This window comes from Virgibacillus sp., assembly GCF_013393565.1.
Lineage (GTDB): Bacteria > Bacillota > Bacilli > Bacillales > Amphibacillaceae > Virgibacillus > Virgibacillus dokdonensis.
The window spans coordinates 1-55,869 of the sequence record NZ_JABXHF010000012.1 but is presented as its reverse complement, the minus strand read 5'-3'; the positions used below and the strand labels follow the sequence as shown (position 1 = coordinate 55,869).

Genomic DNA, 55,869 nt, shown 5'->3' with positions numbered 1-55,869 from the left:
TGATGTGGTGTTACCTCCGCTGTTACACGAATTCCAGCTCTTTTTGCATCTCGAATTATTCGTACAGACTCTTTTGTACTAACGTGACATACGTGATAATGGCAACCCGTGGCCTCTGCCAGCAGTACATCTCTAGCAATTTGCACAGACTCAGCTAGAGATGGAATACCAGGAACATTTAATCGTTTACTCACTTCCCCATCATGGACTACACCACCATAAACAATGGAATTATCTTCACAATGAGCAACAATTGCTTTATTTTGCGCCTTTGCAAGTTTCATTGCTTGAAGCATTAAATCAGCTGTTTGGACTCCGACACCATCGTCTGTAAACGCAAAAGTACCACCCTGCGCTAATGCAGGAATATCTGTTAGTTCTTTACCATGCAGTTGCTTCGTAATTGCCGCATAGGAAAGAACACGAACGACAGCGTCATCCTCGATTCTTTGTTGCAATTTTTGAACTGTCTCAACTTCATCAGGAACAGGATTCGTGTTTGGCATCGCACAAACAGTAGTGTATCCACCTCGAGCAGCTGCCTTCGTTCCTGTAAGAATGGTCTCCTTATGTTCACCTCCGGGCTCACGTAAATGGATGTGGACATCAACGAATCCAGGAAGAGCCAATCGTCCATTTCCGTCTATTTCCATGTCGGTCTGTTCTTCTATGGCAAAAGCTATTTTCTTTACCTTATCATTTTCAATCAGAATATCTCTTTTAACTAACTCCCCCGTAGGTAAAAGATGTTTGATGTTTTTCACTAATTTTTTCATCCATGATCCCCCATTCTTTTAGTACACTGCTCATAATTGCCATTCTTGCATAAACACCATTATTCATTTGCTTAAAAATCCTTGAGCGCTCACACTCTACTAAATCCGTATCAATTTCCACATTTCGATTTATTGGCGCCGGATGAAGAAGAATAGCATGTGATTGCATTCTTTTTTCACGTTGCTTCGTTAAGCCATATTTGTCTAAATAGCTTGTTGTTTTGTCATACGCTATTTGATGTCTTTCATGCTGAATGCGTAATAGCATAAGTACATCCGTCATCTCTACGGCTTCGTCCATAGATATATAAGGAAACGGCAGCGCATAGTCTTTGCACCCTTCAGCGGCAGTTAAATACACATTGGCACCCATTTTTTGTAACGTATACGCATTCGATTTGGCTACGCGGCTATGTGAAATATCCCCCGCAATGGCTATTTTTATTCCTTTAAATCGATGAAACTCTTGATAAATCGTTAGTAAATCTAATAAACATTGCGTTGGATGTTCTTTCTTCCCTGCTCCTGCGTTAATGATTGGAATGGATAAATTACCCCTTAGTTCATCCATCCAACAATCATCCTGATGGCGAATAATTAACAGATTGGCACCAATAGCCTCAAACGTTTTAGCTGTATCGTATAGCGACTCTCCTTTTTGCGTACTAGAAAACTCCTTATTAAAGTCTAGAATATCCAACCCTAATTTGCGCTGTGCAACGTTAAAGCTCATCTTTGTCCGAGTACTCGGTTCAAAGAATAAATTTGCTGCAAATAGTTGCTGATCGATATGAAATGAAGATTCACGATAATGCTCCGCTAATTGTAAAAAACTCATAATTTCCGTTTCTGTCCAGTCATCTAATGAAATAAAATGTCGCACCATTTTTCTTCACTCCTTTTGTTATATTTGAAACAAACTTTGTTGTTTTTTAAGCAATTAGTAGTGATATTTTATTTTGAATCCTTTTGAACAAACAATTAGTGTAGATTAAAGGCGTAAGCGTCCGTTTAGCAACGTAGCGAATGGAACGAATCAACTAAAGATTTAGGAATCATGCCCCTGCAAATGGGGTATACCGACGTCGTGCGGCAAGCCCGTTTTTAGTCGGTCTTCCTCTTAGCGACGAAATGATGAGATGATGACTTATCGTAGGGAATTCGTGAAGTCACCTCGTTGCTGGGCGATGGAGACGGACGTGGCTGTTCGGTTATTTCCATGTTCACCAGCACCTCACTTTAACTTCCTTATCTTTTTTTCTTGTCGCCACGTCTTATGGCGAATGCTGTAGTTTTTCTTATCTAAACCTTTAAACTTTCATACTTTCCTATAGTATAAAAAAACCTCTTTGCGCTAAAAGGTCGCAAAGAGGTAAACGTGTAGTGTATACACGTATTATCTTGGACAACCTTTCAGATCTCTCGTACCTGATTAAAGGTTTAGTCAAAATGTTTATTTTTCGTATATAGAAACTGTGTCTGCAGTCCCATCAATTTCTTCAAGCTTTACCATAATGATTTCTTTTTCGGAGGTAGGGATATTCTTTCCTACATAGTCAGCGCGTATTGGAAGCTCACGATGGCCTCTGTCAACCAAAACACCTAATTGAATTTGTGCTGGTCTTCCAATATCCATAACCGCATCCATTGCTGCCCGTACAGTTCTTCCTGTATATAGAACATCATCAATTAATACTACTTTTTTGCCATTGATATCCGTTGAAATGTGAGTTGCCTTTAGATCTGGATCTTCTCCTTCAATCGCTTTATCCAAGTCATCTCGGTATAATGTAATATCAAGATCACCGACTGGCACTTCCATGTTTTCAATTTGGTTAATCTTTTTTTGCAAACGTTTCGTGATTGGTACACCTCGTGTTTTTATACCAACAAGGACCAAATCTTCTCCGCCCTTATTTTTCTCTAATATTTCATGGGCAATTCTCGTTAACGCTCGATTAATTGCTGATGCATCAAGTAAATCTGCTTTTTTCTTCATCTTTTTCACCGTCCCATTTTAATTAGTTGTTTCCACTCCATACTGCTTTTCTCATTCGGGACTCAATATGCTCCGAGTATGACGACGACATACAAAAAGCCCTTTTATCCATGAGGAAAAAGGGCCTACTGTTCTAGAGTCATTCCGTAACCTTTTTAGCCTCACTGGACTATGTTTTAAAGGAGCTATTTAATTCTTCTTTGTAAGTATGGCAAATTACGTTTCATTTGTCAATACATTTTTTGAATATAAACAAGCAAATCCTGAAAATAAATCGGTAAATCTGTAGTAAAATGCATTTCTTCATTCTGGATTGGATGGTTAAAGCGTAGCTCTTTGGCATGCAATACTTGCCCATTTGTAGGCAATGTTTTTCTTGGGCCATATTTAGGATCTCCTACAATCGGATAACCGATATACTTCATATGAACACGTATTTGATGCGTTCTTCCTGTCTCTAATTGACATTCCACATGAGAAAAATCTTGGTAAGATTGAAGGACGCGGAAATGCGTGATAGCTTGCTTACCATTGTCAACAACAGCCATTTTTTGCCTATCTTTCGGGTCTCTGCCAATGGGAGCTTCTATTAATCCTTTTTCATGAGGAATTTGCCCGTGCACAATGGCTTGATATGTTCGCTTCATTGTTTTTTGAACTAACTGATTAGCCAACTGTTGATGCGCCTCATCATGCTTTGCTACTACAAGTAATCCACTCGTATCCTTGTCAAGCCGATGAACGATGCCGGGCCTTTCTACTCCATTTATTCCAGATAAATCGGTACAATGATAAAGTAAAGCATGCACTAACGTCCCACTCTGATGACCAGCAGAAGGATGGACAACCATCCCCTTAGGTTTATTTACGACTAAAATATCCTTATCTTCATAAACAATATCCAAATCAATGGCTTCTGGTATTAATGATAAAGGTTGTGTCTCTGGAACCATCCATTCAATCCGATCACCCTGCTGACATTTATAATTTGGTTTTATGCATGCACCATTTACCGTAACATAAGCTTCTTCAATCCATGATTGTACACGTGAACGAGAAACATTATTATTTTGCTCGGCTAACAACTTATCAACGCGTGTTTTATGCTCATGTTCACCAACAATATATTTATTCTTTGTCATGATGCTATTTTCCCTTTCTTTCGTTCTTCAAGAAACATAGTAATGATTATGAAAAAAACGCCTACGACTAAACTGGCATCTGCTATATTAAAAATCGGGAAATCATAACCAAGGATAATAAAGTCAAAAAAATCGACTACCTCTTTGCGAAACAAGCGATCAATAAAGTTACCAATCGCACCTCCCAATACAAAACTTAATGCTATTCCTAATAGTTTACTCTCTTTTGCATATGCTTGTATGTAATAGACAACGACAGCTACAACAATCACCGTAACAATATAAAAGAAGGTCATTTGTCCTTCTAGTATTCCCCAAGCAGCCCCTATATTACGATGGGAAGTAATGTAGAAGAAATTCTCTATCAGGGTGATCTGCTCTCCCAATTCCATTCTCGTCACTATTAGCCATTTACTAGCCTGATCAAGTACAATAATTAATAGTGCAATTATATAATACCAATACATGTTCTTTCCTCCGAAATTTTGTTTTAAACTTTAGTTTAATGGTAAACGTTACAAGCAAAAATAGCAATATATTTACGACTTTCGTACTGGTGTAAAAAAGGTTAAACCCCCGAGAAGGAGTTTAACCTTTTTTATATTAAATCGATGTAAGGTTTTTCACTACATCTGCACAACGGGTACAAAGTGTTGGGTGTTCTGCGTCTTCTCCAACGGTATTGGAGGCAACCCAGCAACGCTCACATTTTTCTCCAGGATGCTTCTCTACATACACATCGACATGCGTATACACCTTAGCATGCTCGCTTGTTTCCGCTAGGTTTACTTCTGAAACAATAAAGTACTGGTGAAGATGACCCATCGCTTGTAATACTTCTTTGGTTTTTACATCTTTTGAAATGATCGTTAATTTAGCTTCTAATGATTTACCAATCACTTTTTCATTTCTTGCTTCTTCTAAAGCTTTCAAGACATCATCACGAACAAGCATAAAATGATCCCATTTTTCAGCTACTTCATTCCATTCATTCATTTCATCTGGTTCCGGCATATCTGTTAACTGAACCCAATCTGCTTCTGTTTCAGGAATATACTCCCACACTTCTTCTGCAGTATGTGGAATGATAGGTGTCAATAACTTAACAATCGCTGTTAATATTTCATAATAACCTGTTTGAATACTTCGTCTACGCTTATTATCCGCTTGTTCAATGTAAAGTATATCTTTAGCAAAGTCCAAATAAAATGAGCTTAAATCAACAGCACAGAAATTATGAATTTGATGGAAAATTGGTGAAAACTCATAGTTGTCATAATTTTCCCTTACGCCGGCAACTAATTTCTTCAACCGATGTAGCATGTATTGATCTACTTCTTCCAAATCAGCATATGGAACACGATCCGTTGATGGTTGAAAATCACTAAGGTTTGCAAGCATAAAACGAATCGTATTACGAATTTTACGATATGCTTCTGAGATTTGTTTTAAAATGTCATCTGAAATACGAACATCTGCTTGATAATCTACAGATGATACCCACAGACGTAAAATATCAGCACCAAGCTGCTTCTGCACTTTAGTAGGTTGAATGACATTTCCTAAAGATTTACTCATTTTACGACCATCACCATCAAGTGCAAAGCCATGACTAATTACCGATTTATATGGCGCTTTTCCTGTCACAGCTACAGATGTGGATAAGGACGAGTTAAACCAACCACGATATTGATCGCTTCCTTCTAAATATACATCCGCTGGACGATGATGATCATCTCTACCAATTAATACAGCTTCATGAGAAGAACCAGAGTCAAACCAAACGTCCATAATATCCATTTCCTTTGTAAAAATGCCGTTTGGACTATTCTCTGAGGTGAACCCTTTTGGTAATAAATCTTTTGCTTCCCATTCAAACCAAATATTTGACCCATGCTCTTTAAACAGTTCGGATACATGGCTAATCGTTTCATCTGTGATAATTGGCGTACGATCTTCCCCATAAAAAACCGGAATTGGAACACCCCAAGCACGTTGTCTGGATATACACCAATCTTCACGATCTCTTACCATGTTATATAATCTTGTCTCTCCCCACTGTGGGTACCATTGAATATTTTTAATTTCTTCTAAAATAGTTTGGCGAAAGTCTTTAATGGACGCAAACCATTGTGACGTTGCTCGGAAAATAGTTGGTTTCTTCGTCCGCCAGTCATGCGGATAAGAATGGGTAATAAATTGTAATTTTAACAGAGCCCCAGTTTCTTCTAACTTTTCCGTAATCAGTTTATTCGCCTTATCATAGAAAAGCCCAGTAAATCCTGGTGCTTCGTCTGTAAACACCCCTTTTTCATCAACAGGACATAAAGCATCAATACCGTACTTTTTCGCTACATAAAAGTCTTCTTCCCCATGTCCAGGAGCATTGTGTACACAGCCTGTTCCAGTATCCGTAGTAACGTGATCACCAAGCATCACAAGCGAAGATCGATCGTAAAATGGGTGTTTCGTTAAAATATGTTCCGCTTGTTCACCACGAAATGTTTTTTCTATTTGATAAGCTTCCCACCCTAGCTCTTCAGCTACGGTTTCTAACAATGCATGTGCGATAACATACCTTTCTTTATCTACTGCTACAACAATGTACTCCAATTCTGGATGTAAACTAATTCCTAAGTTAGCAGGAATCGTCCAAGGCGTAGTTGTCCAAATAATCAACTTGTCTCCTGCATTTAGCAGTCCTTTCCCATCCGTTACTTCAAAGGCAACGTAAATAGACGGAGATCGTTTATCATGGTATTCTATCTCAGCTTCGGCTAAAGCAGACTCTGAAGAAGGTGACCAATAAACTGGCTTAAGTCCTTTATAAATATAGCCTTTTTTAGCCATCTCTCCAAACACTTTTATTTGTGCTGCTTCATAATCCTTTGTTAACGTAATATATGGGTTGTTCCAATCCCCGCGAATTCCTAATGTTTTAAATTGATTACGCTGATTATCCACCTGCTTTAACGCGTATTCTTCACAGAGCTTACGAAATTCAGCAATGCTTAACGCTTTACGATTGATTTTTTTCTTCTTTGTCAATGCTGTTTCAATAGGCAATCCATGTGTATCCCAACCAGGAACATATGGTGCGTAATAGCCACTCATAGACTTATATCTAATAATAAAATCTTTTAAGATTTTGTTCAATGCATGACCGATATGCAAATCCCCATTCGCATATGGTGGTCCATCATGCAAAATAAACGTTGGGCGTCCTTTTGTCCGTTCCAAGCTTTTTTCATATAGTTTGTTTTCGTCCCAATCTGCTTGTCGATTTGGCTCTTTATTTGGTAAATTACCACGCATTGGAAACGCGGTTTTCGGCATTAATAATGTTTCTTTATATTCCATTATTGCCTTCCTCCTTTAAGGTGTTGTTATTAAATGCTTCATCATACTTTTAATTATGAAGTCATTCACATCGTGACCCAATATCAGACAAACTTGGATTATAAAACTTCATTTTTCCACGAAATTGTCTGCTTTTCTAAACAAAAAAATCCTCTCAATCCCTCAAGGGACGAGAAGACTCGCGGTACCACCCTTATAAATATGGGAAATACTCTCCATATTCACTCGACATCGATAACGGGAATAACCGGTCATTATTACTATTTGTTCATAACGACAACTCAAGAGTGATTTTCTAAAAGTCCGACTGTATCAGGCTCCCACCATCCGCTGACTCGCTAAATCAGTTCATGCTTTTATACTCTCTCTTTCCATGCTTTGTTGTATTCTTATTTAAGTTTAATATATAATGAGCACTTCATCGAACAGAAAAACAGTTCTGTGTATGAATTATATGTAAAAAATAAAAAACCGTCAAGATTTACGTTTCGCTTTCTTCCAATTCAAGGTCCTCTCCTAGCTCTGAATCAAATAATTGATCCCAATCATCTGTTTCAATCATATCTAACTGCGCTTCTACAAGCATTTTCAGACGAGTTCGAAAAACTTTCGCCTGCTTCTTTAATTCTTCTACATCCATAGATATACGACGAGACTTTGTTAAAGCCTCATTAATAATTCGATCTGCATTTTTTTCTGCTTCTTTAATAATTAACTTAGATTCTTTTGAAGCATTTCCTTTTAGTTCTTCTGCGGTTTCTTGCGCAATTAGAATAGATTTATTAAGCGTCTCCTCAATATTGGTAAAATGTCCTATTTTTTGATTCAATTGATTTACTTGTTCTTGCAGATCATTTTTTTCCCTAATTACCATTTCATAATCTTTAATCACTTGATCAAGGAATTCATTTACTTCATCTTCATCATAACCTTTCCACTTTTTAGTGAATTCTTTGTTATGAATATCGAGTGGTGTTAATGGCACGATCGCCACCTCCTATTTACTATATCTCATTTACCTTTACCTTTTACACAATGTACATTGCTAAAATAACGATTCGTTCAAATAAAAAACTTCACTTCAACCATGATCTTTCGTTCACTAATGTTTATTATACACTATTCATTTCAACAAAAACTACTTAATTCCTGCAAAATTTTATAGAAAGCTACACTTATTTCTATATTTAATGGCATAATAAAGAAATTTTAGCATGACATCTTACATAGAAATCAAGAGGTTGTGTCTCATTTTAATCGTGCTAATGTAATTTTTTGCTTATCTTTTTTTGATCGGCCTCGCACATTTACTAATTTACTCCTTCCTTTTCCTCGCAATGAAAGGACATCTCCTGCTTGGAGCGTAAATGACACATCATCTACAAGTTTATAATTTACTTTAACCGATAGCTTTTTAATATATTCAGTTGCTTCTTTTCTCGATAAACGATAAGCTTCCTTCACCACAACATCGAGTCTTAATGAAGAAACAGTTGTTTCTTGTTCTAGCCAAATAGGTTCTCTTATGTTCCATTCATTTAAGGGACGTTCTTCCAACTTGACAGAGGCATGCTTTATCTTAGTTAAGTGAGACTTTACATAGAGGGCTATTTCTGAAGCAACTACCAATTGAACGAGTCCATTGTCTACCACAATATCCCCTAGTATCTGTCGTTTTAAACCGAGCGACAGGCAAGCTCCCATTACATCACGATGGGATAAATGTATGAATTTATCAGGAAAATGGCCTTCGAGTAAGGTTAATCCCGTATCCACCGCTTGTATATCTTCATATAATGGTGCAATCACAGCCCGCTTGCGTTCGGCAAATTTATGACCACCATTAAACAACAAGTTAACATCACTATCCTTCGTCGAAATAAGTATGGTAACTAGCTGTTGCTCTCGAGGGTCAAGGAAGTTAGTCAACTTAGGTTGATACGTTCGTTCTACTTGCTCTTTCCAAGACAGAATCTGATCAATAAAAGCTTCTTCCTCTTTACGAAAATGTTGATATAATTCCATCATCGAAACTCCTAAACAAATATCATAAAAATAGTTCACGAAAAATAGTCGCAATTCCACTTTCAGATTGCATTCACCATTTCACGAGTAGCTTAGATTAACATCCAATACAATTGCTGTAAACCGCCTTGAGCAAATCTTAAAACAATGATCGCAACAATTGGAGAAAAATCTATCATTCCTAGTGGTGGTATAAATTTACGAAACACTTCTAAATATGGTTCACAAATTTTAGTCAAAACTTCACCGAATGCCGATTCACGAGCGCCTGGAAACCAGGACATGAATATATAAATAATTAATGCAAATGTATAAACCGTAAAAGCCATATTTATTATTTGAAAAATTTCTTGCATGTATCCATTACCATCCTTTACCGTATTCTTCTTCAAGTGTATCTGTAATGGAACCAGTAACATTCACATTATCAGGTGTACATAGGAATGTTTTTGCTCCAAGTTTTTGAATGTCTCCGTTAACAGCATACACCGTTCCGCTTAAAAAATCGACGATGCGCATTGCCTGTTGGTTCTCCATGCGTTGTAAATTAATTACCACTGCACGACGGTTCACAATATTATCAGCAATTTCCTGTGCCTCGCTATACGTTCTTGGCTCACATAAAACAACTTTAGAAGTTGGATTATTCACACTTGTAAGGTTTACTACGTTTTTAGGTTTGTCTTTTGGTAGTGCTTGCTCAGCCTCAAACTGGTCAGCATCTACATATTCGTATTCATATTCATCTTCCATTGTGAAATAATTCTTCAGCTTATTTTTTATACTCATTACCTCACCCCACTAAGTTTGTACCAACTCGTATATGAGTAGCACCTTCTTCCACAGCAATTGTATAATCATTACTCATCCCCATAGACAAAAAGTTACAAGGAGCGTGTATCAAATTTTGCATTTGAATGTCATTACGTAATGTAGCTAAATGACGAAAAATACTTCTCAATCTTGCCTCATCTTTAATATGTGGTGCCATAGTCATCAAGCCAATTACCCGTATTTTTGAATACGTTTTTAAGTTTTCAATAAAGGTAAATAACTGTTCAGGACGCACACCATGTTTTGATTCTTCTCCACTAACATTTACTTGAATAAAACAGTCAATCTGTTTATTGGCTCGTTTCTCAATTTCTTTCGCTAAAGAAATCCGATCTAACGAATGCAATACATCAATATGGTTAATGACATCTTTCACTTTTCTTGACTGTAACGTTCCAATGAAATGCCAATTAGCTCGACCATGAAAATGGTTATATTTTTCTAAAAAGCCTTCCAAACGGTTTTCTCCAAGATCAGTAATCCCTGCTTGTAGCGTTTCTTCTGCTCGCTCTATTGTAACATATTTCGTCACTGCTATGATGGTAATATCCTCTTTTTTTCGCTGACATGCCTGACAAGCATGCGCAATATTTTCCTGAATCGTTTGTAAATTGCTTGCTACGTCCATTGTTGCTTATTCTCTCCTCTCATGTTGTCATGGTAAAAAGCCAATAAAACCTAACATTCGCCCTGTTTCCCCATGATCTCTGCGATGTGAGAAAAAAAGTGTTTCATCGCGATATGTGCAGTAATTTGTTACATCTATATTATTACGTAATACCCCTGATTGTAAAAGGATATCTACATTTAATTGTTTCAAATCTAGTAAGTAACGGTTTTCTGCCTTTGTATCAACTACGTTTGCTTTAAAAATTGTGGGGATTTGATTTACTACATGTGCATCCACTTCATAACACATTTTCGAAATGCATGGTCCTACGGTAACAAGTAAATTTTCTCTCTCAACTCCATATCGTTGTAACTTTTCGACCATATGCTTGGCCATTTGGTGAACCGTTCCTTTCCATCCAGCATGAGCAATTCCAATAAAAGATGTTACAGGATCATAAAAATATAGTGGGACACAGTCTGCAAAAAAAGCCGATAACATGATATTAGAGTGATTAGTAATGAGACCGTCAACTCCCTTTATGGCAGAATGATAATTTTGAGCACCTTTTCCCTTATCTGATGGACGAACAAAATGAATATTTGTTTGATGTACTTGCTGGCCACATACCCAGTTCTCCAAAGGGAATCGAACATTACGTGCAATACGTTCCCTGTTCAATAATACATTCTTTGACAAATCGTCTACATGGAAACCGACATTTAAGGATGTATAGCTCCCATCGCTAACCCCATCTTTTTTAGTTGTAAATCCAGCTACAATTCGTTCGTTTAATCGTTGCCATTTCTCTATATGTAAATACGTTGTTTGCAATGAATGAAAGACGTCACTCAATATAGCACCTCCTATAAATCCTAATCATGATATATTTTATCATAAATTGCATTTAATTTTTAACGTCTTATGTTACATTATTTTAACTGTATGAAATGGTTAGAAAAACTTGGCTTGTTGCCAAGTCTTATGGTGAAAGCTTTTTTTCATATACTATTACCAAAAATCTTGTACTTTCCATATTGCAAGAAAAACGTTTTCTATTTTAAATTTATGTGCTTGAGTTATAATATAATGCTGGCTTTTCCGCTTCTTTTACAAGAATAACATCGGTACCAATTCGTATTATTTGTTGCCAGTCAATCACTAATTCCTCGGATTTTCCAAATAGACCGCCTTTCTTATCCCTTGGAATAACAATAATAGCAGCTATTTTCCCCAACTTTGTATCTATTTCTAAATCATGTATATGACCAAGTTTCCTTCCACTATCCATAATAATAACCTCTTTTACTTGCAGTTCTGATAACCTAACCATCTTTCCACCTCTCTCAACATGCTTTTTTTCATCAGTTCAACAACCTCTAATAATTATATATATGCTAAATCAATGCATTCTTTCTTTATTTCTTATTTAAATCTGTACATTTATTACTGAATGAGAAAGAAGTCTACCACATGAGAAAGACTTGACATATCGCCAAGCCTTTAGAGAAAAAGCTGCAGTTTCTCTTACACCTAAGTTTTTCTATTATGCAAAAAAATAGAAGAGAGATCAAGTTTATCTTCTCTTCTACTTTTTTAATATTATAAAGTTACCGCAAGCCCCTTCATAAGCTGATAATGAGCGTCGTTAAATAGTGTCAACAGCACGATGTTCAGATTGTTGAGGAGGACTTTAGGTTACACCCTTCTTTCGGATTAACAAACCATCATGGTTTGAACCCCCATGAAAGAACAGTTCTATTCAAACATTTCATTGTTCATTTGTTTAATAGCTGCCTTTTCCAACCGAGACACTTGGGCTTGTGAGATTCCTATTTCATCAGCAACTTCCATTTGCGTCTTTCCTTGAAAAAAGCGCTTGTTTAAAATCATTTTTTCTCGATCATTTAATTGGTGCATCCCTTCCTTTAAAGATAATTTGTCCAGCCAAGTGGAGTCTTTTTCCTTGTCATCACTTATTTGATCCATGACATAGATAGGATCCCCACCATCATTATATATTGGTTCAAACAAAGATACAGGGTCTTGAATCGCATCTAAAGCAAAAACGACTTCTCCGTGGGGAATCCCCAATTCTTCTGCTATTTCCATTGGAGTTGGTTCTTTTGAAGTCTTGCTTATTAAATTTTCTCTCACCTGCAATGCTTTATACGCAATATCACGTAAGGATCTTGATACACGAATGGGATTATTATCTCGTAAGTATCTTCTGATTTCCCCAATAATCATCGGAACAGCATAAGTGGAAAATCTAACATTATGGGATAAATCAAAATTATCAATGGATTTCATTAATCCGATGCAGCCCACTTGAAACAAATCATCAACGTATTCTCCTCGATTATTAAACCGTTGTATTACACTTAGAACTAGTCTTAGATTTCCATTTACCAACTCTTCACGAGCAGCTAAATCATCTTCCTCCTGCATTTTTTTAAACAGTTTCCGCATTTCTTCGTTCTTTAATACGGGTAATTTTGATGTATCAACACCACATATTTCAACCTTATGTCTCGTCATTTATGTTCAACCCTCCCAGTTGGTGATGCTGTTCATGGACAGTATCTCCGTAATAGAGGGTTTTTATGCAATTCGTTATCTTAAATTCATGATGAAAAAACATGAAAACTTACCAACACAAGGTTAAACCATTTTATTAAATTCTTTTTTTAATCGTCGAATTATTTTTTTCTCCAATCTGGATATATAGGATTGGGAAATTCCTAACATATTGGCTACATCTTTTTGTGTTTTTTCTTCTTCACCAATAAGTCCAAAACGCAATTCCATAATTTGTTTTTCACGAGGGTTAAGCTGTGATAAGGCGTTTTTTAACAAATGCTTATCTACATTCGTTTCTAAATCTCGGGTTATAATATCTTCATCCGTCCCTAAAACATCAGAAAGCAATAATTCATTTCCGTCCCAATCTATATTCAATGGCTCATCAAAAGAAACTTCTGATTTTAATTTATTATTTCGTCGTAAATACATGAGAATTTCATTTTCAATGCAGCGAGATGCATACGTTGCCAATTTTATCTTTTTTTCTGGATTAAAGGTATTAACAGCTTTAATAAGACCGATTGTACCTATGCTAATTAAATCTTCAATATTAATTCCCGTGTTTTCAAATTTTCTAGCTATATAAACGACTAAACGTAAATTACGCTCTATTAAGATGGCTCTAGCCGATTTATCCCCTTTAGGCAATAAAGCTAATAATTCCTGCTCCTCCTCTTTAGACAAAGGTGGAGGTAGTGCTTCGCTACCACCAATGTAATAAATCTCTTCTGATTTTATACGTAGCTTTACTAATAATTTAAGCCACCATAAACGAAGACGCAATTTAGAAATTCTCAACATTTATCTCTCCTTTATGCACTATGAATGGTAGATGTTTGAATCATTCTCGGATGTAATAAACAATGATAACTTGCATCTTTTGTTAATTCTCCAAACTGAATCCCGATTAACGCTTTTTTTGTTGTAATTCGTTCTTCTCCATAGTAAATAATGATTCGTTCGGGACGTAGCGTAAATAGAAACATATTATTTCCTTCTACACCTTGATAAGGTACTATTTGTAAATATTTCTCCCACTCCGCTGGTAATGCTTCAATTTGAAAAGTATGATAGCAACGCTCCAGATCCGCCCAAGTCTGTTCAGAGAACCATTGCTTTAAAAACACTTCATCACATAGGACAACTGGTTTTTTAGTAATTGGATCGGTTAATTGATTTCCACTATCAATAAATCCTGTTGTTGAATAACTTTTTCCTTTCATTTCAATAGTTACTGGTAAAATTTGGTCATAACGAATTTTTTCTTGTACGTGCTTGTCCAAACGGCATTTTGTAAACAGCCACACTATTGGAAAACCAATTACTATAAACAACCAACTTATCGGATCACCGAAACCACTGTTATACGTTAAAAAGCCATTTGTATGCACATAAAATGGCCGTTGGAGTAAAAAGTGGATAGCCGTTAAACCACCTCCTATCGAAAAGCTTACAAAGTAAAATAATGCAAATAGCTTTACCCATCGATACTTATTTCTGTAGCCAAAGGCAACAATAATAATAATGCCAGATGCTACTATTTTCCCTGGCACACTAGTAGCAATAGATTCAGGAAAATAGATAGAAATAGGTACGGTCAAGGATGCAACGAACGCTCCAATAGCTAAACGAAGCTTTTTCGTATCATCTCTAGCCAATGCTTGGGTAAGCATTAGCAGCATAAAATCCAATAAAAAGTTCAACGCCCAAACTGCATCCAAGTAAATAGTCATATTGATTTCCCTTCAATTATCAGGAATCATCATTTTCTAGCTTTTAATAGTAAAGCTTGCCATAAAGTGAAGCTTCAATCAGTGGAGGGTTCTTTATCCCCGTAGATTGTTAGTAGCCCAGGGTATGGCCTAAGGGCCTTTGAACGAATCGGAGATCTAGGTGCTGTTATGTTCCATTTAGCTCACATCTCTAATTCTTGAAGCGGGAGTCTTACAGCACCTTATATCCGAGATAAATTATAGTGATTATAGTATAGCGAAGCAGACAAGAAAAGTCTGTCATATTCTGTATCGTATATTTGACTAATTTTCTCGAGATATTAGAAGGTTTGTCATTTATGTGTGTGACTTCATTTTATGTCAATTGTAGATATAGAGCCTTCCTATATTATTAGAAAGCCTTTGTTTTTCTTTTATACTATAAACCAAAAAATCTTAGGGAATACTCCCTAAGATTTCTTTAAACTGTTTTCTCACTTTTAACGATTTCTATTTCGGTTCCGGTTTCGCAAGAAGGTAGGAATATCTAATGTATCCTCTTCTTGGGCATGGCGCTGTTGCTGTTGAGGTTCAGGCTCTCTTTCTCTTTCCCTTCTTGACACTGTATCATTTGTACGAGTCGCTGCATGTTGCTGCTGTGCAGATCGCTGCTGTCTAGCAGGTTGTTCTGATTTTTGAACAGATTCATCAAAACCTGTAGCAATGACAGTGACTATAATTTCGTCTTTTAAATTTTCATTAATAACAGAACCAAATATTACGTTCACTTCATTATCTGCAGCAGAAGTCACTAAGTCCGCAGCTTCTTGCACTTCATATAAACTTAAATTTGTTCCACCGGTAATGTTCATTAAAATACCATGTGCGCCATCGATGGAAGTTTCAAGTAATGGTGAAGATATAGCTTTTTTAGCTGCTTCTGTCGCTCGAGTTTCACCTGTTGCGACACCGATTCCCATTAAAGCAGAACCTTTATCATACATAATTGTTTTAACGTCAGCAAAATCGACGTTAATTAACCCTGGTTTAGCAATTAAATCAGATATGCCTTGTACACCTTGACGTAATACATTATCAGCTTCACGGAAAGCCTCCAACATCGGTGTATTTTTATCTACTATTTCCAACAAACGGTCGTTTGGAATGACAATTAGCGTATCAACGCTTCCTTTTAACGCATCGATCCCTGAAATGGCTTGGGTGGAGCGTCTTCTTCCTTCAAAGGAAAATGGTCGAGTAACTACCCCGACTGTTAAAGCACCCAAATCTTTAGCAATTTGTGCTATAACAGGTGCAGCACCTGTTCCCGTTCCTCCCCCCATACCAGCAGTAACGAAGATCATATCTGCACCTTGTAACACTTCTTCCAGTTGCTCTTTACTTTCTTCAGCTGCTTTCTTTCCAACTTCTGGATTAGCACCAGCACCCAAACCTCTTGTCAATTTTTCACCTATTTGAATCTTTAATTCAGCTTTAGAAAGGTTTAATGCTTGCGCATCGGTATTTACTGCTATAAATTCTACACCTTCTACACCATGCTCAATCATACGATTGACAGCATTGTTACCTCCTCCACCTACTCCAATTACTTTTATTGTAGCTAATTCTTCCATATTCATATCAAATTCTAACATAGTTCGTTCCTCCTAATGTGCAAAATTACAAACGTTCTAGAAGCTAATTGAATAGAGGTTATTTTTCGTATATTAATAGAAAACTTTCATATAATAAAAGAAAGTGTCTACTTTAATCAAAAAAATACTTAAACAAATTAGCAATTTTAGCTTCTTTTTTCTTTGGTTCTTTCGTTTCATTTGCTTTCGCTTGTTTCTTTATACGTTTTGGTTGAGCGTCTGGATCTTGTGAAATGACAGTTGGAAATAAATCTTTTCCCTGTATTTTCGCATTCCAATAAGCAAATTGCAAGATACCAACGCCTGGAGTAAATTGTGGCTCCCGCACACCTATGTAATCGGGGATAGCAATTCGAACATTAGAACGAAATACGTCTTCAGCCAACTCAAGCACACCAGGCATTGCCATCGTTCCACCAGTTAATACATAACCCCCAGGTAATTCCTGATAACCCATTTGTCGTATTTCTTTCTCAGCAAAGGCATAAATTTCTTCCATCCTTGCCTCAATTATATCTGCTATTTCTAATTGATTCGACGTTTGTTTAGAATTACTTCCGATAATGGATACATCGAATACTTCTTCCTCCATTGCATCATCATAGAAGGCATGTCCAAAATTTAACTTTACATTTTCAGCTTCTTCTGTCGACGTACGTAATCCAATGGATAGATCTTTTGTGATATTGTCTCCGCCTAATTGTATAACACTAGATGAAACCAGATGGTCATTTTCGAAGATGGAAACTGTGGAGCAACCGCCGCCTACATCTATTAAAGCGACTCCCATGCTTTTTTCATCTTTCGATAAAGCAATTGTTCCGGCGGCAAGCGGTTGAAGGCAGATGTCCGCTACTTCGAGGTTAGCACGTTCTACACATTTTAAGATATTGTGCAAAATAGTTTTTGAACAAGTAATGATAGTCCCTTCCATTTCTAAACGTACGCCAATCATCCCTCTAGGGTCATTAATTTCATCTAACCCATCGACAATAAATTGTTTAGGAATAACATCAATGATTTCTCTTTCTGGAGGAATAGACATTACTTGCGCACCATCAATTACCCTTGTAACATCTTCATCCGTTATTTCACGGTTTTCGCTTTGAACTGCTACAACTCCGTGGCATGGTTGCAATTGAATGTGATTCCCATTCACTCCTACAACTACGCGTTCAATTTTCATACCAACCATTCTTTCGGCTTGGTCTACTGCATTACGAATGGAATGTACCGTTTGATCTATATCTATGATAGCTCCTTTTTTCATACCATTCGATTTAGCAGTACCTACACCAATAATATTTAATGAATCATTTAAAACCTCACCGATAATTACTTTTATTTTTGATGTACCTATATCTAGGCTTACTAAAATATCACTGTTGTTCAAAACAAGGCACCTCCCAAATTCAAAAGCTGCACAAAAGCAAACTTCTCTCCATAATATATTTTTATCTACTATACTTTTTTAGCGACAGATGTAATGTTCTTAGATTTATCATTTCCTATAATACACGCACAAAACGTAATATATAAATTTATTCCACATAAAACTAGTAATTCCCTTTATTTTTTAGTACTTTTTTTACACTATAGGAAAGTATAGATTTCTAGGGTTTATGGTTTAAGCAAAACGACGGCTTTAAAGTCATGTTTTTCTAACATGGCACTTATCCATTGAAATGAAATATTCGCGCCGTACAAATGGATTGTAGAAAAATACACTATAACTTATCTCTAAGCTGCTAATACACAAAGGTATCGCTTCATAAACCAAACAACATTTAAACACTATTTAAAACGATTTTTCTTTTCTAATATTCTTCATTTATGAACCAAAATGAAGGGGTTAAGTTCCTTATTTTCGGATGCTAAAATTATAGAGCTCACTACTTTTTTAATCGTATAAGAAACGCTAATATAGTCATTCGTAAAACAGATTCAAAATATGTCGTTTAGAAAAAATTGATTTATAAAAAGGATAGTTTTATATAAACACTTGACTGAGAAACAATCTTCTTAAGTTAAGAATCCATTAGATAATGGTTTCCTATTGCAAAAACAAAACGCTAATCCTCCTTCTCAGCCTTTTGTCCCTTCTTTCCATTGTGAAATGACTCGAAATATGCACCAACCCCAATATGAATAATTCCTTCGCTTTCTTCATCTAGTTGTGACACGATGGAGGGGTATATTTCCATACTATCAGCAAAGTTTGGAATGCGAGCATCAACGATAAAACCATCATTCATATATAACCGCATCTTATCGTTATTATCTTTTTCTGGTGTCCAATGCACTTCCGAAATTAGATTTCGAATCGTTTCAGGTAGTTTTTCCATTTCATTCGTTAACCTATGTAAATACGTTTCCTTATTAAACCCCTTTAATAGCGGAGCATCTCCATTATACGTTTTTTTTGCCATACTTTGAAGTGTTGTTCCATTACCTAATACTGGATAGTAAGTCGTTTCTTTTTGTGTGTAACCAACAAGTTCGTATTCTTCAACCGTGATGGAAACGGTCCAAGGTAATTTTCGACTTACCTTAGCAGAAGCAATAATTGGACTATCATTTAACATCGACTCTATCGCATCAGTATCAATTGTCCATATGTTTTTATTATCGGTTAAATCCGCTTGTTTTACAATTTCATTATCCTGTAAAAAAGAATTACCTTCTACTTGGATCGTACGTATATAACTTAACGGCGATTGTAAATAAACAATAATTGAAATCAAAATGAAAAAAATAGACAGGTAAAATAACAGCCTGCGGTTTGCCTTTTTTTTCCTTGCTTGTTTTAATTTTGGAATTCGATCTTCAATCGAAACGACTTTCTTCTGAGCCATCTCCATTTCTTCCTTTATCCTAAATTAACAACAAGAAATGGCATGTACATGCCATTTCAACTTGTTACTATGAGTATATCATATAATCTATGGAAAAATGTAGTGAGACTTAGGGAAATGTAAAGTTTTTTATTTCACTATCTTGTTCTGCTATGGTCCAAAAAATACTACTGGAGAACTTACATATTTTAAACCTGCATTGTGGCGTTACCCCCTTTATTTTTATTATAAACTTAGAAAAGACTTGGCATATACTATAAACGTTAAATTTATCATTTCCTATAATATACATCGAAACCCCAGATGTAATCATCTGAGGTTTCTTGACAAACATGTCCCTTCATGCATATGCGTATATAAATGAACAAGTTATTTCTATGATTCATTCAGGGCGGATGATGACATGTTTATATTTTTGTATACTTACTAATATTTAACAAAATACCTACAGAGCAAAGAATTAATGTTAAGGAAGATCCTCCATAACTCAAAAATGGTAAAGTAATTCCAGTTACAGGAATTAGCCCAATGACGACACTAATATTAATCATTGCTTGTATCGCTAGCATGGACACGATGCCTAGAGCTAATAGACGGGCGAAACTATCTGGTGCTTCTAAGGATATTTTGATTCCTCTCCAAAACAACAAAAGAAATAATATAATCACAACCGTACCGCCAATAAATCCTAATTCCTCACCCAAGATAGCAAAGATAAAATCCGTTTGAGGTTCTGGTAAATAAAAATATTTTTGTAAACTATTCCCGAATCCTAATCCTAATAAACCACCTGGACCGATCGCATATAATGATTGAATAATTTGGAAACCATCTCCTAGCGGATCCTCCCATGGGTTCAAAAAAGCTGTAATCCGACTAATTCTATATGGTGCAGAAGCAATCAAACCAATAAAACCCACTAACCCTAGAGCTCCTAAACCAAAAAAATGAGATAATCTAGCGCCTGCAGTAAAGACCATCACCATACAAGTTAATACTAATACCATACCTGTTCCTAAATCTGGCTGCAACATAATTAAACCAAAAGCAGTAAATATCAATAGAATGGAAGGTAAAAACCCTTTTTTGAACGATGTAATATATTTTTGATATTTGGCTAAGTGGGAAGCTAGGAAAATAATCAAACCTAATTTCATAAATTCTGACGGTTGAATACTAAATGCCCCAATTCCAATCCAACTTTGCGCTCCTCCTCTTATCATGCCAATGCCAGGTATTAAAACAAGAAATAATAAACAAAAACAAACTAGTAAAATCAGCTTTGCATACTTTTTCCATGTTGTATAAGGAACATTCATAATAAGCAACATAGCTATTACTCCAGTACCCGCAAATAACAGTTGTCGTTTTACATAATAGAGGGAATCAGAAAACTTATACGCTGACCAAACGTAAGATGAACTATAAACCATTACAACACCAATTACGAGCAATCCAATAATAACTCCCATTAAAATATAATCTGGTGAAGCATTTGTTGAACGGTTTGTTTTTTGTAGCAAAAATAACACCCCACTTTTGATTATTACCAGGGGGTGTTTAAAAAGGATGCATCAATAATAGAAATTCGTATAAGATTATTTTTGTTCGTGATTGTAAAATGAACCATCAACCAGTAAATATTTTCAGCGTAGGAGTAGACAATAATCATACGCCAAGGGAAGTAGTTTCCTTCGTCATTCGGTGATTACTGGTAAGCAATCTAACTTCTCAATACGTAAATAAGCTTTCCACATTGAAATAACTTCTAATTTCTAACACCCTTTTATTATCTATTAAACAAGCCCCTATACTAATGTATGCACGGCTTGTATAAACATGTCTCCTCTTTCTTCAAACGTGCGATATTGATCCCAGCTTGCACAAGCAGGTGATAACAATATGACATCATTAGGTTCAGATATTTCATAAGCTTCCTGTACTGCTGTTTGCACATTTTTAGTTACACGAATATCAGAAACTTGCGCTTTCATTCCCAAATTTTCTAGTTTTGAAGCAGTTTCACCAAATAATACCATTGCTTTCACGTGCTGCATATATGGTAGGAGTTCGTCAAAACCGTTACCACGGTCTAATCCTCCTGCAAGTAGAATAATAGGTTGATTAAAGGCTGATAAAGCTTTTTGCGTAGCTAGACAATTGGTAGCTTTTGAATCATTATAAAACAATCGCTCACGGTGATTTTCTACAAATTGTAATCTGTGTTTCACACCTGTAAACATACTTAACACTTTTTGAATTCCTTCATTTGTTGCTCCACTTAACTTAGCAGCTGCTACACTAGCTAAAATATTCTCGTAATTATGCGATCCTAATAAGACAATATCCTTACGTTCCATAATTTTTTCTTCTTTAAAGTAGATCGCTTCGTTGTCAAGCCAAGCCCCATCGCTCTGTTTCCTTTTAACAGAAAATGGTATTTTTTGCGCTTTTGCAAGTTTAATAGCCTTTAACAAATTTTTATCTTCTGCGTTATAAACAAGAAAATCATCTTTCGTTTGGTTTTTAAAAATATTATATTTTGCTTGTTTATAGTTTTCCCATGTTTTGTGATAATCTAGATGGGCTTTAAATATATTAAGTAGTACAGCAATTTTCGGTTTAAATTTCTCGACGCCCATTAATTGAAAAGATGATAGCTCTAGTACAAGATTCTCGTTTGGATGCAAATTTTTTGCCACTTCAGTTGCAACAATGCCAATATTCCCTGCAACTTTAACAGGTTTTTCACTTTGCTTTAGCATTTCAGTAGTTAAAGTCGTCGTCGTTGTTTTACCATTAGAACCTGTTATTCCAATAATTGGTCCGCTTGCCAATTGACCCGCTATTTCAATTTCAGTTATTACAGGTATTCCCCTTTGTTGGGCTGCTACAACAATAGGGTTATCATAGGAAATACCAGGGTTTTTAACGATGACTTCTATCCCATCTAAAACACGAATAGGGTGAGAGCCGAGAATTAACTCTCCCCCTATCTCTACCCCCATCTCTACCCTCATCTTATTTAATTGGTTTACATTTGCATCAGATTCTGTTGCATTTTGATCATTTATTCGCACTTTTTTCCCCTGTTCGAGTAATGTGGTTGCGGCTGCCGTACCGCTTTTCGCTAGCCCCAAAACTAAAACATGCTCATAAGGGAAATCTTTTAATTTTCTCAACTTATACCCACCTCAATATAAATTCCTAACGCGGCAAAAACAAGCCCTACTAGCCAAAAGGTTGTAACTACTCGCCATTCTGACCATCCCAAAAGCTCATAATGATGATGTAATGGGCTCATTTTAAATACTCTTTTTCCAGTTGTTTTAAATGATATAACTTGTATGATAACAGATAATGTTTCAATAACGAACACGCCGCCAATAACAACTAAAATAATTTCAAGTTTTGTTAAAATAGCAATGATCGCAATTGCTCCACCTAAGGCTAAAGAGCCGGTATCGCCCATAAAGACCTTCGCAGGGTGCGCATTAAATACTAAAAAGCCAAGTAAAGCACCAACGATGGCCAGCGCAAATATTGCTACCTCACTTTGTGGATATCCATACAATGCTAACACGGCAAATGCACCAAAAGCAATGGCAGCAGTACCAGCTAGCAAACCGTCTAATCCATCTGTTAAATTTACTGCATTAGATGCTCCAACAAGCATAACTATAATTAAAAGAGCATATGCCCAGCCAAGCTCTAATTGGAAGGTCGTTCCGGGTACAGATATATAAGTAGGAAAACCTTGTGCTTTTAAGACAAAATAAACAACCAGCGCAATAATAAGTTGCCCAAGTAATTTTTGCTTGGAAGTTAATCCGAGATTTCTTTTTTTCATTATTTTTATAAAATCATCCAAAAATCCAAGTAACCCGTATCCTACTAATACGAACAACAAAATCCACATTTCATAGTTAACCCCAACTGGATTTACTTTCCAACTCATAATGAGAGAGGTGATAACAATACTGAATACAATCATAATCCCTCCCATTGTCGGCGTCCCGGTTTTTTTTAGATGGGATTTAGGTCCTTCTTCTCTAATACTTTGCCCAAACTTCAATCTACGCAAAAATGGAATAAAAATAGGAGATAAAAGGACGGTAATTAAAAACGCTATTAAAATAGTTACCATTAACATAGTGATATTCATTACTTTTCCTCCTTCGTTAGAAACCGTCCATCAATTCATTGACTATCGTTTTAATTCAGCTAAAATCGATTCAAATTTTAGGCCTCTCGATGCTTTAAATAATATAATTGCCTCTTCATGTAAATGGGGTTTTATATCATGAAGCAATTCAGCCTTATTCGTATAATGTGCAGCAGAAATATTGCTTCCTTGTTCTATTACTGCCTCTGTAATATATTTAGAAGCTTCACCATATGTGTAGACATTTGTAATTGGATTTTCGATGACAGCAGCTACAGATCGATGAATCGCCTCTGTATGTGCTCCTAATTCTAAAATATCCCCTAAAACAAGAATTTTTTCAGAATAATCTTCAAGCTGTTTTATTACTTCAATGGCAGCCTTCATAGAAGTTGCCGAAGCATTATAAGCATCATTAATTAACGTCACACCATTTTTTCCGTTTATCTTTTCAAAGCGCATTCCTGTCTTTTTAATATGATAAAAAGCCAATTGAATCTGTTCTACATCGATGTTCATACAAATTGCAACAGAAATTGCTAACGTAGCATTTTTAGCATGGTGTTTTCCTAAAAACGGAATCGTGTATGACGTAGCTTTGTTTATTATAAACGATGTTGCGTTGTCTTGTATATAAACCTTTGTTATTTGATATATGTTATGTTCTGCAAAACCACAAGTAATCAGCTTTTTTTGACCATGACAATGCTGCAATAAAGGTTCATCACCATCTATAATAAGCGCTCCTTTATCGCTTAATCCAAGTAAAATTTCTAATTTAGCCTTCGCTATATTTTCTCTAGAGCCTAGAAACTCAATATGAGATTCACCAATATTAGTAATTATTGCATAATCTGGTTTAGCTATATTGGTTAATACTTTTACTTCACCAGCATGGTTCATTCCCATTTCAACAACTAAAACTTCGGTATCTGGCTTCATTGATAAGATGGTCAGTGGGACACCGATGTGATTATTAAGGTTCCCTTGCGTATAATGAGTCCGATAGGTCGTTTGCATAATAGCTGCAACCATATCCTTCGTAGATGTTTTACCATTTGACCCCGTAATACCAATCACAACTGGATTGATTTTCTCGCGATAGGCAGTAGCCAGTTTTTGTAAAGCAGCCAACGTATCTTCTACATAGAAGACCATTAATGAAGAAGATACAGCTTCAGGAAGCTCTTTTTGCTCACTCCATAAAACGGCAATAGCTCCGTTATCTACTGCTTGCAATACATAATCATGGCCATCAAAATTTTCACCAATAATCGGTACGAATAAACCATTGGTCATTTCTGTACGACTGTCGGTATAAACGCCATGAATCGTTTGTTGATTCGCACTTCCTTTATAATCCAAAAACACATGAGTAAGCCAATTCACCGTAAACATTAGGCACGCTCCTTAGCTAGAATGGCTTGACGAGCAACTTCACGGTCGTCAAAATCATATTTTGTATGGCCTATTTGCTGATACGTTTCATGCCCTTTTCCCGCAATGATAATCACGTCATCTTCTGTTGCTTGGTTTATCGCTTCCTGAATAGCAACTTTTCGATCAGCAATGACGTCAAATGCTGTATCTTGATCTAATCCACTCGTCATATCTTCAAGAATAGCTAATGGATCTTCTGTTCTCGGGTTATCAGAAGTGAAGATCGGCTTATCAGCATACTTTACTGCTATTTCAGCCATTAAAGGGCGCTTGGTTCGATCCCTGTCACCACCACAACCAACGACGACAAAAACACGATTTTCAGCAAACTCCTTCACCGTCTGTAATACGTTCTCTAACGAATCAGGTGTATGTGCATAATCTACAATGACAGCAAAAGACTGTCCTTCATTTACAGGCTCAAAGCGTCCATTAATGCCTTCAATTTGCTTGAACGCTTGTTGGATCGTATCCAAAGGAATGTTAGAAGCTATCGCCGTAGCAGAAGCTGCTAACATGTTATAAACGTTAAACATTCCCATTAATTTGCTTTCAATTCGAATATTACCTACTGGAGTGTTCAAATGAAAGTGGGTTCCAGCAGCACCTAGTTCAATATCTTTCGCCATCACTTGGGAAGCTTGATGTATGCCATACGTTAACACCTGTTGTGCTGTGCTTTGTTTTAGCACATCGCTCGCCGCTTCATCCTGATTAATAATGGCGTATTTACGCCTAGTATGATTATAATTGTTACCCATTTGTGCAAACAAAAGGCTCTTTGCTCGCAAATAATCGTCCATATCTTTATGAAAATCTAAATGATCCTGAGAAAGATTTGTAAACACAGCAATATCATAATTACAGCCATGTACTCTTCCTTGAACAAGTGCATGGGAAGATACTTCCATAATCGCTTTGTCTACATTCTGTTGAACCATTTTATTAAATGTCTGTTGCAAAAAAAGCGCATCAGGAGTGGTGTTAACTACCGGATACGTCTCATCGCCGATTTTCATATGTATCGTACCAATAACACCTGTTTTTTGTTTCGCTAACTGAAATATCGTTTCTAGTAAGTAGGTTACTGTTGTTTTACCATTCGTTCCCGTAATACCAATTAGGGCAAGCTTGTCAGTGGGATTATCGTAAAATTCCACAGCAAGCATGGATAGAGCTCGATGTGTATCTGGAACTACTATAGTTGGTAGCTTCGTGTTCACAGATTTTTCTGCTATAATAGCTACTGCCCCATTAGCTTCGGCCTGAGGAACAAAATCATGACCATCCACCGTATATCCAGATATACATATAAATACATCTCCAGGCTCTACCTTTCGAGAATCCATAACAATACGGTTAACGGTTAGTTTTGCCATATGGTCTGTTGTGTGATAAAAAGGTATACTCGTTAATAATTCCTCTAAGTTCATTCGTAACATCCCATTCTTCATTGAATTATCTCATTATAACATTCTTCTTGTAAATGACTTTTAAGAGGGTGAAAACACCCTCTTTCTTTTTCGCCTATCTATTATAGCAAATTTAAATGTGTTTAACGATTATTTTCTGCTAAATACACTCTGATTTTTGATCCTTGCTCCACTTTCGTCCCTGGTTTAGGCGCTTGATCTACAATGTAGTCGCCATCACCACTTGTTTCGATGGATAAATTGGTCATATATTCCTGCAAATCTTTCTTCTTCATTCCCTTCACATCGGGCACCTCAATTTTAGGCTGTTCTGGCCATTGATAATCCTTTTCAATACCTTCTGTTCGCGGTTTTACATCCATTGCCCTTAGGCTATCTCCAATAATTGTTCCTACCACAGGGGCAGCCACAACCCCACCAAATTGCACTGCATTTTTTGGATTATCTACAGCAACATATACAACAATTTCAGGATCATCAGCTGGGGCAAAACCAATAAAAGAAACGACATAGTTATTTTCCATATATCTTCCATCCGGACCAACTTTTTGCGCTGTTCCAGTTTTTCCACCTACTCTATACCCATCGACATATGCAGGGCGCCCAGTTCCTTGAGCTACTACACTTTCCAAAGCATGACGTATTTCATTGGAAGTATCTTCAGAAATAACTCTCTTTTTCATGGTCGGTTTAACTTGCTTTTGGACAGACTGAGTCGTTGAATTAATCCATTCTTCTGCAATATACGGCTCATATAAGAATCCTCCATTCACCGCTGCAGATACAGCCATTACTTGCTGAATTGGGGTTACCGAAACACCTTGACCGAAAGCTGTAGTAGCTAATTCAACTGGCCCAACATTTTCAGGTTTAAATAAAATCCCAGTACCCTCTCCTTGCAAATCAATTCCTGTTTTCTTTCCAAAACCAAACAGATCAATATACGAAAATAGTTTATCTTTTCCTAGCTTTTGACCAAGACTCACAAATCCTGGGTTACACGAGTTTTGCACTACTTCTAAATAGCTTTGGTGTCCATGTCCCCCACTTTTCCAACAATGTAATTCCGAACCTCCCACAGAGATATCGCCATCATCATGGTAATGGTCTTTATTTAAATCAACCACTTCTTCCTCTAATGCAGCAGCAAGTGTAATAATCTTAAATGTAGACCCAGGCTCATACGTACTCCAAATTGGTAAATTACGGTCAAAGATATCAGAGTCCACTTCCTGATATTTTTCCGGATGAAAGTTTGGCCTAGATGTCATCCCAAGTACACCACCAGTCTTCGGATTAACAGCAATTGCCACTGCACCATCTGGGTTATATTTTGAGGCAACTAAATCCAATTCTCTTTCCATAATCGTTTGCACGCGTGTATCAATCGTTGTTTTTAAATCAAGCCCATCTTCTGGTTCGGAGTATATATCTGCTAAGCGTTCCAGTCTTCTACCTTTAGCATCAGAATAAAATGATAAACTACCTTTATTTCCGCTAAGTTGTTCATCATAAAATAATTCCAAGCCCATTAGACCTTGATTATCTATCCCTGCAAAACCGAGGACATGAGATAAATCATCTCCAAACGGATAATGACGTTTTGAGTCTTTTGATAAATATACGCCATTCATATCTAATGTTCTAATTGCTAGCTCTTGTTTTTCGTTAATTTTTCTACCTTCCGGGTGAATATTTACACTTGAAGCATTCTTCGTAACATACTCAAACGCTTCATCCTCTGACATTTGTAAAATGGAGGCTAGTTTTTGAGCTGTTTTTTCAGCGTCATCTATCTGTCTAGGAACAACGACCACAGATGGAGCTGTTACATTTTCGGCTAGTACCTCTCCATTACGATCAAGAATTTTTCCTCTTTCTGGTTCAAATTCAATATCTCGCGTCCATAATTCTGTAGCTTGTCCCATCAACTCATCGCCAATTACAAATTGGACATAACCTAAACGAATATCGATAATAACAAACACCAATATTCCAATAAGAAAAACAGTGACAATCCTCTTTTTTGTAGTCACAGCAGATACACGTTTCATACTACATCTCCTTTTTAAAGACATGCTTGTATCCACTATATGAATAATAAAAAAGGATTAGAACACTGTTCTTTGTTATTTGTCGGTCTCCACAACGTATAGCAAGAAGGCCCCTTCAACTAATCTTTATTCTTTTTATTGTTTGGTAGTTCCAGCTCTATGCCAAGGTAATCTTTTGATTTAACAGCTGTTCCCGCTTTAATACTTTGGGTTTTAACATAACCATCACCAAACGTTTCTGTCTTTAATTCTAACAAACTAGACAGTTTTAGAGCATCGCGAAGTGACCAGCCGATTATGTTTGGCATTTTAGGTTTTTCCGTAATCATAATAATATGATCATTCGGCAACACTCGATCTCCTTTTTGTACATTACTTGAAACGACTTTACCTTTACCAACTGACGTTACACGTAAACCCTTTTTCGTCAATTCTTGTTTTAGAGTTTCTGAACTCTTCCCTATGAGTTCTGGGATTTTTATATGTTTTATTTGATCTGATTCTTGTTTATCTGGATCAATGTTTAAATAATGCAAGCCATTCTCCATCACATTTTTAAAAATAAATGCTACCGGGTCAGATCCCCTTTCCAAAGATCCATCTTCTTTTTCACCTAACTTTGGTTGTTTAACAGATACATACATCATTAATTGAGGGTCATCAATGGGTGCCATTCCTAAAAAGGAAAAAATATAATTTTCTCTACCTGTTAAATAACCACCTTTAGGATTAGGAATTTGCGCTGTCCCTGTTTTTCCACCAACTTTATAGCTCTTTAATCGGTAATCTTTACCAGTTGCGTGTTCTCCATTAACTGCCTGATCCAGAAGCTTAAGCACTTGTTGAGACGTTTCTTTAGAAATGGGGTCACCAACCACATCCGTTTTTTTTTCTTTTGTTGGCTTCTCTGTATTAGAACTTGTAATCTTATTAATAATATAAGGCTTTACCATTTTTCCATCGTTGGCAATAGCAGTGGCCGCCTTCATTTGTTGCATTGGAGTCATGGTTGTACCTTGACCAAATGCTGTAGTTAACTTTTCTGCTGGCCAATTATATAATATTTTGCCAATCACTTCATTTGGTAGATCAATATTTGTCTTTTGATCGAAATGAAAGGCTTTTAAATACTCAAGATATTTATCAGATCCAATTTTTTCCCACACAAGTTTAGACGCGGCGACATTAGAAGAACGCTCAAACCCTTCATTGTATGAAATAGGTCCCCAACCATTTCCGCCATTATGATCACGAATAGGTGTTATTTGCTCATTGGGTTGATAGCGACCTGACTTATATGCTTCCGTTCCATTATAAACGCCTTCTTCTATCGCAGCCGCCCAAGTAAACATTTTCATTGTAGATCCAGGCTCAAATGGCGTCGATACAACATCATTATACCAATTTTCTACATTTTTAGGGTTATTTGGGTTATAACTTGGACGATTTCCCATTGCTATAACCTCTCCAGTCTTAGGATTCATCACTACTGCTGAAATACGTTCAGGTTCGTATTTCTTTTCAACTTGAGTTAAAGTATCTTCTAGTAAGGTCTGTATTTTTTGGTCGATCGTTAAATAGATATTTCCGCCATCCTCATTTTTCTTTACTATTTCTTTTGGATCAAGTAGTTTCTTATTATATTTATCACGTTGAAAAGCAATGTAACCATCTTCCCCACTTAAATGTTTATCCATTTCTTTCTCAATTCCAGTAACACCTTGCATTTTTTGCTTTGTAGTACTTTCTTGCTTATCCTTTACGTCCATCTCTTTCGCAAAACCAATTATTTGGGACGCAAAGGTGCCGTTCGGGTATGAGCGAACAGACTCTTCCCTGAAAAGAATCCCTGGCAAATGAAGTTCCTCAATTTCCTCTTTCTTTTGTAAAGACAAATCTCTACCTTTCTTACCAAATTCAACTTGGAAGCGATCGTTATCTATCCCTTCCTGCAAGCGAGCTAGTATGTCTTTTTCCTCCATATCTAATAGAGGAGCTAATTTTTTTGCTGTTTTCTCTGTTTCCTTAACATGTCTTGGTTCTTCTGCCCCATCAGAATATGTTTCATCGACTATTGCGTACATTCTATAGCTTGTTTGATCGTAGGCAAGTGTCATTCCGTTGTTATCAAATATCTTCCCGCGCTCTGCTGGGAGTTCATACGATGTTGTTCGTTGCTTGTCAGCCCATGCTTCTAAAGAAACCCCATCAATTTCCGCAGTAGCTTGTATATAAAGAAATCTTCCTGATAATGTTAAAAATATACCCACAAAAAGAATGATAAAAATACCTGCCATAAAATGCGTTGTTTTGTTTTTCCTCATAACCTATCTATTCTCCTTGAATAATTATTCATCGATAGATTTTGCTTGCTTCACTTTTGCATCTTGAACTTGAAAACCGTTTTTCTTAGCAATGTCAATGATGCGCTCTGGTCGGCTTAACGAATTAATTTCATCTTTTAATAAATCATTCTCAGATTGTTGTACTTTTACTTTATTCTCTAGCTCTTGCATCTCGCGATTAATCGAGTCTGTGGATGAAGTAAATGAAACCATGTAGATACTGGCCGCTATAATAATTAGCCCAATAAGACTGTAAATGATTTTTTCACCTTTTGTTATCCAACCTTGCTTGGTAACTTTTACTGGAACCGATTGTTCCTGGGTCTTTTGCGGTTTTAGTTGCTCCCAGCTTCTTGCATGATTTGCACTCATTATTTTCTCCACCCTTCTTTATAAGTAAAATCGTCTTTCCATTCGGCTACTTTTTCAGCAACTCGAAGCTTAGCAGATCGTGATCTTCTATTTACATCCAGTTCATTCTCTGTTGCAACAATTGGTTTTCTTGTAACTAAACGAAAAGGAGCTTCATTTTCTTTTGGTAAAACTGGTAAATTACGTGGAGTTTCTTTGTCTGTACTCCATTTTTTAAAAGCTTGCTTACAAAGTCTATCCTCTAAAGAATGGAAAGTAATAACTGCTATTCGTCCGTTTATTCCTGTTACTTTTGCCGCTTGATGAAGGGCATCATTAAATACACCTAGTTCATCATTGACGGCAATTCTTAATGCTTGAAACACCCGTTTAGCTGGATGGCCGCCTTTACGTCGTGCGGGGGCAGGAATTGCTTCCTTAATTATTTCTACTAATTGATATGTCGTCTCAATCGGCGCTTTTTTTCTATGTTCTTCTATTTTTCTGGCGATTTGCTTAGAAAACTTTTCCTCTCCGTATTGAAAGAAAATCTTCACTAAAGCTTGATAATCCCAATAATTAACTACAAAATAAGCGTCAAGTTTTTGCTGTTGATTCATTCGCATGTCTAACTTAGCGTTATGTTGATAACTAAAACCGCGATCTCCTTTATCGAGCTGTGGTGAAGATACACCCAAATCAAATAAGACTCCATCTACTTTGTGAATATTTTCTTTTGATAATACAACCTCTAGTTCACTAAAATTAGCATGAATAAATCTTATACGTTCCTTATAAGACTGCAAACGACTTTTTGCTGCCTGTAATGCATGGATATCTTGATCAAAACCAAGTAACAAACCATCTTGATTTAACATGGAAGCTATCACTTCTGCATGTCCACCGCCACCTAGTGTACAATCTACATACACCCCATCTGGTTTAATGGCAAGGCCTTCTATGGTCTCATTTTTTAACACACTTTTATGATCAAACATATAAACACCCTGTTCCCTTTCAAGCAAGCTAGTGTGTTAGTCCATTTTATCGCTAAAAGAACTAGCACAATTGCTTTAGATATCAAAATCCATTAAATTCTCAGCGATTTCAGCGAAAGATTCTTCAGAGTCTGTAACGTAAGATTCCCACTGTTCACTGGACCATATTTCTATGCGATTCGAAACACCAATAACAACACATTCTTTTTCAATGCCTGCATAGTTTCGTAATGATTGTGGAATATTTATTCTTCCCTGTTTATCAATTTCACATTCTACTGCGCCAGAAAAGAAGAACCTTGTAAACGCTCTGGCATCTTTTTTCGTTAGTGGGAGTTTTTTTAATTTTTCTTCTAATATGCTCCATTCTTCCATGGGGTACACAAATAAACATTGATCCAGCCCTCGGGTCACAACAAAGCTATCTCCAAGCTGGTCTCGAAACTTGGAAGGAACAATTATTCTTCCTTTTGCATCAATGTTATGTTGGAATTCACCCATAAACATATAGTCCGCCCACCTTCGTATACCCTATATTACCACATCCCCCCACTATTCACCACCAATTTTTTTATTATTGCTTTAGTTAGCTTGAAAATGGACATTTATACCTATTTAAAAGAACAAAGAAAAGACTGCCATAATAATAATGACAGCCTTTTTACATACAATTTATTTCAAGTGGGAGAAAGTAGCGCTTCAAAGCTAAGAACAAGCCCCTCTCCACAACATAGAATGTAAACTTATCTTTGGCCCCTTGAACGAATAACTTAAAGGTAAACAAGATAGTGGGAATTGTTAAAGGAATATGTATACTGTAACAATCGGTTTGTAAATGACATACCATACATATTTAACCAAGGAAGAGGATTCCAAATACGTTCTTGTAATCCATTTTCTGGGTGGAGCGTACATTCCAGTAAATCAAATGTGGCTAAATCATTTTGATACTGTAATTGCAGTTCCTTTATTAAGCGATTTTCTAAATATTGGATATGATTTTGAATATAGTCCAAATTCTTATTAGCTAACGCCCCTAAATCACTCCTCATAGAAGCAGCTAGATGACGCATGGGAGCATGAACTTTAGTTATTTGTTCTTGTACTTCCTGAGTAATTGTTTTTATGGAAGGATACGATGTTGTTGCTAGCCACTTCTCTTTTACTTCACGCACACCTTCATTAATCACTTGTTCTGCACTTAGTTGACAATGGGATAATAATTTATCAGTCGTACGATCAATAATGGATAAAGATAGCCTAGGTACCACTGGCGGCATTTTCATTTGCAAGTGATGAAATGCTGTCTTCAATGTAGACCAATAGCTTATTTCACCAGGTCCTGCTATAAATGCAAGGTTTGGAAATAATTTTTCTTGCATTAAGGGACGAGTAACTACATTATTATTTAATTTTTCTGGCGTATCTTTAGCAATTTGCTTTAGTTGTTCCGTTGTAAAATATATACTGTTCTGTTTGTTCGTCCATCCTTTTTCCTTCGATCGTTGCAACAATATGCGCTCACCATTCTCATAATAGAACAGATGGCCATCTACGGGTGTCGCAGATAGACCTACGGTGTAGCCTAAAGATTGTAATTGATCTAAGGAATCGCACACTGCTTTACTTATCTCTGGTTGACTTTCCACCATTTCCACAAAGTAATCACTTTCTAACTGGCGTACAGACTTATTTCCAGAATCGATTAGTACTACCCCTTCTTTAGGAAATAGACAGAAAATAAGTTTAGCAAAGAAATCAACAAACGTATGTGAAGATGATAAGCAGCTAATTATTTCATGGTACAACGTTTTTGTATGATTCGTCTCGCTTAATTGTTCAAATAATTTATCCAACCACTGCTTCAGTTTCGCGTGGTCCATTTCCATATCCGTTAAAGATGTTTTGGTTTGCAAATGTTGCTTTAATATATTTTTTTGTATTTGATGTTCTTTACACATATAAACATGATTCACTTCTGCAAAATCATGATCTTCCCCTGCTATCCAAAAAACAGGTATGACTGGTACGCCTAACTCCGCTTCCTGTTCCCTTGCTAGCTGAATAATTGAAATTAGTTTATTAATCGTATATAGCGGCCCTGTTAGGAGACCAGCTTGCTGCCCACCGATAACGGTCACAGCTTGTGACTGACGTAATCTTTGAATGTTTTTCTGCGTGCTTTCAGGAGCTTGCCATTGTTTGTTTATGGACTGTAAAACATCACATAACTCCTGACGCTTATAAACGTTTTTTTGCAGATCATGATACCTATGCTTCCATTCACCGAATGCAGCGTAATCAAAAAACGAATGAATACTCGCCTCATTATTACGATAATCTTTCATTAAATTACTTTGTTGCTTTAAATTTATAGGTTCGATCCGCATCGATTCAAGCTCCTTTATATGTAATCTCCTCCATGTATTGTACATAATAATTTTAAAAATTTCATGCGATCTGTTCGAGCTTGATTCAGAAGTCTATTTGAACAAGCCATAGAAAATATAGAATTTCTATGGTTAACAGTATGAGCAAGACAATGGCGCTTCATCGCCATAAAACTTGGCAATAGCCAAGTTTTTCTAATGGTATCAACTTAAAAGCTCATTATTTCCTACACAGAAAAAAAGATACGTTGTATGATCCCTGTAACAATTAACAGTCCATATAACGTAATAAACAGTAAAAACATCAGTCGCCAAACTATTCTAATAGCTTTACTTAAAAGGACTTCCGTTCTCTTCTTCCACTGGAAAATAAGAACACCCACCAAAAGGAGTAGAAAAAGAATAATAATAGCAGCCGTCAACGACATGCCTATAACCATGTCTATCATTAATGTTACAGCTATCAAGTATAAAGGTGTAGTTACATATACTGCCAGATGAAAAGATTTGATTTTTTGCTCTGTTAACTTATAACTACAAACATACACAATCCATGTCGCTAAAAAAGGTAGAGAAATAAAAAAAGCAATAATATACATTATTCCATTCAACATAATATTCTTTCCTCCAATATACCACTGCTGTTATTATACTAATAGAAGTACTTTAATTCATCTATTTTATAAATAAGAACAGAAATGTGTTCAACAAACATGAATGCGCTTCACTTTATTTTCATCTTTACTTTTTTTATATTATAATAAATTCATAGAAAAGCAAAAATAATTCTATAAAAACTGGGCTTACACCAAGACATTATGGTGGAACTTGTAGGTTTTTCTTATACTATAGGTGCGAAGTTTTAAACTTTTATATAGTGTAAAAAGGGAATTATTTTATTTGCAAGGGGGTAGAAAGATGGACAAAGTGAAAGTTGAAAAGCTTTTGATCAATTATAAGACATTGGAGAAGTTTAAACATTTTAAAGAGTACGGCAATCAAGAATTATCTATGTTAGAAGATTTGGAGAACAATTTGGTGGAAAACCAAAGTGATTCACCTTTTTACGGAATTTATATTGGCGACAGTATAATTGCTCGTATGAGCCTCTATAGAGTCAATCGAAAGTATGACTTTTATTTTGACCCACCTCAAGATTATCTAACTTTGTGGAAATTAGAAGTTCTTCCAGAATACCAAGGAAAAGGATATGGCAAAGCGTTAGTAGATTTTGCGAAAAGTTATCAATTACCAATAAAAACAAACCCTAGAATTAACTCTCATGCCTTTTGGGAAAAAATGGGCTTTCAAAAGGCGCAGTACAAAATGGAACGAGATTTGGGAGAAAATCCACTGATTTGGATGCCAGCAGGTGTGAAAGAAAACCACATAAAGGAGCAAGATGAAGCTTAGAAAAACGTGGCTTACCGCCAAATCTTTATGGCGGAAGCTGTAGTTTTTCTTATACTATAAACCCTAAAATCTTTATACTTTCCTATAGTGCTTGTAAAGAACTAGAGACATGAATTATCTTGCATTCATGTCTTCGTTCCTTTTTCCAGTTGTACATAATGGAATATAGATGATGCCAAATAGAGGCCATTCACTCTTGGTTAGGCTTTTCAGTAACAACAGATTTCAATAAGGCAGCCATCTCTTGCCATGCCTTTTCATAGCGAAGCAAAATGTATTTTAATTCCTCGTTTTCTTTCTGTAGTTTTTTTAGATGTAATTCATGTTCATTCAGATGCTCCGATGCAATCTGTTCATTCCCAGCTTTAATTCTTTCTAATAGCGAAATGACAGTTTGAAGCGGATCTTGGTTCCCTGCTTCTGGAACAGGCCAGCTATAATTAATATTTTCACTCTTACGCTCTTCTTTTGCTCGTTGAACCTCATTTTGATATTGTTTTCGAATTGTTGCATTCCATCTAAATCCACAGGCTGCAGGAGTTCTAGACAGTCTATGAGCTACTTCCCTAAATGCTTCCAACTGGGTCTTTCCTTCTTTTATATAACGTAGAACGGTTTCTGCTAATAGGACATCCTCATCTTTCGTCCATGCGTCTTGCCTTGTAACATTCATAACACCCCTCCTTATACATTTGCTATCAATGTATGCAAAAACTAGGAGTGGTAGAATAAAAGGTTTGTGTTTTTCTTTAAAAAATTGCCCATACTTTTCTCTAAAACATCATTTCTACGCAAGTGAAGCTACAATTACAAAAGCTATAATCCTTTCCATAGATAATAAACTAGGCACATGAAAATATTAGAAAAATTGGCTTCTCCCCAAGTCTAATGGTGAAAGCCTTTATTTTTCTTATACTATAACCGACCAAAAAAATTTTATACGTTCCTATAGTGGAACAAATAACATGTAACAGATACGTTTATTATATTCCAGGTAGATTAAAAGGCAAGCCACGTTTGTGACCTGCCCCAAACTTACAATGCATATGAAATGAAAAAGATCCAAGAATTATAAAGTTTCTCAGATCTTTGACTCAACATGTTAGAATTACATTTTATTATTGACTGACTACTTCTTTACCATCGTAGTGACCACATGCTTTACAAACGTGGTGCGGTTTCGTCAACTCCCCACAATTTGAACATTCTACCATGCCAGGCACATGTAATTTTTTATGCGTACGACGTTGGTTTTTCACCTTTTTTGAAGTTCTTCTTTTAGGTACTGCCATGACTTACACCTCCTTCATAGAAAGATAAGATAAACTTAATCGTTCTTCTCATCTTTATTAAACAATGATTCCAATTTCCTAAAACGCTCATCTATTGATTTTGCGTTATTTTGTTTGGAAGTAAATTGCCAGCCTTTACCTTCTGTTATATAATCAGGTCGACTGTTTTCTTCCTCTGAAAATACGCGATACGGAACCTCTAGCAAGATATTTTCCTTAATTAACGGGGTTAAATCAAGCACCTCTCCATCAATTGGGTGAATTTCAGCTTCGATTTCAGCTTCCGATCTATATAACGACGTTGTAAATACTTCATCTGTTTGGATAGCAAACGGATAATGAACATCTTCTAACGTTCGGGCACACGGAAGCACCATTTCACCGTGAATACGTAAGGAAAAAATAATATTATCTCCTTGAAAAAAACACGTTCCTTGAACTTCTACTTCGCCAATATGACGAATATCGTTGTTCATCTCTTCCAATTCGGAAACATCTTCCGTTTCTGAAAAAGTAAAAGGTTCCTTATAAGCATTCTTCTTTAATTGAGCTAACGCAAATTTCATAGTTCTCACCTCAAGGCAACAAGAGTAATTTTAAAAGAAAAACATGATTTTGTCAACATATTCTCTTTACACATTTCCTATCTTACCCAATTCTATTCCACTATAACATATAGATAAACAAGACACACACTTATCATTGAAACTGTATGTATCAAGTTTTTCTCTACATAGTTATAACCCCATTGTTTTGCGTTATAGATAAAGTATAAGATTTTTAAGAAAAACCATGCATGCAAAATGCAGCTAGCTTAATAATATCAACTGCACTATTAATTACTGGCCTGCTTTTTCACAAACCTAGAACCTGGTATTCCTTTGTTTCATTCATATAACCTTATGAATGAATTCCATGAGAAGGACTCTGTCAAAATGTGTTTGCCAGCTAAGCATACGTTTTATAATGAAGCATCTTCTCTTTTTCCGCTAACAATTAGTCTTCATATCAGACAGGGAAATATTTATATATATTAAAATTCCTTTCATGTTCAATTAGCTTTTCTAATACACCGATTTCATGCATGCACATATCATCCTATTCTGATACAATTAAAATTAACTTAAATCCTTTAAGATTTTAACAATGAAACAAATGGTTGATAATGCATATTGTACGTATTTAAACAGATAGTTAAGAACTATTTTAGGAGTTGATAAAATGAACGCATGCGGATTAATTGTTGAATACAATCCTTTTCATAATGGACATGTTTATCACGTACAACATGCAAAAAAACTAGCTAAAACAGATTGTATCATCGCTGTTATGAGTGGTTCGTTCTTACAGCGTGGAGAGCCAGCAATGATAGATAAATTTCATCGAGCAAAAGCTGCCCTAGGAGAAGGCGTTGATATTGTAATCGAACTTCCTTACACTTTCGCCGTTCAAAGCAGTGAGTTGTTCGCGAAAGGAGCAGTCCTTGCACTCCATGCTCTACAAGTTTCCAGTATTTGTTTTGGCAGTGAATCAGGAGACATTAACCATTTCAAAGAAAGTTACCAAAAGCTAACGAAACATATCGATACATACCAAGCGGCACTTAAACAGAATTTGAATAGAGGGTTAGCTTTTCCTGAAGCAAGTAAAAAAGCGTATGAAATAATTGGGCTTTCTTCTATGAATTTAACTCAACCAAATAATATACTAGGCTTTAGCTATTTGAAAACAATTTATGACTATCATTTACCTATTCAACCACTGACCATTCAAAGAACGCAAAGTGGTTATCATGATAAAACCATTCATGGATCCATTGCAAGTGCTACGAGTATTCGAGAAGCCATACAAAAAGAAGGTTCGATCTCTGCATCTATTCGCAATACCATCCCGCAAACAACGTATGAACAGTTAATTGCTTATAAACGAACAGCTTCTACTTGGCATACATGGGAAGCATATTTCTCTTTGCTTCACTATCGTGTTTCTACGATGAGCGTCCAAGAACTTTCTTTAATCCAAGGTGTAGACGAGGGGCTAGAGTATCGCATTAAAAAAACCGCGAAACATGCCCATACATTTCAAGATTGGATGGAAAAGCTAAAAACAAAAAGGTATACATGGACACGTTTACAACGCATGTGTGTACATATCTTAACCAACACAAAAAAAAGTGACATAGAAGCGTTAAATGATTTAACTGCGATACCGTATGTACGTATTCTCGGCTTTACAAAACAAGGACAAAAATACTTGCATGAGCGAAAAAAGACCTTGATAACGCCTATTATCCATCAAATGAGCCGGAACATGCATCCAATGCTACAAATGGAAGAAAAAGCAAGCAATGCCTATTATAGTATTTTGCCCATAGCGACAAAACAAAATTTGCTCAAGCAAGAGCGCTCCCCTCTATCTAGCTAAGATTAGAAAGACTTAGCTTATCACCAAATTTTTATAGTGGAACCTTTCCTGGAAATTTCTTGAATAAAACAAAAGACCTACCCTTCAAACATACTCGGGGGCAGGTCTTTTCACTATTTTAATTCTTCTAAATAAGTAATCGCGTCCTTAAACGTGTCTACTGGAACAATTTCCATATCCGTTTCAATTTCTTTTGCTTTTTCTAAAGCAATTTGATAATTGGACCCTTCTTTTCCTTGTTCGTTAGGAGCGAAAAATATATCTACCCCTTCCCTATCTGCAGCAACTACTTTTTTATCAATCCCGCCAATGCGATACACATTGCCGTCATAATCAATTTCTCCAGTACCTGCAATTTCATAACCGTGTGTGATGTCCTCTTCTGTCAATTGATCATAAATTTCCAATGCAAACATTAAACCAGCACTAGGACCACCAATCTGGCCACTAGAGAACTTCACTTCTGGATCAACAGAAACAGCCCGATCTGTTACTAACTGAATGCCAATGCCAGGTTTATTATCTAAATCTTTTAATGCTTCTAAAGTAATTGATTCCGTCATCGTTTTTTCTTCACGGACAAATTTAACAGTTATACTGTCACCAACTTGCTTCGTTCCAATATAATCGAGCAAATCATCAGCTTGGTTCACCTTTTTATCGTCTATCCCTATAATGCGATCGCCCATCTCTAACTTACCTTCTGCCGGCATGCTTTCTACAACCATTGCAACATATACCCCGTTAAAATCAATGGAAATCTCCTTATCCGCTGATTGGTAGGCTACTACCGTGGAAGCCTCTTGAGAATTTTCCATCATTTGTAACTGTACATGCATATATTCATCATCTGTGATCCCTTCAGGAAATACTTCATCAATTGGTAGCACATCATGATGAGGTAATATTTTCGCCAAAAGAAACTGCATAGGGGTAGCTTTAGCACCACTAACTGTTACTAAATGCATATCTCCTTCACTAGCAAAACCATCTTCAACTTCAACAATCGGGTTGAGGGCATCAGCTCCGCCAGGTTTGTAAATATAATACGGTAATTGAAATATTGCTAAAAAATAAACTGCTACGACAACCAACAATATATGTATAATATACTTTTTTTTCATTATCTTCCCTCCGCATACGAATTCTTACCCTAACATAGTGATATCTAACATCCACTCCAAATATGTATGCGTTATATCACACCATGCTACAATTCTTTTCCATAGACTTTCTCCTTAAACGCAAGATAATCACTCAACTAAAAACTCAGATCTTTACCCCGACTTTTAAAAACAATTTCAAAGGCAATATTACATCACTTATGAAAGTATTGGCATAAAATCAGGATACTAAAGCGTATATTTAAGTATACTCGTATTTAAAAAACTTTCTTACCGCTAATTCTTTATGAAGGAAGCTACCGTTTTTCTTATATTACAACCCTTAAAACTTTCTGCTTTTTATAGTACAAAAAACCGAGTGAACATATTTACACAAGAAACGATATTCCAATTTTACTACTAACATTTAAATAAGTACAGAGTAAGGAAAAAATGGTGGGAGGCACTACTTTTGGCACAAATATTAAAAACAATCCTTTATTCTATTACCACTATATTTATTGCCATATCTTTAATAAGATTTCCAGATCAATCATTGGAAGCAAGCATTCGTGGATTAAATCTTTGGTGGGAGGTCGTGTTCCCTTCGCTACTCCCCTTTTTCATCATCGCTGAATTGCTAATTAGTTTTGGTGTCGTTCAATTCATAGGTGTTTTATTCGAGCCAGTTATGCGCCCTTTGTTTAACGTACCTGGTACAGGCAGTTTCGGTTGGTTTATGGGCATGGCTAGCGGCTACCCGACAGGAGCCAAAATAGCTACTCGATTAAGGGAAGAACAACAATTAACAAGAATTGAAGCCGAGAGATTAGTAGCTTTTACAAATGCGTCAAGCCCACTATTTATTTTCGCTGCTATTTCTGTAGGTTTTTTTCAAAATGCTTCTTTAGGCGTATTACTTGCAGTATGCCATTATTTGGGTAATACATTTGTCGGAATTTGCATGCGTTTTTATGGAAACAAGAAAGATCGGTCTCATCAAGAAAGGTTAAGTAAAACACCCAACTATTCTATACGTAAAGCTTTTTCAGCTATGCATCGTACGAGATTGGAAGATAAGCGTCCATTGGGAGAAGTTCTAGGTGATGCGGTGGTTCATTCTGTAAAAACGTTAGTAATGGTTGGTGGATTCATCGTATTATTCTCTGTATTAACAAAATTACTCTTTTTAACAGGCATTTCTGCTTTTATCGGTCGGTTTTTAGGAGATTTATTAACTTTCTTTTCCATATCAAGCGATTTTGGTTTACCTATACTTTCTGGACTGTTTGAAATTACCATCGGTGTTCAGAGTATCTCGGTTGTTCCAGATACACTGTTTTTACAAGCAGTTTTAGTCAGTTTTATACTTGGTTTTAACGGTTTTTCTGTCCAAGCCCAAGTAGCGAGCATTCTTGCTAAAACAGATATCCGATTTGCCCCATATTTTTTTGCCCGTATTCTTCACGGTCTATTTGCAAGCATATTAACGATTCTTCTGTATAAACCTTTATATATTGACCGAAAAGTTTTTGATATGCAAGTAGTTCCTGTACATCATAATGTACCTGAGAATACATGGAGTGTAATTTTTGAAAATTTAGTAGCCGTTGGGCCGTTAGTAACAATCGTTTTTATTGGATTTTCTCTGCTCCTCTTATATAATCGAAGACAAAACTGATTGGAAGCAGGAGGGGTGTAAACAGTCTTCCATTGCGGGAAAAGATTGCATGAAAAAAATTTTTCGGCTTCTATTATTACGCAGGTTGTAATAGTCTCAAAAAATTTGATTTATACGATAGTCTTAGATTTTTTAATTTTCTACAGCGAAAAAAAGGGATTCGGTGCTGCTATCTCCTATTTATACTTGTCTAAAGCTCATCTCTCCATTCTCGAAGTGAGCCTTACAGCACCTTATATCCCATGCAAATCACATATAATGAAAATGATTTAGTTGCTTAATAAATACGTAGAATGGTATATTTTTCTATATTACATACTTCCAAAAATTTTGCACTTATACCATTATGTAATTGCTTTTGTTACTCGTAATCCTATCATATATTCAATATTGCAATTTTATTTAAATTTACGAGCTAAAGCTTCCTCAACAACGTTAGGAACCATATCACTAACATTTGCACGGTATTTAGCAACTTCTTTAACTATACTGGAGCTTAGAAAAGAATACTGATTATTCGTCATCATAAAAAAAGTTTCTATGTCTGCATACAGCTGTCTATTCATTGACGTAATTTGCATTTCATATTCAAAATCACTAACAGCACGCAAGCCACGAATAACAGCTTGAGCATTTTTGGATTTTGCATAATCCATAAGTAAACTACTAGATGAATCTACAGTTACATTGGGTAAATCGCTTGTACAAGCTTTCAACAGTTCTATTCTTTCTTCCACCGTAAATAATGGGTCTTTTGATTGATTATTAAATACAGTGACGATAACATGATCAAAAATTTTAGCGCCACGCTGAATAATATCTAGATGTCCATAGGTTACGGGATCAAAACTTCCCGGACAAATCGCCAATCTAGTCAAGATAAGCGCTCCCTTCTATTTAACTTTGTAGATGGTCGTACAAATCGTACCTCCATAACTCGCTTGTTTGACAATGGCAAGACGAGGATGTGCAACAGGTAATTGCTCGGATAGATCATGCTCACAATATACCCATGTATTCGTAGTTATCAAGTTCAAGTCCAACATTTTTTGTAACAATTCTTCAAGCTTTACCTTCCCATAAGGAGGATCTAATAGGGCTAACTGGAAAGACAACTGACGCTTAGCAGCTGCATGTAAAGCTCGAAATGCATCCGCACGAAACACTTCAGATCGACTAACGAGATCCAATTTCTGTAGATTTTCATTTATAATATGTATCGCTTGTGGTGATTTATCCACAAAAATCGTTCGATCTATCCCTCTACTCAATGCTTCTATTCCTAAACCGCCACTTCCAGCAAATAAGTCTAGTGCATTACCACCATCAAAAAAGGGACCCATAATTTGAAAAACGGCTTCCTTCACTTTATCGGTTGTTGGACGAGTCATACGGCCTGGAACTGCCTTTAATTGCCTTCCTTTATGCTCTCCAGCAATTATTCGCATTGCTTCACCTCCACTTTACCATTATTCGACATTTATCCTAACATAAAAATAGGAAAACGAAAAACAATAACAGGGAAACCTAAAAATAATCCGCATCATGTATATTATTCAAAGAAACGTCCATACTAATGTAATGAATCAGCTATAAATAACTTTGGCTGTTTCATTAAACGGAGAAGACTTACACTTCCCCATAAGTTCTTCTTCCGGTTTCTCCTCTCCCTTTGCCTTTTTGTTTTCTTTACTAGGAAACAAAGGGACCTGTAGAACTATTTCTGCAGGTTTTTTCTTTTTTAAATCCCCATTTTATAATCGTATTGTTTTGCTTTATCTGGTTTAGCATTTTCAAAGTTTGTTTCTACAAACGGCTTATATGACCTGTCCACCTTAGAAACAAATGCTAGCTTCAGTAGTTTTTTTTCCACTTTTTCTACTTCTTGTTGATTTACATATATAACCGCATATTTCATTTTTTTAGAACTATACAGCAAATGTCCATATCGCTTAATTTGCTTTAAGTTCTTCATATGCTGGAACCAAACGATTAAGCCTTGACGCTCCGCCCGCATTTTTTTCACCTCGCTCCCCTACAGTTACATCAATTATTTAAAAGTCAAACCACGGGCACCCCACGGCGTCCTTAGTGAATTAGCTGAATTTTATATATTTAGCAACAATGAGTGGGGATGAAAGAAGAACCCCCCGCTCATTGATTTGTTCATGGTATCAGGTCCATACGATTATGTTCCTCTACCCATTTAAGAAGCGCAACCACAGCTGCCACCACTACCGCAACCACAGCCGCTATCACTTAGAGCCGCTCCATCTTTAGGCACTTTAATTTGTTCACTTACACTATATGCTATATATTGACTGACATCATCTAATAGTTTTTGCAAATTGCGCTCAGCAATTTTAAAGGAAGCGACTTTGTCATTCATATCCATTTCACGCTTTACTCTACGCACTTCCTTCATAATAGAATTGTAATCTGGATGATATCTGCCAAACCGTTGTATGTCTTCATAATGCTCTTTTATCGAAGAAAAAGCTTGAATGAGCTTCTGGGCCTCTGCATCTGCTTGTAGTTCCTTCTGAGCATGATGATAAGCTTCCATAACATCAGAACCTAAGATCATTTTAGTTAGTTCTTCTGATTGATCTAGGAGTGCTACGTAGTCCATTGTTGCTATCATCCTAACACCTCCTCCTTCATAGTACCATTTTTTATAGTATGTGAAAATATTTAGTCTTTCATTGCTCCAGCGAACTGCATTAACATACTAACCATTTGCATATGCTGATTCACCTTTTCTACTTGTTGAGGAAATGTTTTCCCATAGAATCTTTTTGCTTCTTTTTTCACTTCTGGTAACAGAGAAGGGTCGCGGGATAAATAACGATACCAAACTGGATTCATACGGACAAATTGTAAAAGTTCAGGTTGCTGTTTTAAATAGTCATAACATAACGGATCCATATTTATTCTCCTTAATCACGAAACCACCCCATCCGTTCATTGGTTGGTTGTTTCGTGTCCTTTGTCTGCTTAAATTGCGAAATTATTTCTTGAATAGTAGATATAGAAGAACTAAATTGCTCCATTTGACGTTGCACCTTTTCTAAATCCATTGATTCTGTCATCTTTAATAGTTGACTAAATAGTTCTTTATTATTTTCATTCGACTGATTATCTTTTGATTTACTTTCATTATTATCTCCATCTGCTTGTTTAAATCTATCCCAATAAGGGTCATTCTCACCAAGTAATACCCATTACCATTGCTTCTATGGTTGTAAATAGTAAAAGTAAAAAACCAGCAAAAGATGTGATTAACCCTAGTCCGAGTACAGTTGGAAGCGAGATCGTACCCGTTACAGTTGGTCGAGTTTTCGTTCGCTTCATAACTGGATCAATATCAACGTCATACCAGTTATTAAGCATACATCCACCTGCAATCACCAAAGTACTTCCTAACATCGTAATAATAAACGTACCGATGTAATCCGTAAATGTATATCCACTATAATAAATTGCCAACCAAAATCCAGTAAAAACTGTAATTAAATTGGAGTTAATAATTCCTATTTTTATTAGTGATTTAATATCATCAAGTGTAGAAACTGGCTTGTTTTTTTCGGTTGATGACGTATTCGTAATAACCTGTGAAGTAGCTGCCTCTACTTTATCCATCCCTTTCCCCCCTTTACACCATTGTAGAAACAAATGATACATGCTTTCGAATGAAAATCGTGACAGCGTTACAAAAATTTGATTGTATCTTAAAATTATTTCTACAAATCTAATACTATATTAAAAAACCCCCTCATGCCTATTCTACTTCAAATTAAGTAATTTTTTGTGACGTTTTTGTGAATCATTTGTTACAAATGCGAACTGTTTTAAATTAGTTAGCGAATCACCTATGTATGCAGTCTTTCTCCCCCAATTATCTAAGTTGCAACTTATTCCCCTACACTATTTCTAGCAAACATACGAAAACAATGCAAGCGTTTTTTATTTTTATAGTGAAAATAGTTTGTTTTCATGTTAAGATAAATGCAGTTTTTGCAAAGACATGATCACCCGCTAATATTAACACAATCCTTTAACAGATTGAACTGTTTCTAATTAATTCTTTGCTTTTTAGACGCTACTAATATTATGATGAATCTAGCAGAAAATTTCTGCTATCACATAACTGAAGCTACTATCTTTCAGAATTTGTACATATAAAGGGCGTCTTCAAACATTGGGGGTTTTCTTCCATTCCCCACGATTTAGGTGCTATGATCTCTCACTTTGACTTGAAAGTGGAGTTTACAGCACTTTATATACAGGATCAACAAATAGTTTTGTAGAAAATAATTCTCAAAATCCCCCTTCTGTACTTACTCTAAGGATGATGCTTCCTCCCTTAATTCTATGATGTTTTTGAACGAATGTGTAGATGAAAAGGTATACTTTAAACTACACTAGCGTGAATAATACATAAAAAGCGAGGCAATAATATGATAAAAAGCTTAAAATGGTTATCTATTGTAGCTACACTTGGAATGACATTTGTGTTGCTTGGGGGTGCTCTTGTAACAAAAACCGGCTCAGAAGATGGCTGTGGAAATAGCTGGCCTTTATGTGAAGGGGAATGGCTGCCTTCTGAAATTACACCGGAATTAATTATTGAACTAAGCCATCGATTAGTTACTGGTGTAGTTGGATTTGCCGTTATAGGTTTGGCGATTTTAGCCTGGATTAAACTTGGGCATGTTCGCGAGGTTAAATTTCTTTCTATACTTTCCGTTTTATTTTTAATTTTACAAGCACTTATTGGAGCGGCAGCTGTGGTATGGGGACAATCTGATTTCGCCCTTGCTGCACACTTCGGAATTTCATTAATTTCTTTTGCTGCTGTATTTCTGTTAATGTTACTTATTTTTGAGGTGGATAAAAAATTCGATGCAAAGTCACTTTTAATAAAAAAAGCGCATCGATTGGAAATTTATGCTTTAACCATCTACACGATGCTCGTCGTTTATTCCGGAGCCCTCGTGCGCCACACTGACGCAAATTTAGTTTGTAAAAGTTGGCCTTTTTGTAACAATCAGGCTCCACTAGACTTTTCTAATTACGTTATACCGCAATGGATTCAAATGGGGCATAGGCTTGCTGCAGGGATTTTATTTTTATGGACGGTTATATTCGCTTTTCGCATGATACGTACCTACAAGAATAACAAGTTAATGTTTTGGGGTTGGTGGACGGTTATTAGTTTAATAACTTTACAGGTATTCTTTGGTGCTATGATTATATTTACACGATTGCACTTAGCTACCGCTTTAATGCATGCACTTATTATATCGCTATTTTTTGGCATGTTAACATATTTTATTTTGCACGCGACACGCAGTGCTAAATATGCAAAACAAACAGACAACAATAAGTCAGCGACGCAAATTTCATCGTAAACACATAAAGTGAATCTTCAATCAGCGGGAAGCTTTCATCCCCACTGATGGCTAGTAGCCCAAAGATATGACTTAAAGGCCTCTTACGAAAAAGGAGATTTAAGTGCTGTTTGTGATCTCCCACTTAGACTTGTTCAGCACATCTCCGATTGTTGAAGCGGGCGTCTACAACATCTTATATCCAAGATAAAATATTTTTAATAACATATGACTTTTTTACAGATGCGAAGTAACCATCATTTTTACCTACATTTATTTACAAAAAACTATGGGGATCGACAAGTCCTTATGTCGTTAAGCCTAGTTTTTAAACCCTAAGAACTTGGCTCATATCGGTTACTTTTTTAAACTTTTGTAGAGAAAGCATCTCCTTAAGCGAGGAATTTAATTTCGCCATTGCTAAACTCCCTACTTAACAAACATTTCTATCAAGTAAAAAAGAGCAGGAATTAAACCTGCTCTTTTGCTTGTTGATGAAGCGCTAGTGGATAACGAAATAACCACATATTCAGGTCCGGCTCCATCGCCCAACAACTAGACGACTTGACTCCATTGTCCTACGATAAATCATCATCGGTTCGTCGCTTTTACTTTGACCCTTTACCTCCGTTAATTCGTTCCATTTGTTTCGTAGCTATACGGGCATCTACGCCTTTTGTTTCTTATTTTATTCTAATTCAATAAGTAGATCATCTACAGCGATACTATCGCCATCTTTTACATTCACTTGCTTAATAACTCCTGTAAATGGAGCTTGGACAGTTGTTTCCATTTTCATAGCTTCATTAATCAATAAATGGTCTCCCTTATTAACACGATCCCCTGATTGACAAAGAACTTTTATTACTGTCCCTGGCATTGTAGCACCAATGTGTTTTTCATTACTTTTATCTACTTTTGGCCTCATCTCAACTTCAGATTGAATGCTTTGATCTTTCACAACAATCTCTCTCGTTTGCCCATTCAATTCAAAATATACAACACGCGTACCATCTTCTCTAGGTTCTGAAATAGAAACAAGTTTTACAATTAATGTTTTCCCTTGTTCAATTTCTACTTCAACCGTTTCTCCAAGCCTCATCCCATAGAAGAAAGTCGGAGTATCCAATACACTTACATCGCCGTATTTGTCATGGAATTTATGATATTCCATAAAAACTTTAGGGTAAAGAGCGTGAGATATTAAATCAAAGCTAGTTACTTGTCGGTCTAAGGTCTTAAACAATGTTTCCTTTAACTGCGTAAAGTCAACTGGTTCTAGCAATTCACCTGGACGTGTTTTGATAGGGTCCTTTCCTTTCAAAATGATTCGTTGCAATTCTGGTGGAAAACCCTGATAAGGCTGTCCAATGTAGCCTTGTGCAAATTCTATTACAGAATCCGGAAAGTCAATCGTTTCTCCACGTTCATAAACATCATCTTCTGTCAAATTATTTTGTACCATAAATAAAGTCATATCACCAATCACTTTTGACGAAGGGGTAACTTTAACAATATCACCAAACATATCATTCACTTGTCGAAACATTGTTTTCACTTCATTCCAACGATCTTCAAGCCCTACAGCTTTGGCTTGTTGCTTCAAATTACTATACTGACCTCCAGGCATTTCATGCATATAAATTTCAGTATGTGGTGCCTTCATTCCACTTTCAAAATCACGGTAGTATTCACGTATACCTTCCCAATAATAAGAAAGCTTTTCATACGCATTTACATTCACTTTTGGTTGACGTTCATGCCCTTCTAATGCGTGATATAAAGTCTGTGCACTAGGTTGAGAAGTTAGACCAGCCATTGGTCCGGCTGCAACATCTACAGCGTCTACTCCGGCATCGATAGCTCGGGCATATAAATAAATTCCATTTCCACTGGTGTCGTGTGTATGCAGATGAATTGGTAAGTCAACCGTCTCTTTTAATGTAGACACCAATTGATATGCCGCTTCCGGTTTTAATAATCCTGCCATATCCTTAATACCGAGAATATGCGCTCCTGACGCTTTTAAATCTTTAGCTAAATTTTTATAATAGCTAATATCATACTTTGTTCGTCCAGTATCTAAAATATTGCCTGTATAACACATAGTAGCTTCTGCAATTTTATTATTGTTGCGTACTTCTTCTATTGCTAATTGCATGCCTTCTACCCAGTTTAGACTGTCAAAAATTCGGAACACATCAATGCCGGCTGTTGCGCTTTTCTCCACAAATTCTTTAATTACATTATCTGGGTAATTCTTATAACCTACCGCATTACTTGCACGAAGCAGCATTTGTAACAATACATTTGGCATACTTGCACGAAGCTTTAACAAGCGATCCCATGGGTCTTCTTTTAAAAAGCGGTAAGCTACATCAAATGTGGCTCCTCCCCACATTTCGACTGAAAATAAGTTTGGAAGCAATCTAGCGGTAGGTTCCGCGATACGATGCAAATCCTTCGTACGAACTCTCGTCGCTAATAAAGATTGGTGTGCATCACGAAACGTTGTGTCGGTTAACAACACTTCTTTTTGTTCTTTTAACCACTTTGCTAACTCATCAGGACCATGTTTATCTAAAATTTGCTTTGTACCTGAAGCTATTGGGTTAGATGTATTAACATCGGGAAGCTTTAAATCATCAAAAACAGGTTTTTCTTTATTTCCATCTTTATCAACACCATTTACTGTCGTATTTCCAATATATGTTAGCATTTTCGTTCCACGATCTTTTCGTTTTGGAAATACAAATAATTCAGGTGTGTTATCAACAAATGTTGTATCATAGACCCCATTTAAGAAATTTTTGTGTAAAATAACATTTTGTAAAAATGGAATGTTTGTTTTTATACCACGTATACGAAATTCTTTTAAGTTTCTGACCATTTTTTGTGCAGCTTGATTAAAATTTAACGCCCAAGTAGACACTTTAACTAACAATGAATCATAGTGCGGTGAAATAACAGAACCTTGAAATCCATTCCCCGCATCTAATCGGACACCAAATCCACCACCAGATCGGTAAGCCATAATCCTTCCAGTATCTGGCATGAAGTTATTCAGCGGATCTTCTGTCGTTACACGCGATTGGATAGCATATCCAGTAGTAACAATTTTATCCTGATCTGGAATACCAATGGAATCCTCATGTAAACTCCTTCCTTCAGCGACTTTAATTTGCGTCTGGACAATGTCAACACCAGTAATCATTTCAGTAATCGTATGCTCTACTTGAACCCTTGGGTTTACTTCAATAAAGAAGAATTCATCCTCAGTCACTAAAAACTCTACAGTACCAGCGTTTAAATAGTTAACATTTTTCATTAGTTTGACCGCAGCTTCACATATTTTCATACGCAATTCTTCAGGCAAAGATATACTTGGAGCAACCTCTACTAATTTTTGATGTCTTCGCTGCACAGAGCAGTCTCTTTCATACAAATGAATGATATTCTCATGTTGATCTCCAATAATTTGAACTTCAATATGTTTTGGGTTTTCAATGAGTTTTTCTAAGTAAATTTCATCATTACCAAATGCAGCCCTAGCCTCAGACTTAGCACGATCGTACGCCTCCGCAAGCCCCTGCTTACTTCGAACGATACGCATACCTCGTCCTCCACCGCCTAGAGTGGCTTTAATAATGATTGGAAAACCATGATCCCTCGCAAACTGCTCCACCTCTTCCAAAGAGTTGACCGGGCCACCGCTTCCTGGTATAACAGGTAAACCTGCCTGTGTAGCTTGGTACCGAGCTTTTACTTTGTCCCCAAACATATCTAAATGATTACTTGTTGGACCGATGAAAATAATTCCTTCCTCTTCACATCGCTTAGCAAAGTTAATATTTTCAGATAAGAATCCATAGCCAGGATGAATGGCATCTACACCTACTTGCTTAGCTAACTGGATAATACCTTCAATATCCAGATATGCATCAATTGGCTTCTTTCCTTCTCCAATTAAATACGCCTCGTCCGCTTTATAACGGTGATAGGAACTTAAATCTTCTTTGGAATAGATTGCAACAGTACGAATATTTAATTCGGTACATGCCCGAAAAACACGAATTGCAATTTCTCCTCGATTGGCAACTAATACTTTGTTGATTTGTTTAAGTTGTGCCATGTTCTCCCTCCTCGATATGTTTGTGATATGTTACGAGTATTTTGATTTTCTCCTGCTGGTTCTAATTCTCTTTTTTTAATATGCATAGCAATATTATTTAAAATCCCCATTGATATTAATAACACCAAAAGAGATGAACCGCCATAACTTACAAATGGTAATGGCACTCCTGTAATTGGTAATAAGCCACTAATGGCTCCTAAGTTAATAAATGCTTGTATACCCACCATGGAAGAGATGCCGATCGCTAGTAAAGAGCCAAAGCTATCCTTCACTTTCCTAGAGATAAACAACCCTCTTAATACAATGATAGATAACATACCAATAACAATAACAACACCGATAAAGCCTAACTCCTCAGCAACTACCGCCATAATAAAATCTGTATGCGCTTCTGTTAAGTACCCTAATTTTTGTACACTTTGCCCTAATCCTTCACCAGCTAATCCACCGTTTCCAATTGCCACATAAGACTGGATTAACTGATAGCCGTGAGATGCAGGAGTTTCAAATGGCTGATAAGCACCCGTAAATCGAGTGAGTCGCTCATCGGTCGCCATGTACGGTAACGTCATCAATAAAAACATCAAACCGATAAATAGAAGTAGGGATAAGTGCTTAAAACGGATACCTGAACTAAAAATAACCGAGCATGCAATTAAAAAAACAATGGAAGCTGTTCCTATATCCGGCTGTAAAACGATAAGTGCTAGAATAATTCCTGTAATAATGAGAGGTGGTAAAACAGCTTTACTAAATTCACGAATATATTCCTGCTTTTTGGAATATACAGAAGCTAAGTACATAACAATCGCAAGTTTAGCAAATTCTGCCGGTTGAATTCCCAATATCCAGGATTGTGCATTGTTCACTTCTGAACCAAATAGTAATACCCCAATCAATAACAGTATTACTCCTAGTATAATAGGTTTGATTAGTTTTTGATAGTAGCGATATGGAAAAGCAGAGCATAAAATAAATCCTATTAGCCCCATTGCAAAACGGATAGATTGTTGCGTTAAATAATGATTAGCAGCATGCCCTTGAACAACAGCAAAAACCATGCTTGAACTATAGATAATTACTAAGCCAAAAGCCGCTAACAAAATGGGCGTTATTATTAGTGTATAATCATAAAATTTTAATTTTTGTAGCATATTCTTCTCCCTACTAAATATGTAATACAAAAGCTTTATTCAAAACGATATATAATAATTTTTAACAACTTTTCAGCGTGCTCATTCTATGTAATGCAAAACTACGCATATGATGTCAACTATACTTTAAACTGAAAGCTAGTATTACAGATATTTGAAACAAAAAAACCTTGCCAGTAATGATCATGCAGGCAAAGTTTTTGCTTCTATGTCGTTCTCGCAAAAACCGAAGATAGTAGGATTATACGGAATTTTGCGCTGCTTCATGCAGAATATTCAACTTCCTCTCCAGATCTTCTAATATTTCTTTACCTTCACTTTCGCTAATTAAATTTAATCGAACAGCAAAATCGATCTCCCTGGAAAGCCCAAACATTTGTGTATCCAACACTTCTTCGTATAATGGACATTGTGGCATTGTTAAATTATCTATTTGAACTTCTATAAGTCGCAAAATTTTGTCAGCATCAGCCTTAAGAAGGGCATGGGCTTTTTCGCGATGATTTACAGTCACCTCTTGCATCAAATCTATCCCCTCCGTTTTCAAAGACTTCTTTCTATATTATATTATCGTTAGTGCTTGCAAAATGCAAATAAAAAAATATATTTAGGGCTTTTCGCATTGCTTAAAAAAGTTATCATTATTTGTTTATTTAAACTAAATTTTATTATAACTTAAAAACGTGTTCTAATCGAGTAGTTTTAAATTTCTATTCCTCTCTAACTTAACCCAAAATGAATGCAATTATCTTCAAGGTTTGCTATCCTATATAAGAATTCTACTATGAGGTGATTTAAATGATCGTGCCAATTAAAGGGAAAGTAAAATATCCTATTACCTTAGATCCTACTGTTTGGATATTCGATGATCGTAAAGTCGAATTTGAACATGCTTTTTTAAACGAACATGTTGCAGTGGATGAGGATGAAACATTAAAACAAGCATCACAAAGATGGGAAAGGGAAATTTCTGAACAAGTTAAACCACCAGTAAATCGAAGTATAAAAAAGTATGAGCGCGAAAAAATGTTGAGTAGTTCATACGTTATTCCGTTAGAAGATTTTTTAAATCATGCAGAGATTAGCGCAAGCGCAACAGAAGCTGTTTTAATTCGCGAGCTTGAAAACGTCATCATTCCTTTGAAAGATCTGTTCAATAGCTATTTCTTATTTTCGAAGGATGGTAAGCCGCTGAAAACAGATGGACCAGTACATCTATATTACAAAGATGGTTCCAATAAGCATGATCCTATTACACATATTAAAAGCGTTTCTATCCAGTAATGTATAGAGAATCTTTTTTAACGTGGTTTATTTTACATTAAATAATTGATTGAAGTTATCGCCTTTCTATGAGACCTCCACTTTTGTCCTATTAATTGTTTTTCAATTGGTACGGATGAGGTCCTTGAGAAAGGTGATACAAAAATATAAGCCAATAAATCGTTATTCTCCGTTCGTTAATTATTTTTACTAAAACTTTTCTATCGCCAAGTTTCATGGCGGCGAAATAAAGCCTTTACTTTTTTCTTCATCTTATACTTTCCTATAGTGCAAAGTATTACTTCACAACCATCCAAAAGTTAGCCTAATATATTTTTCCACCTGTATATTTCCCTAATTTCTAAACAAACTAAGCCTAATAGCACAGTCCAAAGAAAGGAAGAATAACATTTGCTGAACATTACAACCTCTTATAAGGTGAATAAATGGAGGAATGACAATGAGATTAGCTTTTATGGGAATCACGTTTCTTATCTTGTTTATATTTACAGCTTGTACGCAAGAAGATCGTGAAGAAGCTATTACAAACGAAGAAACAAATCAAAGATTTGAACAAGTTAAAAACTCAGAACCAACAAAACAAAAAGCGTTGACTAACAAAGAAATCGCAAACCATTTGGCTAATATTGCTAGCGATGTACCAAATGTTAACGATGCGGTATCAATTGTAGCTGGTCCTTATGCAGTAGTAGGAATAGACGTTGATAAAGACCTCGATCGTTCAAGAGTTGGCACTATTAAATATAGCGTTTTAGAAGCATTGTATAATGACCCATATGGTAAAACAGCTGTTGTGGTTGCAGACGCTGATGGTAATGAACGAATTCGTGGGATAGTGGATAAGATGGAACAAGGTCAACCTGTATACGGTTTGATGGATGAATTAGCCGCCGTTGTTGGGCGATATATGCCGGAATTTCCCATTAACAAAAATCGACCACAGGAAAGTGATCCAAATAAAGAGGTAATTCCTGAAGAAGAAAAAGAGCAACTTGAAGATACGGAGGAAGAACAATCCAATCATCATAAACAGAATGCATCGTAAACTACTCCAACCACTTAACAAGGCTTGAAGCGGCTGTCTCAAGCAATTTAGGGATAAAATTTATGAATCTTATGCTTTCCTATAGTGTAAAAGGAGCTGTCGCAAAATGCATATTATGCATTTGCTGACAGCTCCTTTTTATATATGAGATTGCTCGTTTTAAGATGCATTATTTTATTTATGGTGATAAAAGGAAATTTAATCGGTTTTTGACG

49 protein-coding genes, 2 pseudogenes and 1 other annotated feature are annotated in these 55,869 nt (G+C 36.1%); of the genes and pseudogenes, 6 read left to right on the top strand and 45 right to left on the bottom strand.

Annotated features, from left to right (window positions below):
* From HLX49_RS04095 to HLX49_RS03945, 31 genes and pseudogenes are all read right to left on the bottom strand, one after another.
* A partial coding sequence (locus HLX49_RS04095; protein ID WP_296360883.1) for a dihydroorotase occupies positions 1-776 on the bottom strand: 776 nt, incomplete at its 3' end.
* Positions 721-1,659, bottom strand: a complete 939-nt coding sequence (locus HLX49_RS04090; RefSeq protein WP_296360887.1) for an aspartate carbamoyltransferase catalytic subunit — start codon at positions 1,657-1,659, stop codon at positions 721-723. The genes HLX49_RS04090 and HLX49_RS04095, both read right to left, overlap by 56 nt.
* A 570-nt stretch (positions 1,660-2,229) precedes the next feature.
* Positions 2,230-2,775, bottom strand: coding sequence for a bifunctional pyr operon transcriptional regulator/uracil phosphoribosyltransferase PyrR (pyrR, locus tag HLX49_RS04085; protein WP_077704281.1), 546 nt, complete (start codon positions 2,773-2,775; stop codon positions 2,230-2,232).
* A 230-nt stretch (positions 2,776-3,005) separates the two neighbouring features.
* Complete coding sequence (locus HLX49_RS04080; RefSeq protein WP_077704284.1) at positions 3,006-3,917, bottom strand: RluA family pseudouridine synthase; 912 nt, start codon at positions 3,915-3,917, stop codon at positions 3,006-3,008.
* Positions 3,914-4,393, bottom strand: a pseudogene (gene lspA / locus HLX49_RS04075) (signal peptidase II); the annotation flags it as partial. The pseudogene lspA and the gene HLX49_RS04080, both read right to left, overlap by 4 nt.
* A gap of 127 nt (positions 4,394-4,520) precedes the next feature.
* Complete coding sequence (gene ileS, locus HLX49_RS04070; RefSeq protein ID WP_077704289.1) at positions 4,521-7,277, bottom strand: isoleucine--tRNA ligase; 2,757 nt, start codon at positions 7,275-7,277, stop codon at positions 4,521-4,523.
* A gap of 162 nt (positions 7,278-7,439) precedes the next feature.
* Positions 7,440-7,660, bottom strand: a binding site (T-box leader).
* Between the two features lie 98 nt (positions 7,661-7,758).
* Entirely contained in the window at positions 7,759-8,262 is a 504-nt protein-coding gene (locus tag HLX49_RS04065; protein ID WP_077704292.1) for a DivIVA domain-containing protein, read from the bottom strand.
* Positions 8,263-8,525: 263 nt separating this feature from the next.
* Entirely contained in the window at positions 8,526-9,305 is a 780-nt protein-coding gene (locus HLX49_RS04060) for a YlmH family RNA-binding protein (protein WP_367112722.1), read from the bottom strand.
* An 89-nt stretch (positions 9,306-9,394) separates the two neighbouring features.
* Positions 9,395-9,658, bottom strand: a complete 264-nt coding sequence (locus HLX49_RS04055; RefSeq protein ID WP_077704299.1) for a YggT family protein — start codon at positions 9,656-9,658, stop codon at positions 9,395-9,397.
* Between the two features lie 7 nt (positions 9,659-9,665).
* Positions 9,666-10,091, bottom strand: coding sequence for a cell division protein SepF (locus HLX49_RS04050; protein WP_077704302.1), 426 nt, complete (start codon positions 10,089-10,091; stop codon positions 9,666-9,668).
* Between the two features lie 4 nt (positions 10,092-10,095).
* The gene (locus tag HLX49_RS04045) at positions 10,096-10,764 is read right to left on the bottom strand and encodes a YggS family pyridoxal phosphate-dependent enzyme (protein ID WP_077704305.1); all 669 of its coding nucleotides are present in this window, start codon (positions 10,762-10,764) and stop codon (positions 10,096-10,098) included.
* A 27-nt stretch (positions 10,765-10,791) separates the two neighbouring features.
* Positions 10,792-11,601 carry a peptidoglycan editing factor PgeF gene (pgeF, locus tag HLX49_RS04040; protein WP_077704308.1) on the bottom strand — a complete coding sequence of 270 codons (810 nt, stop codon included), beginning with the start codon at positions 11,599-11,601 and terminating at the stop codon, positions 10,792-10,794.
* A gap of 211 nt (positions 11,602-11,812) precedes the next feature.
* The gene (locus tag HLX49_RS04035) at positions 11,813-12,079 is read right to left on the bottom strand and encodes a YlmC/YmxH family sporulation protein (protein ID WP_101934038.1); all 267 of its coding nucleotides are present in this window, start codon (positions 12,077-12,079) and stop codon (positions 11,813-11,815) included.
* Between the two features lie 425 nt (positions 12,080-12,504).
* Positions 12,505-13,287 carry an RNA polymerase sporulation sigma factor SigG gene (gene sigG, locus HLX49_RS04030; RefSeq protein ID WP_077704314.1) on the bottom strand — a complete coding sequence of 261 codons (783 nt, stop codon included), beginning with the start codon at positions 13,285-13,287 and terminating at the stop codon, positions 12,505-12,507.
* A 123-nt stretch (positions 13,288-13,410) separates the two neighbouring features.
* Complete coding sequence (sigE, locus tag HLX49_RS04025; RefSeq protein WP_073005714.1) at positions 13,411-14,130, bottom strand: RNA polymerase sporulation sigma factor SigE; 720 nt, start codon at positions 14,128-14,130, stop codon at positions 13,411-13,413.
* A gap of 14 nt (positions 14,131-14,144) precedes the next feature.
* On the bottom strand, positions 14,145-15,065 hold the full coding sequence (spoIIGA, locus tag HLX49_RS04020; protein WP_296360882.1) for a sigma-E processing peptidase SpoIIGA: 921 nt from the start codon (positions 15,063-15,065) through the stop codon (positions 14,145-14,147).
* Positions 15,066-15,544: 479 nt separating this feature from the next.
* Positions 15,545-16,699 carry a cell division protein FtsZ gene (gene ftsZ, locus HLX49_RS04015; RefSeq protein ID WP_077704320.1) on the bottom strand — a complete coding sequence of 385 codons (1,155 nt, stop codon included), beginning with the start codon at positions 16,697-16,699 and terminating at the stop codon, positions 15,545-15,547.
* A 112-nt stretch (positions 16,700-16,811) separates the two neighbouring features.
* On the bottom strand, positions 16,812-18,092 hold the full coding sequence (ftsA, locus tag HLX49_RS04010; RefSeq protein ID WP_077704323.1) for a cell division protein FtsA: 1,281 nt from the start codon (positions 18,090-18,092) through the stop codon (positions 16,812-16,814).
* A gap of 679 nt (positions 18,093-18,771) precedes the next feature.
* Positions 18,772-19,554 (bottom strand): cell division protein FtsQ/DivIB, encoded by a 783-nt coding sequence (locus tag HLX49_RS04005; protein WP_077704327.1) that lies wholly within the window; start codon positions 19,552-19,554, stop codon positions 18,772-18,774.
* 407 nt (positions 19,555-19,961) lie between these two features.
* Positions 19,962-21,026 (bottom strand): stage V sporulation protein E, encoded by a 1,065-nt coding sequence (gene spoVE / locus HLX49_RS04000; RefSeq protein WP_296360885.1) that lies wholly within the window; start codon positions 21,024-21,026, stop codon positions 19,962-19,964.
* Between the two features lie 336 nt (positions 21,027-21,362).
* Entirely contained in the window at positions 21,363-22,736 is a 1,374-nt protein-coding gene (murD, locus tag HLX49_RS03995) for a UDP-N-acetylmuramoyl-L-alanine--D-glutamate ligase (protein WP_296360881.1), read from the bottom strand.
* Entirely contained in the window at positions 22,733-23,719 is a 987-nt protein-coding gene (gene mraY / locus HLX49_RS03990; RefSeq protein ID WP_296360880.1) for a phospho-N-acetylmuramoyl-pentapeptide-transferase, read from the bottom strand. The genes murD and mraY overlap by 4 nt, the downstream gene beginning before the upstream one ends.
* Before the next feature lie 42 nt (positions 23,720-23,761).
* A complete protein-coding gene (locus HLX49_RS03985; RefSeq protein ID WP_296360879.1) occupies positions 23,762-25,117 on the bottom strand; it encodes a UDP-N-acetylmuramoyl-tripeptide--D-alanyl-D-alanine ligase in 1,356 nt (451 codons plus the stop codon).
* Complete coding sequence (locus HLX49_RS03980; protein ID WP_296360884.1) at positions 25,117-26,592, bottom strand: UDP-N-acetylmuramoyl-L-alanyl-D-glutamate--2,6-diaminopimelate ligase; 1,476 nt, start codon at positions 26,590-26,592, stop codon at positions 25,117-25,119. The genes HLX49_RS03985 and HLX49_RS03980 overlap by 1 nt, the downstream gene beginning before the upstream one ends.
* A 122-nt stretch (positions 26,593-26,714) precedes the next feature.
* Positions 26,715-28,646, bottom strand: coding sequence for a stage V sporulation protein D (locus HLX49_RS03975; RefSeq protein ID WP_296360878.1), 1,932 nt, complete (start codon positions 28,644-28,646; stop codon positions 26,715-26,717).
* Positions 28,647-28,765: 119 nt separating this feature from the next.
* Entirely contained in the window at positions 28,766-30,970 is a 2,205-nt protein-coding gene (locus tag HLX49_RS03970; RefSeq protein WP_296360877.1) for a penicillin-binding protein, read from the bottom strand.
* A 24-nt stretch (positions 30,971-30,994) separates the two neighbouring features.
* The gene (gene ftsL / locus HLX49_RS03965) at positions 30,995-31,363 is read right to left on the bottom strand and encodes a cell division protein FtsL (protein ID WP_073005281.1); all 369 of its coding nucleotides are present in this window, start codon (positions 31,361-31,363) and stop codon (positions 30,995-30,997) included.
* Entirely contained in the window at positions 31,363-32,340 is a 978-nt protein-coding gene (rsmH, locus tag HLX49_RS03960) for a 16S rRNA (cytosine(1402)-N(4))-methyltransferase RsmH (RefSeq protein ID WP_077704357.1), read from the bottom strand. The genes ftsL and rsmH overlap by 1 nt, the downstream gene beginning before the upstream one ends.
* Before the next feature lie 75 nt (positions 32,341-32,415).
* Positions 32,416-32,847: a division/cell wall cluster transcriptional repressor MraZ gene (gene mraZ / locus HLX49_RS03955; protein WP_077704360.1), complete on the bottom strand. Its 432-nt coding sequence runs from the start codon at positions 32,845-32,847 to the stop codon at positions 32,416-32,418.
* A gap of 263 nt (positions 32,848-33,110) precedes the next feature.
* On the bottom strand, positions 33,111-34,730 hold the full coding sequence (gene bshC, locus HLX49_RS03950; RefSeq protein ID WP_296360876.1) for a bacillithiol biosynthesis cysteine-adding enzyme BshC: 1,620 nt from the start codon (positions 34,728-34,730) through the stop codon (positions 33,111-33,113).
* A gap of 227 nt (positions 34,731-34,957) precedes the next feature.
* Positions 34,958-35,344, bottom strand: coding sequence for a DUF3397 domain-containing protein (locus HLX49_RS03945; protein WP_296360875.1), 387 nt, complete (start codon positions 35,342-35,344; stop codon positions 34,958-34,960).
* Between the two features lie 304 nt (positions 35,345-35,648).
* Here HLX49_RS03945 and HLX49_RS03940 point away from each other — a divergent pair, with 304 nt between their 5' ends.
* Positions 35,649-36,143, top strand: coding sequence for an N-acetyltransferase (locus HLX49_RS03940; protein WP_077704368.1), 495 nt, complete (start codon positions 35,649-35,651; stop codon positions 36,141-36,143).
* Positions 36,144-36,333: 190 nt separating this feature from the next.
* Here HLX49_RS03940 and HLX49_RS03935 read toward each other — a convergent pair whose 3' ends face one another.
* From HLX49_RS03935 to HLX49_RS03925, 3 genes are all read right to left on the bottom strand, one after another.
* Positions 36,334-36,816, bottom strand: a complete 483-nt coding sequence (locus tag HLX49_RS03935; RefSeq protein WP_101934049.1) for an RsfA family transcriptional regulator — start codon at positions 36,814-36,816, stop codon at positions 36,334-36,336.
* 445 nt (positions 36,817-37,261) lie between these two features.
* A complete protein-coding gene (gene rpmF / locus HLX49_RS03930; RefSeq protein WP_050352640.1) occupies positions 37,262-37,435 on the bottom strand; it encodes a 50S ribosomal protein L32 in 174 nt (57 codons plus the stop codon).
* Between the two features lie 35 nt (positions 37,436-37,470).
* Positions 37,471-38,001: a YceD family protein gene (locus HLX49_RS03925; protein WP_077704374.1), complete on the bottom strand. Its 531-nt coding sequence runs from the start codon at positions 37,999-38,001 to the stop codon at positions 37,471-37,473.
* 655 nt (positions 38,002-38,656) lie between these two features.
* Between HLX49_RS03925 and HLX49_RS03920 the strand changes: the two genes are divergently transcribed.
* Positions 38,657-39,859 (top strand): nucleotidyltransferase, encoded by a 1,203-nt coding sequence (locus HLX49_RS03920; protein WP_077704376.1) that lies wholly within the window; start codon positions 38,657-38,659, stop codon positions 39,857-39,859.
* Positions 39,860-39,972: 113 nt separating this feature from the next.
* Here the strand turns inward: HLX49_RS03920 and HLX49_RS03915 are convergent, their stop codons facing one another.
* Positions 39,973-40,983: a SepM family pheromone-processing serine protease gene (locus HLX49_RS03915; RefSeq protein ID WP_077704379.1), complete on the bottom strand. Its 1,011-nt coding sequence runs from the start codon at positions 40,981-40,983 to the stop codon at positions 39,973-39,975.
* Between the two features lie 451 nt (positions 40,984-41,434).
* On the opposite strand from HLX49_RS03915, the gene ylbJ reads away from it, so the two are divergent.
* A complete protein-coding gene (ylbJ, locus tag HLX49_RS03910; RefSeq protein WP_296360874.1) occupies positions 41,435-42,643 on the top strand; it encodes a sporulation integral membrane protein YlbJ in 1,209 nt (402 codons plus the stop codon).
* A 398-nt stretch (positions 42,644-43,041) separates the two neighbouring features.
* On the opposite strand, the gene coaD is transcribed toward ylbJ, so the two are convergent.
* The 7 genes and pseudogenes from coaD to HLX49_RS03875 all read right to left on the bottom strand — a co-directional run bounded on the left by coaD (position 43,042) and on the right by HLX49_RS03875 (position 46,285).
* Complete coding sequence (coaD, locus tag HLX49_RS03905; protein ID WP_296360873.1) at positions 43,042-43,521, bottom strand: pantetheine-phosphate adenylyltransferase; 480 nt, start codon at positions 43,519-43,521, stop codon at positions 43,042-43,044.
* Between the two features lie 15 nt (positions 43,522-43,536).
* Positions 43,537-44,091: a 16S rRNA (guanine(966)-N(2))-methyltransferase RsmD gene (gene rsmD / locus HLX49_RS03900; RefSeq protein ID WP_296360872.1), complete on the bottom strand. Its 555-nt coding sequence runs from the start codon at positions 44,089-44,091 to the stop codon at positions 43,537-43,539.
* Between the two features lie 293 nt (positions 44,092-44,384).
* Positions 44,385-44,660 carry a YlbG family protein gene (locus tag HLX49_RS03895; protein ID WP_073005732.1) on the bottom strand — a complete coding sequence of 92 codons (276 nt, stop codon included), beginning with the start codon at positions 44,658-44,660 and terminating at the stop codon, positions 44,385-44,387.
* Positions 44,661-44,849: 189 nt separating this feature from the next.
* Entirely contained in the window at positions 44,850-45,287 is a 438-nt protein-coding gene (locus HLX49_RS03890) for a YlbF/YmcA family competence regulator (protein ID WP_077704391.1), read from the bottom strand.
* A gap of 50 nt (positions 45,288-45,337) precedes the next feature.
* A complete protein-coding gene (locus tag HLX49_RS03885; RefSeq protein WP_073005318.1) occupies positions 45,338-45,571 on the bottom strand; it encodes a YlbE-like family protein in 234 nt (77 codons plus the stop codon).
* Positions 45,572-45,582: 11 nt separating this feature from the next.
* Positions 45,583-45,807: pseudogene (ylbD, locus tag HLX49_RS03880) on the bottom strand (spore coat protein YlbD); the annotation flags it as partial.
* Positions 45,808-45,850: 43 nt separating this feature from the next.
* Positions 45,851-46,285 carry a UbiA family prenyltransferase gene (locus tag HLX49_RS03875; protein WP_296360871.1) on the bottom strand — a complete coding sequence of 145 codons (435 nt, stop codon included), beginning with the start codon at positions 46,283-46,285 and terminating at the stop codon, positions 45,851-45,853.
* 818 nt (positions 46,286-47,103) lie between these two features.
* Here HLX49_RS03875 and HLX49_RS03870 point away from each other — a divergent pair.
* The gene (locus tag HLX49_RS03870) at positions 47,104-48,057 is read left to right on the top strand and encodes a COX15/CtaA family protein (protein WP_101934060.1); all 954 of its coding nucleotides are present in this window, start codon (positions 47,104-47,106) and stop codon (positions 48,055-48,057) included.
* Positions 48,058-48,724: 667 nt separating this feature from the next.
* On the opposite strand, the gene pyc is transcribed toward HLX49_RS03870, so the two are convergent.
* The 3 genes from pyc to HLX49_RS03855 form a co-directional block, all read right to left on the bottom strand.
* Positions 48,725-52,168: a pyruvate carboxylase gene (gene pyc / locus HLX49_RS03865; RefSeq protein WP_101934061.1), complete on the bottom strand. Its 3,444-nt coding sequence runs from the start codon at positions 52,166-52,168 to the stop codon at positions 48,725-48,727.
* Positions 52,135-53,325: an FtsW/RodA/SpoVE family cell cycle protein gene (locus tag HLX49_RS03860; protein WP_296360870.1), complete on the bottom strand. Its 1,191-nt coding sequence runs from the start codon at positions 53,323-53,325 to the stop codon at positions 52,135-52,137. The genes pyc and HLX49_RS03860 overlap by 34 nt, the downstream gene beginning before the upstream one ends.
* 241 nt (positions 53,326-53,566) lie before the next feature.
* A complete protein-coding gene (locus tag HLX49_RS03855) occupies positions 53,567-53,848 on the bottom strand; it encodes an Fpa/YlaN family protein (protein ID WP_073005346.1) in 282 nt (93 codons plus the stop codon).
* A gap of 275 nt (positions 53,849-54,123) precedes the next feature.
* Here HLX49_RS03855 and HLX49_RS03850 point away from each other — a divergent pair, with 275 nt between their 5' ends.
* Both HLX49_RS03850 and HLX49_RS03845 read left to right on the top strand, forming a co-directional pair.
* Positions 54,124-54,609 (top strand): hypothetical protein, encoded by a 486-nt coding sequence (locus HLX49_RS03850; protein WP_077704434.1) that lies wholly within the window; start codon positions 54,124-54,126, stop codon positions 54,607-54,609.
* Between the two features lie 439 nt (positions 54,610-55,048).
* A complete protein-coding gene (locus tag HLX49_RS03845; protein ID WP_237342741.1) occupies positions 55,049-55,654 on the top strand; it encodes a YhcN/YlaJ family sporulation lipoprotein in 606 nt (201 codons plus the stop codon).
* Positions 55,655-55,869 lie beyond the last annotated feature (215 nt).

Excerpts from the sequence above, each read along its gene's own strand:
- HLX49_RS04050 (WP_077704302.1), bottom strand. The coding sequence starts at position 10,091 with ATGAGTATAAAAAATAAGCTGAAGAATTATTTCACAATGGAAGATGAA.
- HLX49_RS03980 (WP_296360884.1), bottom strand. The coding sequence starts at position 26,592 with ATGAACTTAGAGGAATTATTAACGAGTATACCTTTTTATCACACAACA.
- pyrR (WP_077704281.1), bottom strand. The coding sequence starts at position 2,775 with ATGAAGAAAAAAGCAGATTTACTTGATGCATCAGCAATTAATCGAGCG.
- HLX49_RS03925 (WP_077704374.1), bottom strand. The coding sequence starts at position 38,001 with ATGAAATTTGCGTTAGCTCAATTAAAGAAGAATGCTTATAAGGAACCT.
- HLX49_RS04035 (WP_101934038.1), bottom strand. The coding sequence starts at position 12,079 with ATGGTTAGGTTATCAGAACTGCAAGTAAAAGAGGTTATTATTATGGAT.
- mraY (WP_296360880.1), bottom strand. The coding sequence starts at position 23,719 with ATGAATATCACTATGTTAATGGTAACTATTTTAATAGCGTTTTTAATT.
- spoVE (WP_296360885.1), bottom strand. The coding sequence starts at position 21,026 with ATGGGAGTTATTATTGGATTGCTCGTAATTGGTGTTGTAATGGTTTAT.
- spoIIGA (WP_296360882.1), bottom strand. The coding sequence starts at position 15,065 with ATGACTATTTACTTGGATGCAGTTTGGGCGTTGAACTTTTTATTGGAT.
- HLX49_RS03860 (WP_296360870.1), bottom strand. The coding sequence starts at position 53,325 with ATGCTACAAAAATTAAAATTTTATGATTATACACTAATAATAACGCCC.
- HLX49_RS04080 (WP_077704284.1), bottom strand. The coding sequence starts at position 3,917 with ATGACAAAGAATAAATATATTGTTGGTGAACATGAGCATAAAACACGC.
- pyc (WP_101934061.1), bottom strand. The coding sequence starts at position 52,168 with ATGGCACAACTTAAACAAATCAACAAAGTATTAGTTGCCAATCGAGGA.
- HLX49_RS04060 (WP_367112722.1), bottom strand. The coding sequence starts at position 9,305 with ATGATGGAATTATATCAACATTTTCGTAAAGAGGAAGAAGCTTTTATT.
- rpmF (WP_050352640.1), bottom strand. The coding sequence starts at position 37,435 with ATGGCAGTACCTAAAAGAAGAACTTCAAAAAAGGTGAAAAACCAACGT.
- rsmH (WP_077704357.1), bottom strand. The coding sequence starts at position 32,340 with ATGTTTGATCATAAAAGTGTGTTAAAAAATGAGACCATAGAAGGCCTT.
- ftsZ (WP_077704320.1), bottom strand. The coding sequence starts at position 16,699 with ATGTTAGAATTTGATATGAATATGGAAGAATTAGCTACAATAAAAGTA.
- mraZ (WP_077704360.1), bottom strand. The coding sequence starts at position 32,847 with ATGTTTATGGGTGAATTCCAACATAACATTGATGCAAAAGGAAGAATA.
- HLX49_RS03920 (WP_077704376.1), top strand. The coding sequence starts at position 38,657 with ATGAACGCATGCGGATTAATTGTTGAATACAATCCTTTTCATAATGGA.
- rsmD (WP_296360872.1), bottom strand. The coding sequence starts at position 44,091 with ATGCGAATAATTGCTGGAGAGCATAAAGGAAGGCAATTAAAGGCAGTT.
- HLX49_RS03940 (WP_077704368.1), top strand. The coding sequence starts at position 35,649 with ATGGACAAAGTGAAAGTTGAAAAGCTTTTGATCAATTATAAGACATTG.
- HLX49_RS03985 (WP_296360879.1), bottom strand. The coding sequence starts at position 25,117 with ATGTTTACGGTGAATTGGCTTACTCATGTGTTTTTGGATTATAAAGGA.
- sigG (WP_077704314.1), bottom strand. The coding sequence starts at position 13,287 with ATGACGAGACATAAGGTTGAAATATGTGGTGTTGATACATCAAAATTA.
- ileS (WP_077704289.1), bottom strand. The coding sequence starts at position 7,277 with ATGGAATATAAAGAAACATTATTAATGCCGAAAACCGCGTTTCCAATG.
- HLX49_RS03970 (WP_296360877.1), bottom strand. The coding sequence starts at position 30,970 with ATGAGGAAAAACAAAACAACGCATTTTATGGCAGGTATTTTTATCATT.
- bshC (WP_296360876.1), bottom strand. The coding sequence starts at position 34,730 with ATGCGGATCGAACCTATAAATTTAAAGCAACAAAGTAATTTAATGAAA.
- HLX49_RS03895 (WP_073005732.1), bottom strand. The coding sequence starts at position 44,660 with ATGCGGGCGGAGCGTCAAGGCTTAATCGTTTGGTTCCAGCATATGAAG.
- HLX49_RS03875 (WP_296360871.1), bottom strand. The coding sequence starts at position 46,285 with ATGGATAAAGTAGAGGCAGCTACTTCACAGGTTATTACGAATACGTCA.
- HLX49_RS04045 (WP_077704305.1), bottom strand. The coding sequence starts at position 10,764 with ATGGACGTAGCAAGCAATTTACAAACGATTCAGGAAAATATTGCGCAT.
- HLX49_RS03885 (WP_073005318.1), bottom strand. The coding sequence starts at position 45,571 with ATGGATCCGTTATGTTATGACTATTTAAAACAGCAACCTGAACTTTTA.
- HLX49_RS04055 (WP_077704299.1), bottom strand. The coding sequence starts at position 9,658 with ATGCAAGAAATTTTTCAAATAATAAATATGGCTTTTACGGTTTATACA.
- HLX49_RS03870 (WP_101934060.1), top strand. The coding sequence starts at position 47,104 with ATGATAAAAAGCTTAAAATGGTTATCTATTGTAGCTACACTTGGAATG.
- HLX49_RS03945 (WP_296360875.1), bottom strand. The coding sequence starts at position 35,344 with ATGTTGAATGGAATAATGTATATTATTGCTTTTTTTATTTCTCTACCT.
- HLX49_RS03935 (WP_101934049.1), bottom strand. The coding sequence starts at position 36,816 with ATGAATGTTACAAGGCAAGACGCATGGACGAAAGATGAGGATGTCCTA.
- HLX49_RS03975 (WP_296360878.1), bottom strand. The coding sequence starts at position 28,646 with ATGAAACGTGTATCTGCTGTGACTACAAAAAAGAGGATTGTCACTGTT.
- HLX49_RS03855 (WP_073005346.1), bottom strand. The coding sequence starts at position 53,848 with ATGCAAGAGGTGACTGTAAATCATCGCGAAAAAGCCCATGCCCTTCTT.
- HLX49_RS03850 (WP_077704434.1), top strand. The coding sequence starts at position 54,124 with ATGATCGTGCCAATTAAAGGGAAAGTAAAATATCCTATTACCTTAGAT.
- HLX49_RS04005 (WP_077704327.1), bottom strand. The coding sequence starts at position 19,554 with ATGGCTCAGAAGAAAGTCGTTTCGATTGAAGATCGAATTCCAAAATTA.
- ftsL (WP_073005281.1), bottom strand. The coding sequence starts at position 31,363 with ATGAGTGCAAATCATGCAAGAAGCTGGGAGCAACTAAAACCGCAAAAG.
- HLX49_RS03890 (WP_077704391.1), bottom strand. The coding sequence starts at position 45,287 with ATGATAGCAACAATGGACTACGTAGCACTCCTAGATCAATCAGAAGAA.
- HLX49_RS03845 (WP_237342741.1), top strand. The coding sequence starts at position 55,049 with ATGAGATTAGCTTTTATGGGAATCACGTTTCTTATCTTGTTTATATTT.
- HLX49_RS03915 (WP_077704379.1), bottom strand. The coding sequence starts at position 40,983 with ATGAAAAAAAAGTATATTATACATATATTGTTGGTTGTCGTAGCAGTT.